Raw genomic sequence first — 57671 nt, 5'->3', positions numbered from 1 at the left:
CGACCCGTGGGCTGATCTTCGACCGCAACGGCGTGATCATCGCCGACAACCGGCCCAGCTTCAGCCTGTCGATGACCCGCGAGCGTGCGGGCGACTGGCAGCAGGTGCTGGATACCATCGTCGAAGTGCTGGAATTGACCGCCGACGATCGCGCACTCTTCGAAAAACGCATGAAGCAGGGGCGCCGGCCATTCGAGCCGGTGCCGATCCTGTTCGAACTCAACGAAGAACAGATCGCCCGCGTGGCGGTCAACCAGTTCCGCCTGCCTGGCGTCGAGGTGGTAGCGCAGTTGGTCCGGCATTACCCGCAGGGGGCGCATTTCGCCCATTCGGTGGGCTATGTCGGGCGCATCAACGAGAAGGAACTGAAAACCCTCGACCCTGTGAACTACAGCGGCACCCACCACATCGGCAAGACCGGCATCGAGCGTTTCTACGAGGCCGAGCTGCACGGCCAGGTCGGTTACGAGGAAGTCGAGACCAACGCCCGCGGCCGTGTGTTGCGGGTGCTCAAGCGCACCGACCCGAAGCCGGGCAAGGACATCGTGCTGAGCCTCGACATCAAGCTGCAGGAAGCCGCCGAGGCTGCCCTGGGCGGGCGCCGGGGCGCAGTGGTGGCGCTCGATCCGCGCACTGGCGAAGTGCTGGCGATGGTCAGCCAGCCGAGCTTCGACCCCAACCTGTTCGTCACCGGCATCAGCTTCAAGGCCTATGCCGAGTTGCGCGACTCGATCGACCGGCCGCTGTTCAACCGCGTGCTGCGCGGCCTTTACCCACCCGGCTCGACCATCAAGCCGGCGGTGGCCATCGCCGGCCTGGACAGCGGCGTGGTCAATGCCAGCAGCCGGGTGTTCGACCCGGGCTACTACCAGCTGCCCAACTACGATCACAAGTACCGCAACTGGAACCGCACCGGTGACGGCTGGGTCGACCTGGACACCGCGATCATGCGCTCCAACGACACCTACTTCTACGACCTTGCGCACAAGATGGGCATCGATCGGCTGTCCAGCTACATGAACAAGTTCGGCATCGGCCAGAAGGTCTCCCTCGACATGTTCGAGGAGTCCGCCGGCCTCATGCCGTCCCGCGAATGGAAGCGCGCCACCCGGCGCCAAGCCTGGTTCCCGGGCGAAACGCTGATTCTCGGCATCGGCCAGGGCTACATGCAGGCGACGCCGCTGCAACTGGCCCAGGCCACCGCGCTGATCGCCAACAAGGGGGTGTGGAACCGCCCGCACCTGGCCAAGACCATCGAGGGCCAGCCACCGGTGGACGAGAACCCGATGGACAACATCGTCCTGCGCGACAAGTCCGACTGGGGCAAGGTTACTCACGGCATGGAGCAGGTGATGCACAACGCCCGGGGCACCGCACGCAAGGCCGCGGCCGGCGCCCAGTACCGCATCGCCGGCAAGAGCGGCACCGCCCAGGTGGTGGCGATCAAGCAGGGCGAGAAGTACGACCGCAACAAGCTCCAGGAGCGCCACCGCGACCACGCCCTGTTCGTCGCCTTCGCCCCGGCCGACGATCCGAAGATCGCGGTCTCGGTGATGGTCGAGAACGGCGAGTCCGGGTCCGGTGTCGCTGCCCCCGTGGTACGCCAGGTCATGGACGCCTGGCTGCTCGATGAAAGTGGCCATCTCAAGCCCGAGTTCGCGCCCGCCACCGTCGCCCAGGAAACGGCCCCGTGAAGAACAATTTCGATCGCATGCTCTCCAGCGAGGACGTGATGCGTCGACGCGCCAGCTTCCTGCAGCGCATCCACGTCGACGGCCCCTTGCTGATCATTCTCCTGACCCTGGCCGCCGGCAGCCTGTTCGTGCTCTATTCGGCCAGCGGCAAGGACTGGGACCTGCTGCTCAAGCAGGCCAGTTCGTTCGGCATCGGCCTGGTGTCGATGTTCATCATCGCCCAGCTGGAGCCACGGTTCATGGCGCGCTGGGTGCCCCTGGCCTACCTGGCCGGGGTATGCCTGTTGGTGGTGGTGGACGTGATGGGCCACAACGCCATGGGCGCTACGCGCTGGATCAACATCCCCGGGGTGATCCGCTTCCAGCCTTCGGAATTCATGAAGATCATCATGCCGGCGACCATCGCCTGGTACCTGTCCAAGCGCACCCTGCCGCCGCACCTCAAGCACGTTGCGATCAGCCTGGTGCTGATCGGCGTGCCGTTCATCCTCATCGTGCGCCAGCCCGACCTCGGTACCGCGTTGCTGATTCTCGCCTCCGGGGCTTTCGTGCTGTTCATGGGCGGCCTGCGCTGGCGCTGGATCCTCAGCGTGCTGGCGGCGGCGGTACCGGTGGCGGTGGCGATGTGGTTCTTCGTGATGCACGACTACCAGAAACAGCGCGTGCTGACCTTCCTCGACCCAGAAAGCGACCCGCTGGGCACCGGCTGGAACATCATCCAGTCCAAGGCTGCGATCGGCTCCGGTGGGGTGTTCGGCAAGGGCTGGCTGCTCGGTACCCAGTCACACCTGGACTTCCTGCCCGAGAGCCATACCGACTTCATCATCGCCGTGCTCGGTGAGGAATTCGGCCTGGTCGGCATCTGCCTGCTGTTGATCGTCTACCTGCTGCTGATCGGCCGTGGGCTGATGATCACCGCACAGGCGCAGACCCTGTTCGGCAAGCTGCTGGCGGGCAGCCTGACCATGACCTTCTTTGTATACGTGTTCGTCAATATCGGTATGGTCAGCGGCCTTCTGCCCGTGGTGGGCGTGCCGCTGCCCTTTATCAGCTATGGCGGAACTTCGTTGGTGACGCTGCTGTCAGCGTTTGGCGTTCTGATGTCGATCCATACGCACCGCAAATGGATCGCGCAGGTTTGAATAAGGTGAAGAATTTCATGCAAGCAGTGCGTAACTGGGCTGCCCGTTGTGCGCCGTGGATCGGTGCGGTGGGCCTGTTCGGCGCTGTCCAGCAGGCGCAGGCCGGCGACTACGATGGCTCGCCGCAAGTGGCCGAATTCGTCGGTGAGATGACCCGCGACTACGGCTTCGCCGGTGAACAGCTGATGGGCGTGTTCCGTGAAGTGCAGCGCAAGCAGTCGATCCTCGACGCCATTTCGCGGCCTGCCGAGCGGGTCAAGCCGTGGAAGGAATACCGGCCGATGTTCATCACCGATGCGCGCATCGCCCGCGGCGTGGACTTCTGGCGCCAGCACGAGGCCGCGCTGGCGCGTGCCGAGCAGGAATACGGCGTGCCGGCCCAGTACATCGTCTCGATCATCGGCGTGGAGACCTTCTTCGGCCGCAACACCGGCAACTATCGGGTGATCGATGCACTGTCGACCCTGGGCTTCGATTATCCGCCGCGCGCCGAGTTCTTTCGCAAGGAGTTGCGCGAGTTTCTCCTGCTGGCCCGCGAAGAGCAGCTCGACCCGCTCACCCTCAAGGGGTCCTACGCCGGTGCCATGGGCCTGCCGCAGTTCATGCCGAGCAGCTTCCGCAACTACGCGGTGGACTTCGATGGCGACGGCCACATCAATATCTGGAACGACCCTGACGATGCCATCGGCAGCGTCGCCAGCTATTTCAAGCGCCATGGCTGGGTGGCTGGCGAGCCGGTGGTGAGCCGCGCCCAGGTGCTCGGCGAACGCGCCGACGAGGGCCTGACGACCGGCATCGAGCCGGTCAAGACCGTCGGGGAGTTGCGAGCGCTGGGCTGGTCGAGTCATGATGCGCTGCGCGATGATCTGCCGGTTACCGCCTTCCGCCTGGAGGGCGACAACGGCCCCGAGTACTGGATGGGCCTGAAGAATTTCTACGCGATCACTCGCTACAACCGCAGCGTGATGTATGCCATGGCGGTGCATCAGCTTGCGCAACAGCTGGTCCAAGCACGGGGCGTCAAGTAATGCGCGCAATCATCTCTGGCAACTCCTTCAAGCTGCTGACCTGCCTCGCCGTCGGCGTGCTGCTCGCCAGTTGCTCTTCGAGCCGCCCGACCCAGCAGCAGAGCGGCAATGTGGTCCGCAGCCAGCCGGGGCTCGATATCAACCGTGCCCACAAGGACGGCGCGCCGTGGTGGGACGTGGACGTGAACAAGATTCCCGACGCCACGCCGACCGTGCACACCGGCGCCTACAAGGCCAACCCCTACACGGTGCTGGGCAAGACCTACTACCCGCTGCAGCAGTCTGCCAACTACCGTGCCGAGGGTACCGCCTCGTGGTACGGCACCAAGTTCCACGGGCAGAACACCGCCAACGGCGAGCTGTACGACCTGTACGGCATGAGTGCGGCGCACAAGACCCTGCCGCTGCCGGCCTACGTGAAGGTGACCAACCTGGCCAACGGGCGCAGCGTGATCCTGCGGGTCAATGACCGTGGCCCGTTCTATTCCGATCGCATCATCGACCTGTCCTATGCCGCGGCGAAGAAGCTCGGCTACGCCGAGATCGGCACCGCCCATGTGCGGGTCGAGGGCATCGACCCGCAGCAATGGTGGGCCCAGCGTGGCCAGCAGCCGCCACTGGTGCTCAAGGAGCCGCAGGTGGCCCAGGCCCAGGCGGTGCCGGCCAGCACCGGGCGCGTCGAACAATGGACGCCACCGGCACAGCAGCACGCGGCGCCGGTAGTGCCGGTGCAGGTCGGCGGCAACGCCGTGCCGGGCGCCAATGGCGGCAGCTTCCTCCAGGTGGGCGCTTTCGCCAACCCGGACGCCGCCGAGCTGCTGCGCTCGAAGCTGAGCACCATGGTCAGCGCGCCGGTCTTCATCAGCTCCATCGTGCGTAACCAGCAGACCCTGCACCGCGTGCGCCTGGGGCCGATCAACAGCCAGGGTGAGATCCAGCAGGCGCAGGACAGCATTCGCTTGGCGAACCTTGGGCAGGCCAAGCTGGTCACAGCTGACTGAACGTGTCGCCTGTTTCGCGGGCAAGCCCGCTCCCACATTGAGATCCAGTCCTGTGGGAGCGGGCTTGCCCGCGAAGCAGGCCACGCCAAACTGTCGGTTTTGTCATGAATTGCAACGCCTGCCCATGTACAATGACCGCTTTTGCCCGCAGCGACATAACGCCGCATTTGCCGGGCGAGGCGGCAGCACAGCCGCAACAACTAGACTGACTGGCGCTGGGCACATGACGTGGCCCAGGGAACATCAGACCATTAGCGATTTTCGAGAGACGGATGAACATCACCAACCTTGCCAAACGCCTTTGCCTGCCCGTACTGCTGATGATCATGCCCGCTGCCTTCGCAGCGGAGCAAATGATGCCGGCGCCACCGCAACTGGCCGCCAAGTCCTACGTGCTCATGGACGCCTCCAGCGGCAACGTGCTGGTCGAGAACAACGGTGACGAGCGCCTGCCACCGGCCAGCCTGACCAAGCTGATGACCGCCTACATCGCCACCCTGGACATCCGCCGTGGCCAGATCGGCGAGAACGACCCGGTCACCGTCAGCGAAAACGCCTGGCGCACCGGTGGTTCGCGCATGTTCATCAAGGTCGGCAGCCAGGTCACCGTCAGCGACCTGCTGCACGGCATCATCATCCAGTCGGGCAACGACGCCTCGGTCGCCCTGTCCGAGCACATCGCCGGCAGCGAAGACGCCTTCGCCGACATGATGAACAAGACTGCCGCCGACCTGGGCATGAGCAACAGCCACTTCATGAACCCGACCGGCCTGCCGAACCCTGAGCACTACTCGTCGGCCCACGACATGGCCCTGCTGGCCCGCGCGATCATCGACATCGACCCGGCCCACTACGCCATCTACTCGCAGAAAGAGTTCTTCTGGAACAACATCAAGCAGCCCAACCGCAACCTGCTGCTGTGGCGCGACAAGACCGTCGACGGTCTGAAAACCGGCCACACCGAGGAAGCCGGCTACTGCATGGTGGCTTCGGCGGTACGTGACGGCCAGCGCCTGATCGCCGTGGTCTTCGGCACCAACAGCGAACAGGCCCGTGCCGCCGAGACCCAGAAGCTGCTGACCTACGGTTTCCGCTTCTTCGAAACCCAGACCTTCTACCAGAAGGGCACCGAGCTGACCCAGGCCCCGGTCTGGAAGGGCGCCACCGGCCAGGTCAAGGCGGGTCTGGCCAACGACCTGACCCTGACTATGCCTAAAGGCCAATTGAAGCGCCTGGTCGCTTCGATGACCATGAACCCGCAGCTCACCGCACCGATCGCCAAAGGTGACGTGATCGGCAAAGTGGAAGTCAAACTGGACGAGAAAGTGGTTCACAGCGCCGACCTGATCGCCCTCGATGGCGTCGAGGAAGGTGGTTTCTTCCGCCGTATGTGGGATAGCATCCGTCTATTCTTCTACGGGTTGTTCAACTGATACGTGACCTGCATGCCCCCGTGTATCCCGCGGGGGCGTTGTTGTTGCCACGGCTTACGAGGCCGTTTCCGCCATGAGCGAACCTGACGTCAAGTCGCACAAGATCGAATTCCCCTGCGCCGATTACCCGATCAAGGTCATCGGCGACACCGTGGTGGGTTTCAAGGACACGGTGATCGACATCCTTTGCCAGCATGCTAAGGTCGACCTTTCCACCCTGGCCGAGCGCCAGAGCAAGGAAGGCAAGTACACCACCGTACAGCTGCACATCGTCGCCGAAAGCGAGAACCAGCTGCACGACATCAACAGCGCCTTGCGCGCGACCGGCATCGTGAAAATGGTGCTCTGATGGCATCCTGCCTCGGTATTCGCCAGCTTGGCCTGCAGCCCTATGAACCGGTGCTGGAGGCCATGCGTCGTTTTACCGAGCAGCGCGGCCCGGACAGCCAGGACGAAATCTGGCTGGTCGAACACCCCGCGGTCTTCACCCAGGGCCAGGCCGGCAAGGCCGAACACCTGCTGGTGCCGGGCGATATCCCGGTGGTGCAGACCGACCGCGGCGGCCAGGTGACCTACCACGGCCCCGGCCAGCTGGTGGCCTACCTGCTGCTGGACGTACGGCGCCTGGGCTTTGGCGTACGCGACCTGGTCAGCCGCATCGAGCGTGCACTGATCGACCTGTTGGCCAGCTATGGCGTTACTGCCCTGGCCAAGCCCGATGCCCCGGGCGTGTATGTCGACGGAGCGAAAATCGCCTCCCTCGGCCTGCGAATCCGCAATGGCCGTTCTTTCCATGGCCTTGCCCTGAACGTGGACATGGACCTTGCGCCATTCCGCCGAATCAACCCCTGTGGGTATGCGGGGCTGGCCATGACCCAGCTGCGCGACCTGGCAGGCCCGATCGAACTCGACGAGGTCAGGACAAGGCTGCGCGGACAGCTGGTCAAGCACCTCGACTATGCTGAGCAGACGACCCTGACGGGCGGAATCGACTGATTATGACAACTGTGCAAGAAGCCGTGCCGAACCTGATACCTACCGTAGATGCCACCCCGCGCTCCGCGCCGAAGAAGGTGGAAGCCGGTGTGAAGCTGCGTGGCGCCGAGAAGGTGGCGCGCATTCCGGTGAAGATCATCCCCACCGAAGAGCTGCCGAAAAAACCTGACTGGATCCGCGTACGCATTCCGGTATCCCCGGAAGTCGACCGTATCAAGCAACTGCTGCGCAAGCACAAGCTGCACAGCGTCTGTGAAGAGGCCTCCTGCCCGAACCTGGGCGAGTGCTTCTCCGGTGGCACCGCGACGTTCATGATCATGGGTGATATCTGCACCCGTCGCTGCCCGTTCTGCGACGTGGGTCACGGCCGGCCGAAGCCGCTGGACCTGGACGAGCCGAAGAACCTCGCCGTGGCCATTGCCGACCTGCGTCTGAAGTACGTGGTGATCACCTCGGTGGACCGCGACGACCTGCGTGACGGTGGCGCCCAGCACTTCGCCGACTGCATCCGCGAAATCCGTGCGTTGTCGCCCGGCGTGCAGCTGGAGACCCTGGTCCCGGACTACCGTGGGCGCATGGACGTCGCCCTGGAAATCACCGCGCAGACCCCGCCGGATGTGTTCAACCACAACCTCGAGACCGTACCGCGCCTGTACAAGGCTGCACGCCCAGGTTCGGACTACGACTGGTCGCTGGACCTGCTGCAGAAGTTCAAGCAGATGGTCCCGCACGTGCCGACCAAGTCGGGCCTGATGCTTGGCCTTGGCGAAACCGACGAGGAAGTGATCGAAGTCATGCACCGCATGCGCGAGCACGACATCGACATGCTGACCCTCGGCCAGTACCTGCAGCCGTCGCGCAGCCACCTGCCGGTACAGCGCTTCGTGCACCCGGACACCTTCGCCTGGTTCGCCGAGGAAGGCTACAAGATGGGCTTCAAGAACGTCGCCTCCGGCCCGCTGGTACGCTCCTCGTATCACGCCGACCAGCAGGCCCACGAAGCCAAGATCAAGCTCTGATCCGGGCGTGAGCCGCAGATGCCGATGCACGCCGTGAGGTGGCATCGGCATTTTTGTTTATGCTGTGCTTGATAAGGAGCCGCGATGAACTGTGCCGAAACCCTCGAATCCCGTTTGCCCAAGGCGTTGTCCGCAGAGGGCTGCATTGCCGTGGTGGCGCCGGCCGGGCCGGCGCGGCTGGATGTGCAGAAGGCGCAGCGATGGTTCGCCGAGCGTGGTTATCGCTGCAAGCTGTACCCGAGCGTCAGTGCCAGCGAAGGCTACTTGGCCGGTAGCGACGCGCAACGCCTGCAGGATCTGCACGATGCCTTTGCCGACCCGGCTATCGACGCCATCCTGTGCATGCGTGGGGGGTACGGCAGCATGCGCCTGCTCGACCGCCTCGACCTCGATCTGATCCGCCGCCACCCCAAGCCCTTCGTCGGCTACAGCGACGTCACGGCATTGCACACGGTGTTCAACCGTGCGGGGTTGCTGACCTTCCACGGTGCGATGCTCAACGCCGACCTGCTAGGCGCCAAGCAGCAACCGACAGAGTCTTCTTTCATGGCGCAGCTGGGGGGGCATGTTCGCCAAGGTGATGCCATTGCCCATCCTGCCGAGTTTCCCTTGAGCTGCGTGGTACCGGGTGTGGGCAGCGGGCGCCTGCTGGGTGGCAACCTGTCGATGCTGGGGGCGACCCTAGGCACGCCGGCCGAGCTGGACTGCGAGGGGGCGATCCTGTTCATCGAGGACGTCAACGAGCCGCTGTATCGGGTCGACCGCTTGCTGACCCAGTTACGCCTGGCGGGCAAGCTGCAGGGCCTCAAGGGTGTGTTGGTGGGGGATTTCGCAGGGATCACGGTGGCGGCCATGACGCCGCTGCTGCTGGAGATCTTCGGGCCGCTGGGCGTGCCGGTGCTGGCGGGGTGGCGCAGTGGGCATTGTGATCCGAACGTGTGCCTGCCGTTGGGGGCGAGGGTGATACTGGACAGTGCGCGACAGACACTGGTGTTGGGTCAGGGCTTGTTCAAGGCTTGAGATTGCCGGGGCTGCTTTGCAGCCCATCCGGCCGGTCCGGCGCCCCGGCAAGGCCGCTCCTACAATGGACCTGCGTACGCCATCCCAAATGGGCTTGTGCACGCCGTCTCAAATGGACCTGTGCACGCTGTTCCCTGTAGGAGCGGCCTTGTGCCGCGAATGGGGCGCAACGCGCCCCTCTGCGGGCTCACTGGCGCCGCAAGCTCTCGAGCAGCTTCTGGGTCGGATACCCATCCGCCGGCCATCCCAGCCCTTGCTGGGCATTGCGAATCGCCTTGCGGGTGTTGGCGCCGATGATCCCATCGGCGTTGCCCGCATCATGCCCGCTGGCATTCAACAGGTTCTGCAACTCCATGCGCTCGCTGCGGCTCAGCGGCAGGTCTTCCTTCGGCCAGCTGCCGGAAATGAAGCCCCAACCTGAGAACCGGTCACCCAGCAGGCCCACGGCCAGGGCGTACGACGACGAGTTGTTGTACTTGAGGATCGCCCGGAAGTTGTCCAGCACCAGGAATGCCGGGCCACGGGCGCCGACAGGCAGCAGCAGGGCAGCGGACAGCTGGTTGCTGCCGGCGGGTAGCTGGGTGCCGGCTGGCAGCTTCACGCCCATCTGCAACCATTCGCTGACCGGTTTGCGCGTGGCGCCGTCAGCTTGCCAATAATCGAAACCGGACGGCACCTGCACCTCGAAGCCCCACGGTTGGCCGGTCTTCCAGCCCGAGCTCTGCAGGTAGTGCGCCGTCGAGGCCAGGGCGTCGGGGGTGCTGTTCCAGATGTCGCGCCGACCGTCGCCGTCGAAGTCGACCGCATGGGTGTTGTAGGTGGTTGGAATGAACTGTGTCTGGCCCATGGCGCCGGCCCACGAGCCACGCATGGCGTCGGGCTGGATATCGCCGTGCTGGAGAATCTGCAGGGCGGCGATCAGCTGGTCCTGGGCGAATTGTGGGCGACGGCCCTCGTAGGCCAGGGTGGCCAGCGAGCGGATCACCGACTTGCTGCCCTGGAACTGGCCGAAGTTGCTCTCCATGCCCCAGACCGCGACCAGTACCTGGCGATCGACACCATAGCGCTGCTCGATGCGCGTCAGTAGTTCGGCGTTGTCTTGCAGCAGGCTCTTGCCCTTGCGCACGCGCACGGGCGAGAGGGCGCCTTCGAGGTATTCCCACACCGGGCGGGTGAATTCGGGTTGGCTGCGGTCGGCCTTGATCACGTCCATGTCGGGCGTGACGCCGAGGAACGCGCGGTCGAACAGGCTCGCGGTGATACCGGCCTGCAGGGCTTGCTGGCGGAAACCGGCCTGCCATTGGGCGAAGGTTTGCAGCGGTTGGATTTCGGTGCTGGTGTCAGGGGTGGTGCTGGGCAGGGTTACCACGGGTGCGGGCTGGGCGGGTGCCAGTGGCAGGGCGTCGGCCGCGGTGGGTTTTTCCGCGCAGGCGACAAGCAGGATGAAGCTCGAGGCTGCGATCAGCTGGCGGGATTCCCAGCGAGGGAGAAGACTGAAGAGCATGCACAGATCCAGGATTTCAGGTCAGGTGAAGACCATATCATGCCTGCGCTCGCGATGCTTTCATGCGGCCAAAAAGTAAGAAGCCTCCCAATCTCTCGATTGGAAGGCTTCGCGGCGGTAGCTGCCTTTGCCTTTCTCCGGTCGTTCCTGGCGGCAGCGGAACAGGGGTTGGGCGACGATCGACTTGGCCTTGTTCGGGCCGTGCTTTTTCGGCTTTTTGCTCATGGCGGGTTCCCCCTAGGGTTGGTTTCGGGGCGCACTTTAGGGCCTGGCGAGGGGAGGGGCCAATTGATTGTGTGTATGGATGAGATATTGGGGCTGCTTCGCAGCCCTTCGCGGCACAAGGCCGCTCCTACAGAGTCCGCGTGAGCCGGTGAATGTTGGCTTGCGCGATCGGTGTAGGAGCGGCCTTGCCGGGGCGCCGGACCGGCCGGATGGGCCGCAAAGCGGCCCCAGCTATTCCGGAGGCAGAACCAGCCGCTGCCCAGCCATCAATAAAGTCAGCCGCGCCAGCCCGGTCCACGGTGAGCCCTCGGCCTGCCCCTTGATCTGTGCATCGATGCGCTGGGCATCCTGCAGCAATTGGGCCCAGCGCCGCGCCGAGAGGCGTTGCAAGGCCTTGCTGACCAGGGGCCGGCGCTTGTCCCACACCGGAGGCCGCGCCTGGCTGAACGCCTTGTCCAGCGGCACACCCTGGCTGAACTGCTGGGCCAGGCCGGCCAGCAGACGCAGCTCACGAGCCAGCGCCCACAGGATGACCGGTGGCTCGACGCCCTCGCCACGCAGGCCTTCGAGCATGCGCAAGGCATGCGCGGCTTCGCCATTGAGCACGGCATCCACCAGGCCGAACACGTCGAAACGGGCACTGTCGGCCACGGCCGATTGCACGGTCTCGACGGTGATCTGATTACCTTCGGCGAGCAGCTTGAGCTTTTCGATTTCCTGCGCGGCGGCCAGCAGGTTGCCTTCGACCCGTGCGGCGATCAGGTCGACCGCGTCCCGCTGGGCCGACAACCCGGCCTGAGCCAGGCGCTGGTTGATCCACTGCGGCAATTGCTGGGCGTCCACCGGCCAGATCTGAATGAACTGGCAGTGCGCGCCCTCGATCAGCGCCTTGCCCCACTTGGTCTTCTGCGCGCTGCCATCGAGCTTGGGCAGGCTGACCAGCAGCAGGGTGTCCTCGGCGGGGTTGGCGCAGTACTCCATCAGCGCTGCGGCGCCCTTGTCGCCGGGCTTGCCCGAAGGCAGACGCAGCTCCAGCAGGCGGCGCTGGGCGAACAACGACAGGCTGTTGCCGGCCTGCAGCAGCGTGCCCCAGTCGAAGTTGGCGTCGGCGCTGAATACCTGGCGTTCGTCGAAGCCCTGCTGGCGTGCCGCGTTGCGGATGGCGTCGGCGGCTTCCTGGCACAGCAGCGGGTCGTCGCCGCTGACCACATAGACCGGTGCCAGGCTGCCTTGCAGATGCTTGTTGAGTTGGGCGGGGGCGAGCTTCATGGGGAATGGGCGGGGCACCGGAGTGCCCCGCATCGGCTCAGTTGGCCGGGATTTCCAGTGGCGATTGCTGTGGCGTCTCGTCCTGCTGGCGACGGGCGGCTTCCAGGGCTTCGGCCTCGGCCTTGGCGCGGGCATCGGCTTCCTGTTGCAGCTGGTCGAGCTGGGCTGGGGTCAGCATCTGCAGGCGTACGACCATGCTCTGGACCAGGTCGCGACGCATTTCTTCGCGGGCCTGGGAGGCTTCCTGGTCGGAGCCGGTAATGTTGTCGCCGTCATGCACGTAGATCTTGCGCACTTCCAGCTTGTCGCTGAGCAGCTCCAGGTTGTTCAGGCCGAGGATGCTGTAGTTCAGCACGGTGGTCAGCTCGTACTCGGTCGAGCGGCTACCGGCACTGTAGGTGGCGGCGCGCTGGGATTCCTGCTCGTTGGTCAGGACCAGGCGATACGGGGCGGCGGTGGTCAGCTTGACGCCGCTGCGCTCGAGCACTTCGCGCAGCTGTTTCACGGTGTCGCCATAGGCGTTGCGTGCGCTGACGTCCATTTCCTTCAGGCTGAGTTCGGTGGTGCCGGTGCCGCGCAGCTGGAAACCGCAGGCGCTGAGCACGAGAGCCAGGCCCATTACCAGCAGATTGCGTTTGATCATGTTGTTGCTCCCTTTTGAGCCTGTTCCGCCCGCCCGCAAGGCTGCGGGCGGGCGTTGCCATCAGTTGGCGACGATGTTGACCAGCTTGCCCGGCACCACGATGACCTTGCGGATGGTCAGGCCATCGATGAAGCGCAGGACATTCTCGTTGCTGCGGGCGGCGGCTTCGATTTCCTCACGGCTGGCGGCGGCGGGCATTTCCACCTGGCCACGCAGCTTGCCGTTGACCTGCACCACCAGGGTGACGCTGTCCTGTACCAGGGCGCTGTCGTCGACCACCGGCCAGGTGGCGTCGATCACGGCCTCGGCGTGGCCCAGTTGCTGCCACAGCTCGTGGGAGATGTGCGGGGTGATCGGTGCCAGCAGCAGGGTCACGGCCTCCAGGCCTTCCTGCAGCAGGGCGCGGTCCTGAGCGGTGGCCTGCGGGGCCTTTTCCAGCACGTTCATCACGGTCATCACCTGGGCGATGGCGGTGTTGAACTTGTGGAACTGGCCCACGTCGGTGCTGGCTTGCTTGATCGCGGCGTGGATGGCGCGGCGGATGGCCTTCTGCGCGTCGTCCAGAGCGGCGATGTCCAGCTGGCCCGGCAGGCCCTGGCCGACATGGGCCTGGGCCAGGCGCCAGACGCGGCGCAGGAAGCGGCTCGCACCCTCGACGCCGGAGTCGGACCACTCCAGGCTCATGTCGGGCGGCGAGGCGAACATCATGAACAGGCGGCAGGTGTCGGCGCCGTACTGGTCGATCATCGATTGTGGGTCGACGCCGTTGTTCTTCGACTTCGACATCTTCTCGGTGCCACCTATTTCCACCGGCAGGCCGTCGGTCTTCAGGCGGGCGCCGATGATCTTGGCCTTGGCATCGCGCTCGACTTCGACGTCGGCTGGGTTGAACCAGTCCTTGCCGCCGTTGCTGGCCACGCGGTAGTAGGTCTCGGCGACCACCATGCCCTGGGTCAGGAGGTTCTTGAACGGCTCGTTGGAGGTGACCAGGCCTTCGTCACGCATCAGCTTGTGGAAGAAGCGCGCGTACAGCAGGTGCAGGATAGCGTGCTCGATACCCCCGATGTACTGGTCGACCGGCAGCCAGTGGTTGGCCGCTTTCGGGTCGACCATGCCACCTTCGTAGTTCGGCGAGGCGTAGCGGGCGAAGTACCAGGACGACTCGACGAAGGTGTCCATGGTGTCGGTTTCGCGCTTGGCCGCAGTGCCGCATTTCGGGCAGGTGCACGCGTAGAATTCGGGCATGCGCGCCAGTGGCGAACCGGCGCCGTCCGGCACCACGTTCTCTGGCAGGGTGACCGGCAGCTGGTCTTCTGGCACCGGCACATCGCCGCAGGACGGGCAGTGGATGATCGGGATCGGGCAGCCCCAGTAGCGCTGGCGGCTGATGCCCCAGTCGCGCAGGCGGAACTGGGTGCGCGACTTGCCGAGTTCCTTGCGGATCAGGGCGGCCTCGATGGCGTCGAAGGCGCCGGCGAAGTCCAGGCCGTCGAACTCGGCGGAGTTGATCAGCTGGCCGTGCTCGCCATAGGCGGCCTGCCACTCGCTGCCGACTTCATCGCCAGCGCTGGTGCGCACCACGGCCTTGACCGGCAGGTTGTACTTGTGGGCGAACTCGAAGTCGCGCTCGTCGTGGGCCGGCACGGCCATCACCGCGCCATCACCGTAGTGCATCAGCACGTAGTTGGCGACCCACACCGGCAGCTTTTCGCCGGTCAGCGGGTGTTGCACGAACAGGGAAGTGGGCATGCCCTTCTTCTCCTGGGTGGCCATGTCGGCCTCGGCAACGCTGCCGCTCTTGCATTCGTCGATGAACGCCTGCAGCGCCGGGTTGCCCTGGGCGGCCTGGGTGGCCAGCGGGTGCTCGGCGGCGACTGCCACGTAGGTGGCGCCCATCAGGGTGTCCGGACGGGTGGTGAAGACCTTCAGGGTGCCTTCGTGGCCGATGCTGGCCTGGTCGAACGGGAACTGCACTTCCATGCCGCGCGACTTGCCGATCCAGTTGCGTTGCATGGTCTTGACCTGCTCAGGCCAGCCCGGCAGCTCGTCGAGGCTTTCCAGCAGCTCGTCGGCGTAGTCGGTGATGCGGAAGTAGTACATCGGGATTTCGCGCTTCTCGATCAGCGCGCCCGAACGCCAGCCGCGGCCGTCGATGACCTGCTCGTTGGCCAGCACGGTCTGGTCGGCTGGGTCCCAGTTCACGGTCCCGTTCTTGCGGTAGATGATGCCTTTCTCGAACAGGCGGGTGAACAGCCACTGCTCCCAGCGGTAGTAGTCCGGCTTGCAGGTGGTGACTTCACGCGCCCAGTCGATGGCCAGGCCCAGGCTCTTGAGCTGGGTCTTCATGTAGTCGATGTTTTCGTACGTCCACTTGGCCGGGGCGACGTTGTTCTTCATCGCGGCGTTTTCCGCCGGCATGCCGAAGGCGTCCCAGCCCATCGGCTGCAGGACGTTCTTGCCGAGCATGCGCTGGTAGCGGGCAATCACGTCACCGATGGTGTAGTTGCGCACGTGGCCCATGTGTAGCTTGCCGCTCGGGTACGGGAACATCGACAGGCAGTAGTACGTGTCCTTGCCTGGCTGTTCGGTAACAGCGAACGATTGTTGCTCGTCCCAGAACTTCTGGGCGGCGGCTTCGATATCACGGGGCGTGTATTGTTCGTGCATGGCTACTTTATGCTGAGAGAGAAGAGACCTTGTTCCAGGCAGCGGAACCTCGCTGCGTCCGGCACTCCGGTGTCGTGAGAGTGAACGCCGTAGCATACAGCAGCGCCGCGTATCGTGGGAAACCCTGATTGCGAATGCCCGCTTGTCGCGGCGTCCGGCTGCTTTTTGCAGTGACGCTAAGCTCACTTGTGGGGGAGATATTCTTATCTTCAATGAGGTGAACGGATGGGAGAGACGCAGCTACCCGCAATCAAACCGGAGCTTTACGAACGCCTGATCGACCGTCTTGGCCTGGCCCTGGAAGTGGCCCGGACATCGGTGCGATTGCGTGATGAGATGCCAGCAGAGCTGGAGTTGCGCGGCCTTAGCCACGCAGAGTTCGAAGTGATCAAGGCCTACCTGGATTCCCTCCCGGAACGCCGCAATGCCTGTGCCGGTGCCTACCCGCAAGCGGAACCGACCTCGGCGAAGATCATCTGGCTGAAGGACAAGAGACGCCCCGCCAGCACGGCGAGATCCAGGACGCTGCCGCATCGCTAGCCGTTCAGGACCCGGCGCAGGCCATCGCGCCCCGGTACTCAATACACTTCCCACGAAACGGCGCCGGCGACATCTTGTTGCCCGGCGCCGTTCCTCTTAGGCTGCACGCCTTCCATGGAGGTGTGCCGATGCCGATTCGCTTTTTCATCAAACAATGGCTGTTGCCACCCGGGCTGTTGTTCCTGCTGTTGCTCGCCGCCTGGTGGCTGCGTGCCCGGCGCCCGCGGCTGGCGGCGCTGTGCTTCGCCCTAGGCCTGGGTGGCCTGTGGCTGATGAGCCTGCCGCTGGTGGTGCAGGAGTCTGCCCGGGTGCTGGAAACCGAGCCGCCGTTGCCGCTGGCGGACTGGGCGGTGCTGGCACAGCGGGCGGACGCCATCGTGGTGCTGGGGGCCGGGCGCGAGCGCGGCGACATGGCCTGGGGTGGCGACGACCAGCCGACCGCCACGGCCCTCGAACGCATGCGCTTCGCCGCGCGCCTGGCCAAGGCCAGCGGCTTGCCATTGCTGATCAGCGGTGGGCTGCACTTTGGCACGCCGCCGAGCGAGGCGCAGTTGATGGCCGATCGCTTGCGCGAGGATTTCGGGGTCGAGGTGAAGTGGAAGGAAGAGGCCAGCCGGACCACCTGGGAAAATGCCCAGTTCACTGCCCACATGCTGCAACCGCTGGGCATTCGCCGGGTGGTGCTGGTGACCCAGTCTTGGCATATGCAGCGTTCGCGCTGGAGCTTCGAGCGGGCGGGGTTCGAAGTGGTGCCGGCGCCGATGGGGTTCCTGGGTGGCGACCACGCCCGCCCGTTTGCTGGGCTGCTGCCCGAGAGCCGGGCGATGTGGCAGAGCGGGCAGTTGCTCAACGAGGCGGTTGGGTTGCTGGGGTATCGGTTGTTCTATTGAGGCTGGTGGTGTAGCTGCCGGCCCTTTCGCGGGTAAACCCGCTCCTACAGGGAACTGCGGCATACCTGTAGGAGCGGGTTTACCCGCGAAGAGGCCGGAACAGGCGACCTCAAACGGTCTTGGCGATCCGGCCTGCCAGCAGCGCCCAGCCAAACAGCAGCACGCAGACGACCGCCAGCGGCCACGAGCGCCATTGTAGGTAAGGCGTCAGTTGCTGCATCGGCACCACCTCGCCATACAGCACGGCCCGCTCGAACTGCGGAATCTGCGTGGTGATGCGCCCGAACGGGTCGATCAGCGCGGTCACTCCGTTGTTGGTGGCGCGGATCATCCAGCGGCCCGCCTCCAGCGCGCGCATCTGCGCCATCTGCAGGTGCTGCAGCGGGCCGATGGACTTGCCGAACCAGGTGTCGTTACTGATCGTCAGCAGCAGGTCGCTGCGCGCTGCCAGGCCCGCGGCGAACTCGGGATAGACCACCTCGTAGCAGATGAACGGCGCGATCTGGTAGCCCTTGGCTTGCAGCAACGGCTGGTCTTCCGGCCCACGGGCGAAGTCCGACATCGGCAGGTTGAAGAACTCGATTGCGCCACGGAGCATGTCCTGCAGCGGCACGTACTCGCCGAACGGCACCAGCTTCTGCTTGAGGTAGGTGCCGTCGCCTTCGCCGGCGACGGTCACGCCGTTGTAGTAGCGGCGCTGGTGGTGCACCACCTCGCGCACCGGCACCCCGGTGATCAGCGCCGAATGCCGGTCGGCGGCGAAACGGCCCATCACATCGATGTAGCCCTGGGCCTGGTCCTTGAGCACTGGCACGGCGGTTTCCGGCCACACCAGCAGGTCGACCGGCTTGGAACTGAAGCTCATGTCGCGGTACAGCGCCAACTGCGCATCGATGTGCGCCGGGTCCCACTTCAGGTCCTGCTCGACGTTACCCTGCAGGGCCGCGACCTTGAGCGGCTCGCCCGCAGGCTTGGTCCAGGCATGGCCCTTGAGTGCCAGGCCCGTGGCCCACGGCGCCAGCAGCAACAGCACGCCCACGGCCAGGAACGACGGGCGCATGCGCAGCCGATGCAGGTTGCACAGCAGCGCGGCGGTCAGCGCCAGGGCGAAGGACACCAGCCAAACGCCACCCAGTGGCGCCAGCCCGGCCAGGGGGCCGTCGAGTTGGCTGTAACCGGCATACAGCCAGGGGAAGCCGGTGAGGAACCAGCCGCGGAAGGCCTCCTGCAGCAGCCACAGGGCGGCAAAGCACAGGGCATCGGCCAGGGGCGCCTCGTTGCGGCGCAGCCAGCGGGCCCAGAGCCAGGCGGGCAGGGCGAAGAACCAGGCCAGTGCGGCGAAAAATGCCAGCAGCAGAAGGATCGCCAGCAGCGGCGAGGCGCCGCCGTAGGTGTTCATGCTGACGTAGATCCACCAGGTGCCGGCGCCATACAGGCCGAAGCCGAAGCACCAGCCACGGCCCATGGCCTGGCGCGGGCTGAGCTCGCGCAGGCCGAGGTAGAACAGGGCGATCGACAGGATGGCCAGCGGCCAGATATCGAACGGCGCCAGGGCCAGGAGGGTGGAAGCGCCGGCCGCCACGGCCAGCAGGTTACCGGGCCAGCCGGGGCGGGTGATCCAACGCATGATTGTCCTTAGCGGGTGATCGGGGTCAAACGCAGCAAGTGTATCCGCCGGCTGTCGGCATTGAGAATACGGAACTTGTAGGCGCCGATCTCGGTGGTCTCGTTACGCTTGGGCAGGTGGCCGAAGGCGCTCATCACCAGGCCGCCGACGGTGTCGAACTCATCGTCGGAAAATTCGCTGTCGAAGAACTCGTTGAAGTTCTCGATCGGCGTCAATGCCTTGACCAGGAAGTCGCCGCTGGGCAGCGGCTTGATGTAGCTGTCTTCCTCGACGTCGTGCTCGTCCTCGATGTCACCGACGATCTGCTCGAGCACGTCCTCGATGGTGACCAGGCCGGCCACGCCGCCGTACTCGTCGATGACGATGGCCATGTGGTTGTGGTTGGCGCGGAACTCGCGCAGCAGCACGTTCAGGCGCTTGGACTCGGGCACGAAGGTGGCCGGGCGCAGCAGGTCCTTGATGTTGAAGCTGTCGCCGTTTTCCTTGAGGATCAGCGGCAGCAAGTCTTTGGCGAGCAGGATGCCGAGCACATCGTCATGGCTCTCGCCGATCACCGGATAGCGCGAGTGCGCGGCGTCGATCACTGCCGGCAGGAACTCGCGAGGCGACTGGTGGGCCTTGATGCTGATCATCTGCGAGCGGGGCACCATGATATCGCGCACCTGCAGGTCGGCGACCTGGATAGCGCCCTCGACGATGGTCAGCGCTTCGCTGTCGAGCAGCTTGTTCTGATGGGCTTCGCGCAGCAGCTCGAGGAGCTCCTGGCGGTTTTTCGGCTCATGGGCAAAAGCCTGGGTCAATTTACCCAGCCAGGACTTTTGCCCGTTGCTCGATCGGTCTTCGCTCATGGCGGTTACTCGTGATCCTTTGCAATATCAGTGAGTGATGGAATCGGTGTGGTCATCGGCATACGGGTCGGGGTAGCCCAGTTCGGCAAGCAATTGCCGTTCCAGTGCCTCCATTTCCTCGGCCTCGTCGTCTTCGATGTGGTCGTAGCCCAGCAGGTGCAGGCAGCCGTGGATCACCAGGTGGGCCCAGTGGGCCTGCAGCGCCTTGCCTTGCTCGGCCGCTTCGCGCTCGACCACCGGTACGCAGATCACCAGATCGCCAAGCAGCGGGATGTCGAGCAGTTCGTCGGGCACGTCGGCCGGGAACGACAACACGTTGGTCGCGTAGTCCTTGTGCCGGTACGTATGGTTGAGCTCGCGGCCTTCGGCCTCGTCGACCAGGCGAATGGTCATTTCCGAGTCGGCGCTGCGCTGGCGCAAGGCAAGCTCGCACCAGCGGCGGAAGGCCTCGTCATCCGGGGCAGCGGCATCCGTGGCCCGTTGCAGGTCGAGTTCAAGCATCTTTGCCGCTGACCTCGGGCTTGGCCTGGCGGGCATCGAAGCGGTCGTAGGCTTCGACGATGCGCTGGACCAGTGGGTGACGGACCACATCCTTGGGCTGGAAGTGGGTGAAGCTGATGCCCGGTACATCCCTGAGCACTTCGATCACGTGGGCCAGGCCCGACTTGGTGCCGCGTGGCAGGTCGACCTGGGTGATGTCGCCGGTGATCACCGCGGTCGAGCCGAAGCCGATACGGGTGAGGAACATCTTCATCTGCTCGAGCGTGGTGTTCTGGCTCTCGTCGAGGATGATGAAGCTGTTGTTCAGGGTGCGGCCACGCATGTAGGCGAGCGGAGCGATCTCGATCACCTGGCGCTCGATCAGCTTGGCCACGTGCTCGAAGCCGAGCATCTCATACAGGGCGTCGTACAGCGGGCGCAGGTACGGGTCGATCTTCTGGGCCAGGTCGCCGGGCAGGAAGCCGAGCTTTTCGCCCGCTTCGACGGCCGGGCGCACCAGCAGGATACGACGCACCTGCTCGCGCTCCAGGGCATCGACGGCGCAGGCCACGGCCAGGTACGTCTTGCCGGTACCCGCCGGGCCGATGCCGAAGTTGATGTCGTTGGCCAGGATTTCCTTGACGTAGCGCTGCTGGTTGACGCCGCGCGGGCGGATGTTGCCCTTGCGCGTGCGCAGCGAGACGCTGACTTCGTTGACCGCCGGGTTGTCGATGTTCTCGACCGTGGATTCCTGCAGATACAGGTGCACGGTTTCCGGTGACAGCTCGGTGGCCTTGGCCTCACGGTAGAGGCGGCGCAGCAGCTGTTCGGCGGCGGAGGTGGTCTTGGGTTCGCCGATCAGTTCGAACTGATTGCCGCGGTTGCGGATCTCGATGGCCAGGCGTTGTTCGATCAGGCGCAGGTGCTCGTCGAACTGGCCGCACAAGTTGGCGAAACGGTTGGCCTCGAAGGGCTCGAGGATGAAACGATGGGGTTGTATGGGTGCGTTCAAGGTCGTTTTTAGCCGCTCGACGGCAATGAATGTGAACTCAAGAATAACCCTAGAAGGGCAGTGGCGAAAGCACTGAAACGTTCAACGGTATCGCGAGTACGGCATCGACCCGTAGGAGCGGGTTTACCCGCGAAGAGGCCAGAGCAGGTATCATGCACGCCTTTTCTTACGCATGTGTTATCCCGCCGAACATGAGCAAACGCGAACCCGCCATCTATAAAGTGATCTTCCTCAACCAGGGGCAGGTCTTCGAGATGTATGCCAAGCAGATCTACCAGAGCGACCTCTGGGGCTTTCTGGAAATCGAGGAGTTCGTCTTCGGCGAGCGCACCCAGGTGGTCGTCGACCCGAGCGAGGAGAAGCTCAAGACCCAGTTCGAGGGCGTGATCCGCAGTTTCGTGCCGATGCACTCGATCGTGCGCATCGATGAGGTGGAGCGTCTGGGGACGGCGAAGATCAGCGAGGCCAAGGGCGCGGGCAACGTCATGCCGTTCCCGATGCCGATGCCGGAGAAGTAAGACTCAGGGAAGTGGCGAGAACGGCGTGCGTCCTTCGGCGTTCTGCAGTTCCAGCAGGTACTTGCGGAAGATCTGGCCGAGCACCTGGGTGGCGTGCTCCAGCTCGTCGCGGGGCATCTGTTCGGTCACTTCGTCGGCCATGTCCAGTGCATCCTCGGCACCGTTGACCGCCGCCATCTTCAGCAGGATGTAAGCCTGCACGTTGTTGGCCTTGACGCCTTCGCCATGGAAGAACATCGCGCCGAGGCGGTACTGGGCTTCGGCATGGCCTTGCAACGAGGCCTTTTCGAACCAGTTCAGGGCCTTGTCCAGGACCTTTGGCGTTTGCGTGTAGTAGAACTCGCCCAGCTCGTACTGTGCCTGCGCATCCCCGTTGCTGGCGATCTTCTCGCAGGCCTTGATGGCGTGTTCCAGATCTTGCGGTTGGACATTCAGGGTGCAGCGGCCCGTTGCCGGAATCAGCAACGAGTTGCTGCCCTCCGCCAGGGCCAGCAGGGGCTGAAGAAGCAACAGGCAGCCCAGGGTCAGGGCGCGGCCGGTGCGGTTCATGGGGATCGACTTACCTCTGCAAAGCTACGGCCAATGTCTCTGGTGGCACATTATGGGATAAGCAGCGCCAACCTTACAAAGTTTTACTCGAAATTCTCTATTGAAGAAGCCTTTGTTGGTTGCGCGGCACGCTGATGTTTGCACCGGCTCTTCGCGGGTAAACCCGCTCCTACAGGGTACACGCATGTCTGTAGGAGCGGGTTTACCCGCGAAGAGCCGGTGCAGCCTGGCAGTTACTTCAGCGCAGCAAAGGCTTTTTCGGCCGCATCGAGGGTAATCTTGAGTTCGGTCTCGCCGTGCGCGATGGAAGTGAAGCCCGCCTCGAACGCGCTCGGCGCGAGGTACACGCCACCGTCGAGCATCAGGTGGAAGAAGCGCTTGAAGCGCTCGGCATCGCTGGCCATCACGTCTTCGAAGGTGACGATGTCGTCGGCACCGCTGAAGTACAGGCCGAACATGGCGCCCGCCTGGGTGGTGACGAACGGGATGCCGGCGGCATCGGCGCGTTGCTGCAGGCCGTCGAGCATGCGGCTGGTGAAGGCGCTCAGCTCGTCGTGGAAGCCCGGGCGGCTGATCAGCTTGAGGGTGGTCAGGCCAGCGGCCATCGCCAGCGGGTTGCCCGACAGGGTGCCGGCCTGGTAGACCGGGCCCAGCGGGGCGATGCAGCCCATGATCTCGCGCTTGCCACCGAAGCAGCCGACCGGCATGCCGCCGCCGACGATCTTGCCGAAGGTCGACAGGTCCGGGGTGATGCCATAGTGGCCTTGAGCGCCGCCGAGCGATACGCGGAAACCGGTCATCACTTCGTCGAAGATCAGTACCACGCCGTGCTTGTCGCATTGCTCGCGCAGGCCTTCGAGGAAGCCCGGCGCCGGTGGTACGCAGTTCATGTTGCCGGCCACTGGCTCGACGATGATGCAGGCCACGGTGTCGCCGACGTCGGCCAGGGTCTTCTCGACCGCGGCGATGTCGTTGAACGGCAGGGTCAGGGTGTGCTTGGCGAAGTCCGCCGGCACGCCCGCCGAGCTGGGTACGCCCTGGGTCAGCAGGCCGGAGCCGGCCTTGACCAGCAGGCTGTCGGAGTGGCCGTGGTAGCAACCCTCGAACTTGATGATGGCGTCACGGCCGGTGTAGCCCCGGGCCAGGCGAATGGCGCTCATGGTGGCTTCGGTGCCGGAGCTGACCATGCGCACCATTTCCATGGACGGCACGATCGAGCAGACCAGATCGGCCATCTCGGTTTCCATGGCGGTCGGCGCGCCATACGACAGGCCGTGCTCGAGCTGCTTGCGTACCGAGGCCAATACCTCGGGGTGGCTGTGGCCGAGGATCATCGGGCCCCAGGAACCGACGTAGTCGACGTAGCGCTTGTCGTCTTCATCCACCACGTAGGCGCCTTCGGCGTGCTTGAAGAACAGCGGCGTGCCACCGACGCTCTTGAAGGCGCGGACCGGCGAGTTGACGCCACCGGGGATGTGCTTCTGGGCTTGGGCGAACAGGGATTCGGAACGGGACATGGGGTTTTCTCTCGAAATCAGCAAGCGAACAGGGCATTGAAGGCGCGGGCGCGGCGGGTGACTTCCTGCGCGCTGTCGGCACCGAACAAGCCGTGGATGACCGCCAGCAGGTCGGCGCCATGGGCAACCAGCGGGGCGGCGTTGTCGAGGGTGATGCCACCGATCACGGCGATCGGCAACTTGACCAGGGCCCGGGCCTGCTCCACCAGCTCGAGGCTGGCAGCCGGGGCACCGGGCTTGGTCACGGAATTGAAGAAGCGGCCGAAGGCGACATAGCTGGCGCCTTCGCGGGCAGCCTGCTCGGCCAGGTCGAGGCTGGCGTGGCAGGTCGAGCCGATGATGGCGTTGCGCCCGAGCAAGGCCCGGGCTGGGGTCAGCGGGCCGTCGGTCTGGCCCAGGTGCACGCCAACGCCCAGGCGCGCGGCGAGTTCGGCGTCGTCGTTGATCAGCAACTGGGTGCCGTAGCGCTCGCACAGTTTCATCAGCGCTTCGGCTTCACGCAGGCGTCGCGCGGCATCGTCGCTCTTGTCGCGGTACTGCAGCAGGCAGACGCCGCCTTCGAGAGCCGCCTCGACATGGGACAGGAAACGGCCGGCGAGCAGCTGGCTGTCGGTGATTGCGTACAGACCGCGTAGCTTCATCTGAAGGCCTCGTGTCAGGAGCAGAAGTCCAGGGGCAGGCGGCGCGGGACGAACTGCCCCTTGCCCAGTCGCTCGGCATCGCGCAGGGTCCGCCAGGTATAGTCGAGGGCGCTGCGGACCGCACTGTCGAGCTGCTCGCCCAAGGCCAGGCGGCCGGCCAGGGCGCTGGCCAGGGTGCAGCCCGAACCATGGTAGCTGCCCGGCAGGCGCTGGCAGGTCCAGGTGTGGCGCTGGCCGTCGCGGCTGTACAGGCGGTTGTGGATTTCGTCTTCGTCGCCGTGACCGCCGGTGATCAGCAGGTGTCTGCAGAACGGCAGGAGCTTCTCGGCGCATTCATCCGCGCTGCCGTCGGGCAACTCGGCAAGGATGCGCGCTTCCGGCAGGTTCGGTGTGGCGATGGCGGCCAGGGGCAACAGGCGTTCGCGCAGCGCGTAGCCGACTTCGTCCTTGCCCAGGCGGCCACCGCCACCGGCGCGCAGCACCGGGTCGCAGACCATCGGCAGGTGCGGGTGGGCGGTGAGCAGTTCGGCGACGGTGTCGACCATCTCGATGGAGCCGAGCATGCCCAGTTTGACGGCGGCCACGGTCGAGTCGGCGAGCACGGCATTGGCCTGGGCCAGTACCCACTCGCGGTCGAGCACGCGGAAGTCGGAAACGTTGACGGTATCCTGCACGGTCAGGGCGGTCACCGCGGGGGCGGCATGACAGCCTTGGGCGATCAGGGCTTCGATATCTGCCTGCAGGCCGGCGCCGCCACTGGGGTCGTGGCCGGAGAGACAGAGGACAACGGGGCGGGAGCTGTAGGTATTCATGGTCGGCGAGCTTACCACCAAACCCATTTGTGCGGATCGTCCTACAAACGGGATTTGCTGATCGAGTGGTCAGTTTCCTTGATTTGTGTTCTGCCAAACCATTGATTTAGAGCGGTTTCGTTCGCTTGGGTGATGGCTGATTGCTAGCGAGGAAAGCTATGCTAGAGTGCTCGGATAACTCGATAAATGGAGCCTGCCGGATTTCGTCGTCTCAAAGGGATGGGAGGCAATCGCGACGCGACTGGGCAGGCCATGCTGGGGCTGTATGCGCTATTTGCTGATCGTGCTGTTGGGCTTGCTGCCCGCGCTGGCCGGGGCGGTCGATTTCGACGACGCCACCCGGCACCTTCCGTTGGGCCGGGTCATGCAGGTCTTCGAGGACCCGGATGGTAGCGCCAGTATTGCCCAGGTCAGTTCCGCCGCCTTCGCTGGCCGTTTTCGGACCCACCATGAAGCCGTGCTCAACGCAGGCTATTCCACTTCGGTATTCTGGCTGAAGGTCGACCTGCGCTATCTGCCCAAGCCTGGGGCGGCACCTCGCCAGTGGCTGCTGGAGCTGGCCTACCCACCGATGGATCACCTCGAGCTGTACCTGCCGGACACCCAGGGGGTCTATCGGCTGACTCAGCGTACCGGCGACACGCTGCCCTACAGCAGCCGGCAGATCCAGCAGGACAACTACCTGTTCGAGTTGCCCCTGCAGCCCGGCCAGGCCACCACCGCCTACCTGCGCCTGCACAGCGAGGGATCGCTGCAGGCGCCGCTGGCGCTATGGTCCGCCGAGGCCTACCTGGAAGCCCAGCCGACCCGCCTGTATGTGCTGGGGATGATCTACGGCGTGCTGCTGGCGATGCTGATGTACAACCTGTTCATCTACCTCAGCGTGCGCGACATCAGCTACCTCTACTACATCCTCTATATCGCCTCGTTCGGGCTCTATCAGGTGTCGGTCAATGGCGCCGGAGTCGCCTATTTCTGGCCCGACAGCCCCTGGTGGGCCAATGCCGCCACGCCCTTGTTCATCGGCGCGGCGGGGCTGTTCGGCTGCCAGTTCGCGCGTCATTTCCTGCGCCTGGGCAAGATCAGCCGAGGCTTCGACCGGCTGTTGCAGCTGTTGATGCTCGGCGGTGCGCTGGTGATGGTACTGGCGGTGACCCTGCATTACAGCATTGCTCTGCGCATGGCCACGGTGCTGGCGCTGTTGTTCACCGTGAGCATCTTCGCCGCCGGGTTGCATGCCTGGTGGCGCGGCCTGCGGGTGGCGCGCTGGTTCATCATCGCCTGGTCGGCGTTTCTCCTCGGGGGCCTGGTCAACACGCTGATGGTGCTGGGCTACCTGCCCAACCTGTTCATCACCATGTATGCCAGCCAGCTCGGCTCGGCGCTGGAGGTGGCGCTGCTGTCGCTGGCCTTGGCCGACCGCATCAACAGCCTGCGCGAGCAGCAGGCGCAAGCCCTGCGTGACACCGGCCGGACCCTGGAACACCTGAACCAGCAACTGGCCCGCAGCAATCGCCTGAAGGACGAGTTCCTGGCGACCGTGACCCACGAGCTGCGCACGCCGATGAACGGCGTCATCGGTTCGCTGGAGTTGATGCAGACCTTGCCACTGGATGGTGAGATGGCCCAGTACCACCGCACTGCGGCCGGGTCGGCCCAGGACATGATGACCATGGTCGACGACATCCTCACCCTCACCGAGCTGCAGGCCGGGCGCTTGCGCGTGCAGGCCGCGCCGTTCGGCCTGCGGCGAATGCTCCAGGACCTGCGCTCCGGGCGTGCGGCGCAGGCCCTGGGCAAGGGGCTGTACCTGAGCCTGGACATTCCCGCGGATGTGCCCGATGAACTGCTGGGCGACGTGCACAAACTGGCGCGTTGCCTGGGCTGCCTGCTCGACAACGGCCTCAAGTTCACCCACCAAGGCGGGGTGATCGTGCAGGTGCGTGGTCGCCGCATGGGGCCGGAGCGTCTGGCCCTGAGTTTTGTGGTCAGCGACAGCGGCATCGGTTTCGACGACCTCGATCAGGCCATCCTCTACCAGCGCTTCTTCCAGGTCGACGGCTCCATGACCCGGCGCTATGGCGGCCTGGGCATCGGCCTGTCGATCTGCCGGCAGATGGGCGAGTTGCTCGGTGCCCGTCTGTCGCATGAGTCCACCCGCGGGCTGGGCAGCCGCTTCGAGTTCAGCCTCGAGGTCAGCGTGGCCCAGGTGCAGATGCCGCCGGGGAGGGTGGTGTCGGGTGTGACGCGGTTCTAGTCGTGACTACACGTTTAGTCATTTTTGCCCCTTTGACGGACAGGTGAGGGGTGCTTCACTGGGGGTTCATGCATGCCCGGATCCAGGAGCGCCCGATGAACCTGCACCAGTACGCGGAAACCCACGAAGTCACCAACCAGCCGCCGCCACTGGATGGCGCCAACCTGTACCGCCTCGATACGCCGCTGCAAGAGTGGTCCAGGCGCTTCGGCGCCGGCTGGGCGGCTTCGCGGATCGATGCCTACGGCGCCCTGGCCGGTGGGCCGCTGATGGCAGCGGGCTTCCTGGCCAACGCGCACAAGCCCGAGTTCAGCAGCCATGACCGTTATGGCCATCGCATCGACCTGGTGGAATTCCACCCGGCCTACCACGAGTTGATGCGCACGGCGGTCGAACACGGCCTGCCGTCGTTGCCCTGGGCCGAACCGCGCGCCGGCGCGCATGTGGCACGCGCGGCGATGACCTACCTGCACAGCCAGGCCGAAGCCGGCAGCGGCTGCCCGCTGACCATGACTTTCGCCGCCGTGCCGGCACTGCGCTTGCAACCTGGGCTGGCCGAGTACTGGCTGCCCAAGGTGCTCAGCTGCGAGTACGACCCGCGCAACGTCGGCGACCGGCACAAGGCCGGGGTCACCCTGGGCATGGCCATGACCGAGAAGCAGGGTGGCACCGATGTGCGCGCCAACACCACCCGGGCCTATCCGGTCGGTACGCCGGGGCCGGGCGAAGCCTATGAGCTGGTGGGCCACAAGTGGTTCTGCTCGGCGCCCATGTGCGATGCCTTCCTGACCCTGGCGCAGACCGAGAAGGGCCTGACCTGTTTCCTGTTGCCGCGTCACCGCCCCGACGACAGCCGCAACCAGTTCTATATCCAGCGCCTGAAGAACAAGCTCGGCAACTGCTCCAACGCCTCCAGCGAAATCGAGCTGCGCGGGGCCCTGGCCTGGATGGTGGGCGAGGAAGGGCGCGGGGTGCCGACCATCATCGAGATGGTGGCCATGACCCGTTTCGATTGCATGGTCGGCTCCAGCGCCCTGATGCGCCAGGCCCTGACCCAGGCCGCCCACCATTGCGCGCACCGCAAGGTTGGCGGGCGGTTGCTCAACGAGCAGCCGCTGATGCAGAACGTGCTGGCCGACCTGGCCCTGGAAAGCGAGGCGGCGCTGGCGCTCAGCCTGCGCATGGGCCAGGCGCTGGAGCAACTGGACGACCCCAGCCAGGCGCATTTCGCTCGCCTGGTCACTGCGGTGGGCAAATACTGGATCTGCAAGCGTGCGCCAGGAATGATCAACGAGGCCGCCGAGTGCCTGGGCGGCGCCGGCTACGTCGAGGACAGCATCCTGCCGCGGCTGTACCGCGAGGCGCCGGTCAATTCCACCTGGGAAGGCTCGGGCAACGTCCAATGCCTGGATGTGCTACGCGCGCTGGCCAAGGAGCCGGGCGTGCTCGAAGCGCTGTTCGCGGAACTGGGCGACGGCCATGGCGACCCACGCCTGGCCATGCACATCGGCAACCTCAAGGGTGCGTTCGCCGACACCGGCGATATCCAGTACCGCGCGCGACAGCTGACCGAGGACATCGCCCTGGCGCTGCAGGCCAAGTTGCTGCTCGAGGCGGGCAACGCGGCGGTCAGCGATGCCTTCATCGGCAGCCGCCTGGCTGGCGGTGGCCGGGCCTATGGGGCGCTACCCCGGGGCGCGGATGTCGAGGCGTTGGTGGCGCGGGCCACGCCGCTCTGGCCGAGCTGAAAAGGATGGGGGTGTAATTGCCACAGAAGGCAGGCAAGATGTTTCCATGCATGCCCAGACAGGAAGCCCAGTGTGAGCCAAGCGTTTATCGTCGTTGATACCCCAGAACAGGCCGTCGATCGTCTGGCGGCCCTGCATGAGCAGGCCACCGGGGCCCTCAGCCAGGCCCTCAAGCGCTACCTGAAGGACCGTACCGAGCCCGATGCCGACGAGCGCGCGCTGTTCCGCTACCCGGCGCTACGCCTGACCTACTACAGCCAGGGCGAAGTCGCCGCCACCACCCGCGCCTATGCCAAGGTGCAGGTCGCCGGCACCTACAGCGTTACCGTCACCCAGCCAGCGGCGTTCCGTGGCTACCTGCTGGAGCAGCTGCGCCCGCTGATGCACGACTACACCGTCACCGTCGAGGTAGGCGTCAGCGAGCAGAACATCCCGTACCCGTACGTCGTCGACCAGGGTGACGAGCTGGCCGGCAGCGGCATCACCGCGGCCCAGTTGGCGCGGGTATTCCCCAGCACCGACCTGTCGGCGGCCACCGACAACATCGCCGACGGCCTGTACGACTGGGAAAGCGCCGAGAGCCTGCCACTGGCATTGTTCGACGCGGCGCGGGTGGACTTCTCGCTGCGCCGCCTGGTGCACTACACCGGCAGCGACTGGCGCCATGTGCAGCCGTGGATCCTGCTGACCAACTATCACCGCTATGTTGACCAGTTCATCGCCCATGGCCTCGAGCAGCTACGCGACGACCCGCGCTTCGTGCGCATGGTACTGCCGGGCAACGTCATCATCGAGAAGGCCATGGACAACGGCGAGGTCCAGGCGCTGGTGGCTGGCGTTGTCTGGCATCGCTATCAGATGCCGGCGTATCACCTGATCGCCGCTGATGGCGACGGCATCACCCTGGTCAACATCGGTGTCGGCCCGTCCAACGCCAAGAACATCACCGACCACCTGGCAGTACTGCGTCCGCATTGCTGGCTGATGATCGGCCACTGCGGCGGCCTGCGCCAATCGCAGACCATCGGCGACTACGTGCTGGCCCACGCCTACATGCGTCGCGACGGCATTCTCGATCGCGTGGTGCCGCCGAACATCCCGATTCCGGCCTTGGCCGAGGTGCAACTGGCGCTGCAGGAAGCGGCCGCGCAGGTGACCGGCGAGCGTGGCGAGCAGTTGAAAAAGCGCCTGCGCACCGGCACCGTGCTGACCTACGACGACCGCAACTGGGAGCTGCGCTGGGCCCAGGAACGGCCATTGATCAACTTGTCGCGCGCCGTAGCGGTCGACATGGAAAGCGGCACCATCGCCGCCCAGGGCTATCGTTTGCGGGTCCCGTACGGCACCTTGCTGTGCGTCTCCGACAAGCCGCTGCACAGTGAAATCAAGCTGCCTGGCTCGGCCAATGCCTTCTACAACCGGGCGGTGAGCCAGCACCTGAAGATCGGCATCGCCGCCCTCGACCTGCTGCGCACCGAGCTCAATTCGTTGCACTCGCGTAAACTGCGCAGCTTCGATGAGCCGCCGTTCCGCTGAGGATCCATGTCCCTGCCACCCCGCTCCAAGCCGCGCCGCCCCCAGGCGCGGCCCACTGGTCCGCGCCGCCAGCCCAAGGCACCACCGGCCGAGCCTCGCCTGATCCTGTTCAACAAGCCGTTCGATGTGCTTACCCAGTTCAGCGACGGCGAAGGGCGGGCCACGCTCAAGGACTACCTCGACATCCCTGGCGTGTACCCGGCCGGGCGTCTGGACCGTGACAGCGAGGGCCTGTTGCTGCTGACCAATGATGGCACTCTGCAGGCGCGCATCGCCGATCCCAAGCACAAGCTGGCCAAGACCTATTGGGTGCAGGTGGAGGGTGAGCCGAGCGACGAACAGTTACAGCGCCTGCGCGACGGCGTCGAGCTCAACGACGGGCCGACCTTGCCGGCCGAGGCACGGCGCCTGGACGAGCCAGCGCTGTGGCCGCGCAACCCGCCGGTGCGGTTTCGCAAGAGCGTGCCGACCAGCTGGCTGGAACTGGTGATCCGCGAGGGCCGCAACCGCCAGGTGCGGCGCATGACGGCGGCGGTCGGGTTGCCGACCTTGCGCCTGGTGCGGGTGCGGATCGGCAAGTGGGCGCTGGAGGGCTTGGAGCAGGGGTGTTGGCGAGAGGTTGAGGCTCGGCTCTAGATAGCGTTGCGGCCCTTCGCGGGTAAACCCGCTCCTACAGGTGTTGTGGGGTGCCTGTAGGAGCGGGTTTACCCGCGAATGGGCCCTGGAAAACGCTACACCCCTTCCAGAAACGCCACCACCACGCTCTTGATGATAAAGGCCAGCACTCCCAGCCCCAGCACGAAGAACAGGATCAACGTACCGAACCGACCGGCCTTGGACTTCTTCGCCAGGTCCCAGACGATGAAGCCCATGAAACCGATCAGGATCGTCACCAGGACGATCATCATCCACTCTTCGAATACGGCCGGATCCATCGGGATACTCCTGGGTGATCAACGCAGGTGGGTCAAGGGCAGTTCGGTGCTGGCCAGTACCTGGTTGAGCACGAAGCTCGAACGTACGCTGGTCACGCCCTCGATGCGCGTCAGGCTACCGAGCAGCAGCTTCTGGTAGTGGTCCATGTCGGGCACCACCACCTTGAGCTGGTAGTCGGCGTCCATCCCGGTCACCAGGCTGCATTCGAGCACCTGTGGCAGGTTTCGGATGGCCGCCTCGAAGGTCTCGAAGCGCTCGGGTGTGTGGCGGTCCATGCCGATCAGTACATAGGCGGTCAGGCTCAGGCCGAGCTTCTTGCGGTCGAGCAGGGCGACCTGGCGCGAGATGTAGCCGTCGTCTTCGAGCTGCTTGACCCGACGAGAGCACGGCGAAGGCGACAGGCCGATACGTTCGGCCAGCTCCTGGTTGGAGATGCGCGCATCGCGTTGCAGTTCGGCGAGGATGCTCAGGTCGTAGCGATCAAGTTTGCTCATGGAAAAGGCCTTTTCTGTGCGGATTGCGTTGAATTATCGATCCAGGGTGAAAAATTGCGCAAGTGCTATTTATCTGTGCAATCTTCGCAATCCTCTGCCGGGTCGCGTCCCGTATCTTTTTACCTACAGAATCACTGCCCGGACAACAGTCCACGGCGACGCGCCCCAGGCGGGCGGTCGCGGCCAGCCATCCAACAGGATCCGCCAGGCCCCCGGGCTACGTACCGTCCAGAAGACGGCGCGGGTGAGCCGACGCCACAAGTGTCGAGCACGGACGACAATTTCCAAAGGGAGGCCCCAACGGCCTCCCTTTTTTCATGGCCGCGATTTCATCTGGTCCACGCCGCGGCGCGGTAGACTGGCGCCATGGCGTTTGATTACCGAGAGGAACAACATGAAGTCGCGCATCTGGCAGTTGGCAGGTGTTGGTTTGCTGGGCCTGGCCATCAGCCTCGGGGCCCAGGCACAGGGTCCTGGAGAGCGCCCTGGAGAAGGGCATGGTGGCGGTGGCCCGCAAGACCCTAACGACAACGGCGGCCGCACGCTGAATTCGCGTGACGAGGTCCGCCAGACCCAGCCCGCGCGCCAAGGGTATTACCAGGACATCCCCCGCCGTGGAGGTGACGGCCACTGGCAGGGCGGCCAGCGCCCAGGTGGCGACTGGCAGGGCCGCCCGGACGGCCATGGCAACGGCTGGGGGCCTGGGCCGCAATACCGGCCTGGGCATCAGGTCGACCGCTTCCCCGATCGCTACTGGAAAGTGCCGTACCGCGGCGAGGACTATTTCTACTCGGGTGGCTACTGGTATCGGCCCAACGGTGGCGGCTACCGGGTAGTGACGCCGCCGTATGGTGTGCGGGTGGGCTACCTGCCGTCCTACGCCCGTGAGGTCTGGCTGGGAGGCGCGTTGTTCTTCCTGGTGGCTGACACCTATTACCAGTACCTGGCCGACAGCCAGGAGTACGTGGTGGTCAACCCGCCGGCGCAAGCGCCTGCGCCGGTGGTCGCGGCCCCGGCGGCGAATGGCTATGACGTGGTGGCCTACCCGATGTACGGCCAGGGTCAGGAGCAGCAGGACCAGGACCGCTACCAGTGCCACCGCTGGGCGGTAAGCCAGTCAGGGTTCGATCCGGCGACGGCCACCTACGCGCCACCGGTCAATGTCGCCGACAACTATCGGCGGGCGCTGGGGGCCTGCTTCAGCGGCCGAGGCTACAGCATCAACTGACTACGCAATTCAGTGTAGGAGGGTAGCCATGTCGTGAAAATGCGGTTTCACACCGGATCGGCATGCACCATCACATCCGCCCGCGGATAACGCTGGCGGATCACCTCCGAGGCGCGCACGCACAGGGTATGCGCCTCATGCAGCGGCAACTGCCCCGGCAGTTCCAGGTGCAGCTGCACGAACCACTGGTTGCCTGACACCCGCGTGCGCAGGTCATGCACGCCCTTCACGCCAGGTATGCCCAGCACCAACCCGGTCATTTCCTCGCCGATGTCCCCGGGCAGTTCCTTGTCCATCAGGATCGCCGTGCTCTCGCGGGCGATCTGCAACGCACTCCAGAGGATGTACAGGGCAATGCCCAGGCCGAAGATCGCATCCAGCTGCGGCCAGCCGAAGCGTGCCAGCAGCAGGGCGATCAGGATGCTGCCATTGAGTAGCAAATCGGAGCGATAGTGCAGCGAGTCGGCGCGCACGGCGGTCGAGCCGGTCAGGCGAATGACCTTGCGCTGCAAGGCCAGCAAGGCGATGGTCAGCACCAGCGACAGCAGCATCACGCCGATGCCGATGGCCGTGTCGCCCAAGGGCCGTGGTGCCTGCAGGCGCTCGACCGCTTGCAGCCCGATGAGCACCGCGCTGACCCCGATGAACAGCGCCTGGGCCATGCCGGCCAGGGCCTCGGCCTTGCCGTGGCCAAAACGGTGGTCGTCATCGGCCGGGCGCAGGGCGTAATGCACGGCCAGCAGGTTGAGGAACGACGCCACTGCATCCAGCGCCGAGTCGGTCAGGCCCGCCAGCAGGCTGACCGAGCCGCTCAGCCACCAGGCCAGCGCCTTGCTCACGACCAGGATGCTGGCCACTGCCAGCGAAGCGCGGGTGGCCAGGCGCAGGAGGCGTTGGTGTTCGGCGGAGGTGGTCATGCGTGGGGCAATGTCCTTGCAGGGTCAGGCGGCAGGGATGATACCGAAGGCGGCCAGTTGCTCGGCGCTGCCCCGGTGCTGGATCAGGCGCGGGTCATCGAGCGGCAGGCGCTGGCCCAGTTCGCTTTCCAGAATGGCCTGCAACTTGAGGTTGTCGACCTTGCCGTCAGGGTTCACCGCCTCGCGTAGCTTGGCTGGGTCGACCTGCGCGGTACTCCCGCCTGGGTAGTAGATGGCGCCGGTTGCGAAGTCGATGCCGAAGGCGATCAGGCCGGGAATCACGTAGAACAGAATGCCGATGGCATCCAGCGCAGCGACCACGGGGTCGATCTTGCCTTCGATCTGGCCGCGGCGGTCTGGATAGAAAATCGTGCCGCAGGCCGTCAGCTGGGTCAGCAGGGTGACGATGAGTGCGCCACCGATGACGCGGGAAGGAATGCGCATGTCAATCTCCGAAAAGGTGTCCAGCAGGGCGAGCGAAGCGCCAGCACCTGAAGCTAAGACCATGATAGGGCAGGCTCGGTTCGCCGTTATACTCGCCGCACTGTTCGAGGACCACCATGATTTCATTACCAATCGATGCTGTCTTGCCGGCCCTGCGCCAGGCTCTGGAACAACGCGACGAAGCCGTGCTCGAAGCGCCGCCCGGCGCCGGCAAGACCACCCGCGTGCCGCTGGCGCTGCTGGACGCGCCATGGTTGGCCGGGCAGACCATCCTCATGCTCGAGCCACGTCGGCTCGCCGCCCGCGCGGCAGCCGAGCGGCTGGCCAGCGAACTGGGTGAAAAGGTCGGCGAGACCGTGGGTTATCGCATCCGCCTGGACAGCAAGGTCGGGCCGAAAACCCGCATCGAAGTGGTCACCGAAGGCATCCTGACCCGCCGCCTGCAGGCCGACCCGGCGCTCGAAGGTGTGGGGCTGCTGATTTTCGATGAGTATCACGAGCGCAGCCTGGACGCCGACCTGGCCCTGGCGCTGAGCCTGAATGGGCGAGAATTGCTGCGCGACGATCCGCCGCTGAAGATCCTGCTGATGTCGGCGACTCTAGAGGGTGAGCGTCTGTCGCGGCTGCTGGGCGATGCGCCGGTGGTGAGTAGCGAAGGGCGCATGCATCCGGTCGATATCCGCTGGGGCCGGCCTTTCCAACCGGGTGAATTCATCGAACCACGGGTCGTCGACAGTGTGCTCCAGGCCCTGGCCGAGCAACCCGGCAGCGTGCTGGTGTTCCTGCCCGGCCAGGCCGAGATCCGCCGCGTGCACCAGAACCTGCAGGACGCCCTTGGGCAGCGCCCGGACATCTTGCTCTGCCCGTTGCACGGCGAGCTTGACCTGAGCGCTCAGCGCGCCGCCATCGACCCGGCGCCCAAGGGCCTGCGCAAGGTGGTGCTGGCGACCAACATCGCCGAGACCAGCCTGACCATCGACGGCGTGCGCGTGGTGATCGACGCCGGCCTGGCCCGGGTGCCGCGCTTCGACCCCGGCAGCGGCATGACTCGCCTCGACACCCAGCGCATTTCCCGCGCCAGTGCTACCCAGCGCGCCGGCCGTGCCGGCCGCCTGGAGCCAGGGGTGTGTTATCGCCTATGGTCCGAGGCCCAGCATGACCAGCTGGCGGCCCACGGCAGCGCGGAAATCCTCCAGGCCGACCTCGCCGGCCTGGCCCTGCAACTGGCTCGCTGGGGTGTCACGCCCGACCAGTTGCGCTGGCTCGATCAGCCGCCAGCGGCGGCGTATGCCCAAGCCCAGGACCTGCTGGCGCGCCTCGGTGCGTTCAAGTCCGGCCGCCACGACCAGCTCAGCGAGCATGGCCAGGCCATGGCCGAACTGCCAGCACACCCGCGTATCGCCCACTTGCTGCTGCGTGGCCAGGACCTGGGGCTGGCGACGATGGCGTGCGATGTCGCTGCGTTGCTGGGCGAGCGTGATATCCAGCGCGGCGGCGGTGCCGACCTGCACAGCCGGCTGGCGCTGGTCAGCGGCGAGAACAAAGGCAGCCGTGGCGGCCAGGGCGGAGTGCAGCGCGCCCGGCAGCTGGCCCGCCAATACCGCGGCTTGCTGCGTGGCAAAGCTGGCGCGGCGGTTGCCGACCCCGACCATCCACGTTGGCTCGGCGCCTTGCTGGCCCTGGCCTATCCGGACCGCGTCGCCCAGCAGCGGCGCGAGGGCGGTGCGGAGTACCGTCTGGCCAACGGCCGGGCGGCACTGTTCGCCGAGGTCGATGCGCTGATGAAATGCCCGTGGCTGGTGGTCGCCGACCTGGGCAGCCGCCAGGGCCAGCGTGAAGAGCGCATCTACCTGGCTGCCGAGTTCGACGCGACGCTGCTCGACGGTGTGTTGGCCGATCAGGTCGAGCGGGTCGACATCCTCGACTGGGACGAACGCGAGCAGGTGCTGCGTGCCGAGCGCCAAACCAAGGTCGGCGAACTGGTGCTCAGCCGCGAGCCGCTAGCGGGCCTGGACGACGACGCCCGGGCCAAGGCCCTGCTCGGCCTGGTGCGGCGCAAAGGCCTCAACCTGCTGACCTGGACTCCCGAGCTGCGCCAGTGGCAGGCGCGGGTGGCGCTGCTGCGCCAGCTCGACCTGGACAAGGACGGCCACAGCGAATGGCCCGACCTGGGCGACGAAGCGCTGCTGGCCAGCCTGGAAGACTGGTTGCAGCCGTATCTGGGCAAGGTATCGCGGCTGAGCCATTTCGCGGCCCTGGACCTGCCTTCGATGCTGCGCAATCTCCTGCCCTGGCCCTTGCCGCAACGCCTGGACGAATGGGCGCCGACACACCTGTCGGTGCCGTCGGGCTCGAACATCCGCCTGGACTACAGCGAACAGCCGCCCATTCTTGCGGTGCGTTTGCAGGAGCTGTTCGGCCTGGCCGACACCCCACGCATCGCCCAAGGCCGCCAGCAGGTCAAGTTGCACCTGTTGTCGCCGGCGCGGCGGCCGGTGCAGGTGACCCAGGACCTGGCCAACTTCTGGCGGACCACCTATGCCGAGGTGAAGAAGGATCTGAAGGGGCGTTATCCCAAGCATTATTGGCCGGAAGACCCCTTGATCGCCGAGGCTACGGCGCGGGCGAAGCCGCGGGGTACCTGATTGCGAGTGCGGGCGGTAAACAGGTACCGCAGGTCGATGATTGATTGACGCCAAAATAATGGCCACCTAGCATCATCGACTTTTTGCCGCATTACCCGGTTTCGAAGGATCGAACATGTTTTTCCTCGTCCCGCGCCTGCGCGCCAATGGTTGGCTCGTGTGCGCCTTTTTGGTTGCTTCCTCTCCTGTAGCCGCTGCCGTCTCCATCAGCACGCCCGGTGATCAGGATCTGATTCGCGAGCGTCAGAATCGCCTGCTGGAAGAGCAGCAGCAACGCCTCGAACAACTCAAAGAGTTGCCTGGTAAAGAGGCAGAGCCGGTGGTGCCGGCGAAGCCCAGCGATAGCCGGTGCTTCCAGATCGACAAGATCGAGCTCGCCGGTGCCGAGGCACTGTCCGCCACAGAGCGTCAGCGTCTGCTCGAACCCTACCTGGGCCAATGCCTGGGTGTCGTGCAACTCAACGCACTGCTCAAGCGCATCACCGATCTCTACATCGGCAAAGGCCTGGTCACCAGCCGTGCCTACCTGCCTCAGCAGGACCTTTCCAGTGGCCATTTGAGGGTCATCGTGGTGGAGGGGCGCCTGGAAGGCCTGCGACCCGCTGACGGCAGCAAGCTGTCGGCCCGCGAACTGGACATGAGCTTCCCGGGGCGCTCTGGCGACCTGCTGAACCTGCGCCAGATCGAACAAATGGTCGACCAACTCAACCGCCTGCCTTCCAACCAGGCGCAAATGGAGCTGACCCCGGGCAAGGCGGTGGGTGGTAGCGAAGTGGTTGTGCGCAACACCCCGCAAAAGCCCTGGCGCGTGGGCCTGTCGCGCAGCAACGATGGCCAGCGCAGCACCGGTGAACAGCAGTGGGGCAGCAGCTTGGAGTGGGACAGCCCGTTGGGTCTGGCCGACCAGTTGATGCTGCGGGGCAGCCACGATGCCATCAGCGACCACCAGAAGACCTCGCGCAGTGCCATGCTCTATTACAACCTACCGTTCGGCTGGTGGAACCTCAGCTACAGCTACAGTCAGAGCGAGTATCGCGCGCTGGGCGAGGGGCAGGGTTTTACCTTCAAGCAGACCGGCGACAGCCAGAACCACCAATTGCGACTGGAGCGTGTCATCCACCGCGATGCCATGAGCAAGACCTCGCTCAACACCGGCCTTGGCTACCTGCGCACCAACAACTTCATCGAAGACAGCAAGCTGACCAGTAGCAACCGCTTGAGTGAAGCGCAGTTCGGCATCAACCACGGGCGGAGAATCGGCAACGCCTTCGTCAACCTCGACCTGGGCATGCAGGAGGGCATCGGCGCCTTCGATGCCCAGCGTGAAAAGCAGCGCGACAAGAATGGCGAGCGCCTGCCCAACGCCCGGTACCGTAAGTACACCGCCACGCTCAGCTACCTGCAGCCGCTCCAGCTCTGGGGCGAGTCACTGCTGTTCAGCAGCATGGTCACAGGCCAGCGCAGCGAAGACCCGCTGTTCAGCTCGCAACGCATGAGCCTGGGAAGCCAGTCGTCGATCCGTGGCTACAAGGATCAGAGCTTGTATGGCGACAGCGGCTACTACTGGCGCAACGACCTGCGCTGGAGCCGGCAGGTCGCCTGGGATTGGCTACGCCCAACGCTGACCGAATATGGCCTGGGCCTTGCCTACGACGTCGGCGCCATTCGCCATGACCGCTACAACAGCGGGCAAAGCGGGCGGTTGTCCAGCGATGCCATCGAACTGTTCGCCCGTGGCAAGAACCTCGCCGCCAGCGTGACCTTTGCCCACTCCCTCGAGCGGCCAAGCGCCATCGAGAAGTCAGAGGCACCGGTCTATTTTCGCCTGGACTTCTACCTCTAATTCAGATTTTCCGAGTATCGACATGGACGTTCGTCAATTCGCCTTCCTGGCCCGTCAGCCCTCGGCTGCCCTGCAACCCCGTCAGACCTTCTGGGGGCTGTCCAAGCGTGGCCTGGCCTTCATGCTGGCCAACATGATGTTCTGGCATCCGCTGGTGGTCATGGCCGATGGCATCAAAGTCAACGGCAGCGGCACCAGCCTCGGCCAGGCAGGCAATGGCGTGCCCATCGTCAATATCGCCAAACCCAACGCTTCCGGGCTATCGCACAACAAGTTCAGCGACTACAACGTCGGCCAGCAGGGCGTGATCCTCAACAACGCCACCGACCGTACCCAGTCCACCCAGCTGGGTGGGATCATTCTTGGTAACAGCAACCTGGGCGGCCGTGCGGCCAGCACCATCCTCAACGAGGTAAGCGGTGGCAACCCGAGCCAGTTGAAAGGCTACACCGAGGTGGCGGGCAAATCGGCCCACGTCATCGTCGCCAACCCCTATGGCGTCACCTGCAATGGCTGCGGCTTCATCAACACGCCGAAGGCCACCTTGACCACCGGCAAGCCGGTCATCGAGAACGGGCAACTGCAGCGCTACCAGGTGGAGCAGGGCAGCGTCGCCATCGAAGGTGCCGGCCTCAACGCCAACAACGTCGATCAGTTCGAGATCATCACCCGCAGTGCCAAGATCAATGCCGAGATCCAGGCCCGCAACCTGGCGGTGGTGGCCGGCAGCAACGATGTCGATGCAAAGACGCTGGCCGCCACCCCGCGTGCCGCTGACCCCACCCAGGCACCGCAGTTGGCCATCGATTCCTCGGCCCTGGGCGGCATGTACGCCAATACCATCAAGCTGGTGGGCACCGAGGCCGGTGTCGGGGTGAAGCTCGACGGCAAACTGATCGCCAGCGGTGGGGATATCCAGCTCGACGCCAACGGCCAGCTGCGCATGGCCGCAGCCACTGCAACCAAGGGTTCGGTCGCGATCAATGCCGGCCAGCTCGACGCCCAAGGCGCGGTGTATGCCGGCAATGAACTGAAGGTGCGCACCCAGGGCGACCTGAACAACCGGCAGACCCTCGCTGCCGGGCAGCGCATCAGCCTCGACAGCGGTGGGCGCCTGAGCAACCAGGGCATCATCGAAGCAGGGATCAACGCCGACAACAGCCGCAACACCACCGGCGACGTACGCCTGAATGCCCAGCACGTCGATAACCACGGCAACACCGTGGTGGCCAGCCGCGACCTGGGCGTCACGGCGCAGCAAACCCTGAACAACCAGGGCGGCACCCTCAGTGCCAAGCGGCAACTGACGGCCAGCGCCGACACCCTCGACAACCGCAATGCCGGCAGGCTGCTCAGCGGCGGCCAAGCCGACCTTGCTGGCGCACGCCTGCTCAACGGCCAGGGCGGGTTGATCGACGGCGCGACCGTGGTCAACGCCAAGGTCGGCCAGTTGGACAACGCTGCCGGGATCGTGCGCGCCGGCCAGCACCTTGGCCTGGCGGCCAGTGGCGCTGTGGATAACCGCGCAGGCCAGCTCACCAGCCTCAAGACTCTGGACCTCAAGGCCGGCCAGGTGAGCAACGGCAATGCCGGGCGTATCGCCAGCAACCAGGCACTCACCGCCAATGTCACGGGGCTCGACCAGAGCAACGGTGGTCGCCTGACCAGCGTCAGCGAACTGAGCCTGACGCTGAACAAAGGCCATCTGAACAACCAGGGCGGCCTGATCAATGCGTCGCGCCTGACGCTGAGCGAACTCGACAGCGTGGATAACCATCGGGGCGAGATCTCTAGCGCCCAAGCGTTCGTGCTGATCGCGCGTAGCCTCGACAACAGCCTCGGCAAGCTGCTTGGTAACCAGAGCCTGACCCTGCATTTGGATCAGGCGCTGAACAACCAAGGCGGCCTGATTTCCGCGACCGGGCTCGATGTGCGTGCCGCGAGTCTGGACAACCAGCAAGGCGGGATCGATGCCAAGGGCAACCTCGCTCTACGCGCCGGCCAACTGGACAATCGCGCCGGCAGCCTGCAGGCCGGTCAGGAGGCCCGGTTCGATGTCGACCAACTGGACAATCGCCAGCAAGGGCTGCTCAACAGCCTGGCAGCCCTCAGCTACAACGGTACGCAGTTGGACAACCGTGGCGGCCTGCTCAGCGCCGGCGGCCCGGTTCGCCTGCAAGCTGACAGCCTGGACAACAGTGGCGGGCGGATTTCCAGTCAGCGTGCGCTGGTGGCCGAGCTTGGTCGAATCATCAACCAGGGTGGCGAGCTGGTAGCCCAAGGTGACCTGCTATTGACCGGCACCCACCTGGACAACCGTGGCAATGGCCTGGTCGGCGGTACCAGCGCGCTGCAACTGAACGTGGCCGAAGTCGACAACCGTGGCGGGGAAATCTCCACCAGCAAAGGCCTGACCCTGCAAGGCAGCCGACTGGACAACAGCGACAGCGGTAAGGTCCTGGCCGGCACCGCGCTGCAGTTGCAGGTCGCCGAGGTGCTCAACCGTAACCTGGGGCTGCTGTCTGCCGCAGGGCCGATGAGCATCGTCGGCCAGCAACTGGACAACCAGCAGGGGCGCCTGGTCAGTGGCGAGGATCTGGATATTCGCCTGGGCGGCGGGCTGGCCAACCTTCAGGGGCTGATCAGTGCCGAAGGGCACCTCACTGCCAATCTCGGTCGCCTGGACAACGACAGCGGCAAGCTTTCCAGCGCCTTGGGCCTGGCTGTGACCAGCAGTGGTGCCCTGCTCAATCGCCAGGGCTCGATCACCACCGACGGCGACCTGGCGATCACCAGCCACAGCCTCGACAACAGCCAACTCGGCGTGCTCAGCAGCAACGGGGCAGCCAAGGTCGCCACCGGCACCTTGGACAATCTCCAGGGCGGCCAACTGGTCAGTGGCGATGGTCTTGAGCTGACGGCGGGCCAGCTCAACAACGGCCAGGGCAGCCGTATCGCCAGTGAAAAGACACTGGTCGCCAGCGTCTCTGGCCTGTCCCAGGATGGCGGCGAACTGTTCAGCAAACGTGCGTTGACCCTCGACCTGAACCAAGGCGTACTGAGCAACCGCCAGGGGTTGATCAACGGGCCGCTGCTGGTGCTGAAAAATCTCGCCGAAGTCGACAACCAGCGAGGTGAGATATCCAGTGACCAGGCTTTCACCTTGGCGGCACGCAGCCTGGATAACCGCAACGGTCGACTGATCGCCGGACAGGGCCTGACCCTGCGCATCGACCAAGTGCTGAACAACCTCAAGGGCCTGGTCTCGGCCGATGCCCTGGACCTGCACAGCGCCAGCCTGGACAACAGCCAGGGCCTGATCAGCAGTCGCGCCGATCAGGTACTGGTCGTCGATGGCGAATTGCTCAACCAGGGCGGCACGCTGATCGCCGATCAACGCCTGGGCGTACAGGCCGGCAGTCTGGTCAACCAGCAGGGGCAGGTCTCTGCTGGCACCGAGTTGAACGCGCAGGTCGGCAAGCTCGACAACCAGGCAGGCGTGCTGGTCTCAATGGGGGGGCTGGCACTCAGCGGTGGCACCCTCGACAACCGCCAGGGCGGCCTGGTAGGTGCCACCCAGAACCTGGACCTGCAGTTCGCGGCGGTGGACAACCGCGCTGGCGAGCTGTCCAGCAAGGCTGACGTCAGCTTGGGCGGTACTCGCCTGGACAACAGTGATGCCGGCAAGGTGCTCGCCGACGGTTCGCTGCAAATAGCCGTCGCCGAGGTGATCAACCGCAGCAAGGGTGTGCTCTCTGGCCAGGTCAGTCTGCACTTGACCGGTGAAAGTCTGGACAACACCGGCGGCCTGCTGCTCAGCCAGCAAGCCATCGATGCCAGGCTGCAAGGCAAGCTCGACAACCGTCAGGGCCTGATCAGTGCCGAGGGCACCCTGAACCTGGCGAGCGGCGAACTCGACAACCGCGCCGGCAGTGTGTCCAGCGCAGGTGTGTTGACGCTCGAGCACACCGGCAACGTGCTCAACCAGGGCGGTGAACTGGTCACCGATGCCGCGCTGCAACTGCGTGCCGCCCAAGTCGCGAACACCGACCAGGGCACCATCAGCGCCAAAGGGCCGGCCAGCATCGAGGCCAGCAGCCTCGACAACAGCCGCAAAGGCCGGATCGACAGCGGCGCCAGCCTGGACCTGGCCACCGGTCAGTTGAGCAATCGCGACGGCGGGCGCATCGCCAGTGACGGTGCGCTTGCGGTCAATGCCACTGGCCTGGATCAGCAAGGTGGGCAACTGTTCAGCAACAGCGCATTGACCTTGGACTTGAACCACGGCCAGCTGGATAACCGCCAGGGCCTGATCAATGCCCCGCTGCTGGTGCTCGACAACCTCGGCGAGGTGAACAACCAGGGCGGCGAGATATCCTCGGCCCAGGCCTTCACCCTAGCTGCCCGCGGCCTCGACAACGGCAGCGGCAAGGTGCTGAGCAACCAGTCGCTGGCCCTGCGCATCGACCAGACCTTGAACAACATCAAGGGCCTGGTCGCCGCCGAAAGTCTCGATATTCGCGCTGCCAGCCTGGACAACAGCGGCGGCACGCTGACCAGCCGTGGCGGCCTCGACCTGAAGGTGCTCGACAGCCTGAACAACAGCCAGCAAGGCCTGATCAACGCCGCAGGCCTGCTGGATATCGCTGCCCGTTCCGTGGACAACCAGGCAGGCTCGCTGCTGGGCAACGCCATTCGCATCGACTTCGGCGGTGCCACAGGCGACTTGAACAACGACGGTGGCCTGATTACGACCGCTGGCGCGTTGACCTTCGACCATCTGCGCGACTTGAGCAACCGCAGCGGTGAAATCTCCACCCAGCAAGGCCTCCGCCTGTCCGGCCGTAACCTGGACAACAGCGCCGGCAAACTGATCAGCAGCGGGCAGTTGAATGTCACCGCCCAGCGCCTGCTCAACCAGGGCGGTCTGGTTTCGGGCTGGCAAGGCCTGGGCGCCGACCTGGGCAGCCTCGACAACAGCAACCAGGGCACCTTGTCCAGCCGCAGTGGCGCGCTGGACGCCCACGTCAGCGGCGATCTGCAGAACAGCGCCGGTGGCGCGCTGGTCAGCCAGCAGGCCCTGAGCGTGTCGGCGGCGAACCTGGACAACAGTGGCGCCGGCATCCTGTCCAGCGCCGGCGAGCAACGCCTGACCATCCGTGGCCTGCTGAGCAACGGCCAAGGCGGCCTGATCGACAGTGGCGCGGCCCTGACCCTCGAGGCCATGGCCCTGGCCAATGGCGCCGGCAACATCAGCGCCCAGCAGGCCCTGGAGGTGAACGCCAACAGCCTGGACAACAGCGCCGGCAGCCTGATCGGCAACGCCGCCGTCACTCTGAAGCTGCTCGGCGCGCTGACCAACAACAACGGCAAGCTCGCCAGCGCCGGCCCGCTGCGTATCGATAACGCCACCCAGGTCAGCAACCAGGGTGGCCAGATCGCTAGCCAGGGCTTGCTGAGCCTGTTCGCCAGCAGCCTGGACAACCGCAATCGCGGCACCGTCGCGGCCAACCAGCAACTGACCCTGGCCGTTGACGGCGAACTGCACAACAGCGCCGATGGCCTGATCTACAGCCAGAACGGCGGCCTCGACGTGCGCGCCGCCAGCCTGGGCAACGCCAAGGGCACCCTGCAGAGCCAGGGTGCCTTGGTGCTGGTGACCGGTGATATCGACAACCAGAGTGGCCGCATTCTCGCCGACGCCGGCGACCTCGGCGTCACGGCCGGCAACCTGGACAACCGCGGCGGCGTGCTGTCCAGCCTGCAAGGCGCGCTCAACGCCGACCTGCGCGGCGTGCTGAAGAACGGCTACGACCTGAACAACAACCGCCAAGGCGGTATCACCCAGGCACAGTCCCTCACCCTCAAGGCGCTGGCGGGTATCGACAACTACGGTGGGCGGATCGCTGCGCAGGCCGGCGACGCCCTGGTCACCACCGCCGATTTCGACAACCGCAACGGTGGCTTGTACGCCCAGGGCCTGGTCAAGGTCAGCGGCGGTAGCTTCGACAACAGCGGCGACAACGATGGCCAGATCGCCGGCCAACGCATCGACCTTGACCTCAGCGGCGCGCTGAACAATCGCCTGGGCATCATCGAGAGCGACAGCACCCTGGCGATCAGAGCAGCCAGCCTCGATAACCAGACTGGCCAGTTGCGTGCCTTGGGTAGCAGCGGTGTCACGCGCTTCCAGATCGGCGGCCAGTTCGACAACCGCAACGGCACCCTGGAAACCGCCAACAGCGACCTCAGTCTCGGAGTTGGCAGCTTCCTCAACGGCGGCGGCAGCCTGCTGCACGTCGGCAGCGGAAACTTCGACATCAGCACCGCCAACGTCACCGGTGCAGGCGGTAGCATCGTCACCCGCGGCGGCCTGACCCTCAACGCCAGCAGTTGGAGCAACAGCAACGTCATCCAGGCCGGGCGCCTGACCGTCAATGTCGGCGAGTTCAGCCAGACCGCCAGCGGCCAGTTGCTGGCCAGCCAGGCGCTGGTCGGCAGTGGCAATAACTGGAGCAACGATGGCCTGATCGCCAGTGATGGCAGCCTCAGCCTCGACCTGGCGGGCACCTACGCCGGCAACGGCCGCCTGAGCAGCCGCGGCACCCTCGGCCTCGATGCTGGGCAGATCAACCTGAGCAGTGCCGGCAGCATCGCTGGCGGCGGCGTCACCCGCGTGTCGCTGGCCGGCCAACTGAACAACGCCGGGCGCCTGACTTCGGCTGCGGGGCTCACCCTCGGCGCGAGTGGCATCAGCAACCAGGGCACCCTGGGCGCGGGCGAGGCACTGACCCTGACTACCGGCGCCCTGGTCAACAACGACAACGGCCTGATCTTCAGCGGCAAGGACATGGGCCTGCGGGTCGACAGCCTGACCAACAGCTACGCCGAGATCTACAGCCTCGGCACCCTGACCGTCGATCGCGACGGCCAGGGCAGCCTGGCCAGCAGCATCGTCAACAGTTCCGGCTCGCTGCAGAGCGACCTGTCGATGAGCCTGGCCGCCAGCACCATCCAGAACGTGCGTGCGGTGCTGCAGACCGATAACAAAGGCCTGTACACCGCACGCGTGGGCGAAATCGCCTGCATCGAGGGCTATAACGCCGGCGATTGCAGCGGCAAGCGCAACCACGTCTGGGAAATCGTCCAGCGCGACAAGTTCGAAGTCATCGACGCCAGTGCCGCTTCCAGCATCACCACCGGCGGCAACCTGAACATACGCGGCGGTGACCTGCTCAACAGCAGCAGCACCATCGGCGCGGGCGGCAACCTGGTGGCCACGGTCGACAACCTGACCAACACCGGCGTGGAGACCGGCGAAACCGAGACCACCCGTATCGTGCGTTCGCAGCGCACCAACAACGCTGGTTCGCTGTCTTCGCTGGCCAGTTCGATCACCAGCAAGTACTGGTACGAAAGCGCGAGCTACGACCCCGCCAATCTCGGTGGCCTGGAGGCCGACCTGGCCCGTTTCATCGGCAAGACCGAGGCGGAACTGGTAAGCCTTGGCAGCACGCGCAAACTGTCTGCTGGCGACCAGCGCTATGCTGCCGTCATGCAGGCCAATGGCGCGGTCAGCATCAACGCTGGTAATGGCATCAGCAATAGCGTCGTGCGCCCGGGTTATGCCTACATCGGCAGCGGTGCCCGCACCGACACCACGGCGCCGGGCACGGCGTTCTCCACCCGCATCACCCTCAACCAGCAACTGCCGCCAGACCTCGCCCAGCAGCAAGTCAACCCGCTGGCGCTGCCGGGCTTCAGCCTGCCGACCGGGCAGAACGGCCTGTTCCGCCTCAGCAGCGAGGCGGGCAGCACAGCCGCCAGCGGCCCGCAAAGCTGGAGCATGGCTGGCGCGAGCCTGGGCCTGGCCCAACGTCAGCAACCCCTGCCGTTGATGCAGGGGAGCGACATTCGTGCCGCCGACGCCAGCCTGGCGACCGCCAGCAGTACCGCACTGAGCACCGCCGAGCGCGCCCAGGCAGCTATCGTCGGCCCCGCCAGTGCAGTCGATACCCGCCTGGGCGGATCCTCGGCGGTGGATGACAGCATCACCCAGGCTACCGCGCTCAACGGCCAGGGGCCGCTCACCATTGAGCGGGTGCAAGGCCTGCCGGACAGCAGCGTGCGCAGCAACCCGCACAAGTACCTGATCGAAACCAACCCGGTGCTCACCGACCTCAAGCAGTTCATGAGCTCCGACTACCTGTTGGATAACCTCGGCTACGACCCCGACGAGAGCGCCAAGCGCCTGGGCGACGGCTTCTACGAACAGAAGCTGATCCAGCAAGCCGTGCTCGCCCGCACCGGCCAACGCTTCATCGATGGCCAGGGCAGCGACGAGCAGTTGTTCAAGTACCTGATGGACAACGCCATCCAGAGCAAGCAGCAGCTGAACCTGGCCGTTGGCGTGAGCCTGACCTCCGAGCAGGTAGCGGCGCTGACCCACGACATCGTCTGGCTGGAAACCGCCGAGGTGAACGGCGAACAGGTGCTGGTGCCGGTGCTGTACCTGGCCCACGGCAACGACCGCCTGGCGCCCAATGGCGCGCTGATCGCCGGCAACGACGTCAGCCTGATCGCCGGGCAGAACCTCGACAACGTCGGCACCCTGCGCGCCAGCAACAACCTCTCGGCCCAGGCTGGCAACGACCTGATCAACAGCGGCCTGGTGCAAGCCGGCAACCGCCTCGACCTGCTGGCTGGCAACGACCTGGTGAACAAGGCCGGCGGCATCATCGCCGGGCGCGACGTCAGCCTGGCCGCCGTGCAGGACGTGATCAACGAACGCACCCTGACCTCGCACCAGAGTAGCAACGGCAGCTACACCCAGCAGCGCGACTTCGTCGACACCGCTGCTCGCGTGGAAGCCGCGAACACTCTGGCGATCAACGCCGGGCGTGATCTGGACAACAACGGCGGGGTGCTCGGCAGCGGTGCCGACACCACACTGCAGGCCGGTCGCGATGTGAAGTTGACCTCGGTCGAGCAGGTCGTGGTCAACGACCGAGGTGTGCGCCATATCGACAGCAGCGTGACCCAGAACGGTTCGAGCGTGCAGGTTGGGCGCGATCTGAGCGTGAGCGCTGGGCGCGATATCAGTGCTGTGGCCAGTGCGATCGAGGCGAAGCGGGATGTGGCCATGACGGCGACCGGGGATTTGCAGCTGCTGGCGGCTGCGGATGAGCAGCATTCGGCGAGCAAGACGCGGAAAGTCACCAGCCAGGAGGATCGGGTAACCCAGGTGGCCAGTACGGTCAATGCGGGTGGCGACCTGAACCTGAGCGCGGGTAACGATCTGACGCTGCTGGCCAGCAAGGTCAAGTCAGACAAGGAAGCCTACCTCTACGCGGGCAATGACCTTGAGTTACTGGCGGCCCAAGACGAAAGCTACTCGTACTTCAAGAAGAAGAAGGAGGGTTCGTTCGGCAAGGGCAGCAGCACGCGGATGAACGAAAGTGAGTCCAGCACGGTGGTGTCTTCTCTGGTCGAGGGGGCACAGGGCGTCGACATGCTGGCCAAGCGCGATGTCAACGTACAGGCCTCGCGGGTAACCAGTGAGGGTGATCTGACGGTCACTGCCGGGCGTGATGTGAACCTACAGGCCGCCATGAGCAGTTCGTCGAACGCCTCGGCTTCGTCCAAGTCGGGAGGCTTCGGCCTCTCGTCCACCAGCAAATCCAGCGCTCAATCGTCGGTCGTGACTGTGGCTGAAGGATCGACGCTCAGTGGCAATACGACTCAGGTGCAAGCTGGCCGAGATATCAACGTGGTTGCCGGTAACGTGGTATCCACCGAGAAGACCACGCTCAGCGCGGCGCGTGATGTACGCATCGACAGTGCAGTTGAGACCGATTCATACGGAAGCAGCGAGGCCAAGCGTAAATCCGGCCTGATGAGCTCTGGTGGCATCGGCATCACGTTGGGTACGGCGAAGAATTCGTCGACCCAGCAAAGCCACAGTGAACTGCAGAAGGGCAGCACGATCGGCAGTGTGTTGGGTGATGTCGATATCCAGGCGGGCAAGGATCTGACCATTCGCGCCTCCGATGTGATCGCCGGCCAAGACATCAACCTGGCTGGGCAGAACGTCAGTATTTTTGCAACGCAGAACCACGCGACCAGCGAGCAGACGCAGAAATCCAGCAAAAGCGGGCTGACACTGGCGCTGTCCGGGGTGGTAGGCAGTGCCGTCAATACCGCCTACCAGAATGCCCAAGCGGCCCGCAGCGAAGACGACAGCCGTCTGAGTGCGTTGCAAGGCATCAAGGCAGGTCTGTCCGGTTATCAGGCCTGGCAGGCTGCGCAAGGTCTGGAATCGGGCGCCAAGGAAGGTCAGTTCGTCGGAATCGCACTCTCGCTAGGTACGCAGAAATCCAGTTCCAGCCAGCACTCCGAGCAGATGGCTAGTCAAGGCAGCAGCCTGACCTCGGGGGGCAACCTGAGCATTGCTGCCACAGGTAAAGGGGCGCTGGGCGTTGACGGCGACATTCACGTCCAGGGCAGCCAACTGAAAACTGGCAAGGACCTGCTGCTGGCGGCCAATCGCGACATCGTGCTCGAGTCGGCAGGTAATACCCAGAAGCTCGATGGCAAGAACAAGAGTGGTGGTGGCTCTGTCGGCATCAGCCTTGGAGTGGGCTCCAGTGGTGCTGGTCTGAGCATTTTCGCCAATGCCAACATGGGTACTGGTGGTGAAAAGGGCAACGGTACCACCTGGACCGAAACCACCCTCGACGCTGGCAACAAGGCAAGGCTGGTCAGTGGTCGGGATGCCAACCTGGTAGGCGCGCAGGTCAATGCCGAGCAGATCGAAGCCAAGGTAGGTCGTGATTTGCTGATCCGAAGCCAACAGGACAGCGACCGATACGACAGCAAGCAGTTGGAAGTGGCCGGTGGCGTCAGCGTCACGTTGGGCGCTGGTGGCAGCGGTTACTTGTCGATCAACAACCAGAAGCTGCATTCGAACTACGACAGCGTGCAGGAGCAAAGCGGCCTGTTTGCGGGCAAGGGCGGCTACGACATCGAGGTGGGTAAGCACACCCAACTGGATGGCGCGGTGATCGCCAGCAGCGCCGATCCGACCAAGAACCGCCTGAGCACCGCTACGCTGGGCTGGAGCGAGCTGGGCAACAAGGCCGATTTCAAGACCCAGGGCCAAAACCTCAGCGTCAGCGGTGGCGGCAGTGTCGGCGAAGAATTTACCGGCAACATGGGCAGCGTCATGGCCGTTGGCTTGAACCGCAGTGGGAGTGCCAGTGGCACGACCCGCTCGGCGGTCTCCGAAGGCACGCTGGAGGTCAGGGATACGGCCAACCAGCAGCAAGATGTCGCCAGCCTCAGTCGCGACCCTGCCAGCGCGAATGACAGCATCAGCCCCATCTTCGACAAGGAGAAAGAGCAACGCCGCCTGCGCACGGTTCAGCTGATCGGCGAAATCGGTACCCAGACAATGGACGTGATCCGTACCGAGGGTGACCTGCGCGCCTTCGAGGCGGGCAAACAGGCTGTAGCTGAGCGCGACGCGGGCGAGTCGGCCAAAGATTATGGAGAGCGGGTACGCAATAGTCCTACCTACAAGAACGCCATGCAGTCCTACGGCACCGGTAGTGAACTGCAGCGCGCCGCGCAGGCAGTGACTGCGGCACTTCAAGGGCTGGCGGGTGGCAACCTGGCCGGTGCACTCGCAGGGGCCTCGGCACCTTACCTGGCCCAGCAGATCAAGCAGGTGTCGGGCGACAACGAAACGGCGCGCCTGATGGCCCACGCGGTGCTGGGTGCGTTGGTGGCACAGGCCCAGGGCAACGGTGCCGCCGCAGGTGCTGCGGGGGCGGTGAGTGGCGAGCTGATCGCCAAGCAGATGTACCCGGGCAAAACCGTAGATGAACTGACTGAAGACGAGAAACAGACGGTATCGGCACTGGCAACGCTGGCGTCCGGCTTCGCTGGGGCTGTCGTCGGTGGCGATGCGAGCAGTGCCGTGGCAGGTGCCGCGGCTGGCAAGAACGCGGTCGAAAACAATCATCTGACCCTGGATGGGCGGATGTACCTGAAGCAGAAGGAGCGTGAATACGCTTCGGCCTGCGGCGGGGCTGCGGGAGGGTCGGATGATTGCCAGAAGCGGGCAGATGAGATTAGCAAACTGCGCAAGCTGGGCGACAGTGTGCTGGAAACCGAGTACACCGTGGTGGGCTCGGAAATGGGGCCTGACCAGTTCAGCCATACCAAACCTGGCGATATTGTTGCGTGCGCGAATTCCGGCAACGGCTTCTGCCTGGTTACCGATGAGGCAATACAGACGTCTGCCGGCAATGAATGGAAACTCGTTGCTGCAAGTGATGCTGAGGCTGCAGGACAGGTTCAGCGGAACAAGATGGAGGTCGAGCGCGCGACCATCGCTGCTGATAAATTCGGGCTGGATGCCTACAACTCGGGTTGCGGCAGCTCTGGGGTAATCGGTGTAGCTTGCCAACTCTACACAAGCTTGGGCGGTGCGAACCCTGTCAGCGGGTATGAGCCTACAACTGGCGATAGAGTGTTGGCCGGTGCTGAGGCTATTCTCAACTCGCTGGGGTTGGTAGGAGCTGTTGCAGGACGCTTCGGTACGATCACAACCGTCTCGGATGAGATGAAAGCTAACCCTTATCATCCCGACTGGCAGAACTATGTTGGAAGTGAGCGAGGTGTCGGCGCCGATGCGGTTAAGCGAAACGAAATAGGCCTTACCACTGACGAAATCGTCAAGTACGATGACTCATTGAGTGTCAGCACGGGGTCGGCTCAGCACAAGGAATTGCGTTGGAATGAATACGTTGAGAACGGTGGCAAATGGGATTACGACCGGTGGGCAAACGTTTATGATACGAACATGGTTCGTGCAAAACAGGCCAATGCCGCAGTGGATATTTATCATTCGACAATTGGCTGGGGGCAACGAGAGGTGACGGTGAATACTGTTGTCGATGGTGCGAACTATGCCCGCCGCTTAGATATCGCTGATGTAGATATCCAAAAGGGCATTGAGTACAAGATGGGGTATCAAACAGCCACACAGTCAAATTTGTGGGAGGTGGCGCGAGACAAAGTTCTAGTTGATCAAGGTTGGCAGGTTGAATGGGTGTTCCGAGATCAGGCTTCCAAACCATTGCTGGAAGCGTTGGAAAAAGCCGGTATTTCAATAAAGGTAGGGCATTGACTTGAGCGCGGAAGATGATATTTTTGAGTATTGGTTGATGGACATGAGTGATGCCATTGATCGCTTTATAAATGGTTTTTCCAAAGAAGCTCGCCAGTATTTTGACTACTCTCCTGATTCTTTGGATTTTTTGGAGCGTTGGCTGATTGAGCGATATGGGACCATTGAATTATTGCATCAGAAAGATCAAGCGGCTGTAGTTGATGGGGCTGCGAGGTACGTTGGGCAGGTTTTTAGGCGCCACTTAGGTGGTAAGTGGTTTATTGATAACAATGATAAGAAGAATGTTTATTACAAGCGCCCGCAACTGTCGGGTATGAAAGGGCAGCTTGCACAGTTTAGTCCACTTAGCTTGGTAACGGCTTCGTTAGATCGTCGAACGGGGAGTTATATGAGTAGCATTTTTAAAAAGTTTGAGGCTAAAGCGGAAAAATAGGATTTGAAGTAAAAGATATATCGCAAGCGCCGTATGGATCATGCAGTGGAAATTCACAGCAACTTAAGGCTAAAAGGGGGCAGATTTGAATGGCACTTACTTAACGTGCTTCGGGTGCCCATTTTTTCTGACCTCTGCCCTTGCTGACCGACGTGGCTTAGTCAGCAAGGGATAAGCCTGAGGTCTTCGCTTTATCGACGAGAATGGGACAGATTTATTTTTCTCTCTTCAGTTGCCGCGCTGGAGTGAGCGAGTGGTGCGAAAATAAATGTGCCCCCTTATTTCAGTCCCCTTATTTCACCTTATTTCACAGCTATGTAGATAGCGCGCTGAGATATGGGAAGGTCTCTCCAGTGGTCCTGGCGGTTATGTTATCGAGTACAACGTAGGAAAGGTCATCGGGACTAATGCAGCGGGCGTCCCAACCTCCACGATTAAGGTTAATGTTCGTGATGGGGTGATTCAGACGGCGTTCCCGCTCTAATTTAGGAGATAATCATGACTAACGATGGCTCTCTGATGGAGCAATTTATTGCTCAGGAATTGAATGCTTACGTGCGCTCTGTTTTGAATGGGGCGCTTGAAGAAAGGGCGCGCTCGGATAATGTTTTGATCAGGGAGTTTGAGTTTAATTGTTTTGATGTTGTTCTTGATTTCGAGAGAAGAGTGGTTAAGTTGCAGGATGCCCTTTCGTCAGGTGTTGAAAGCTCTACTGAGTTGCCAATGTCAGACTTTATTTCTGCATGTGGTTTGAGTTTGTTGTGATCGTAGATAAAGAGCCCCGAGGAAAAAGGGGGCAGGAGAGAATGGGGATGGATTTATTTTTCTCTCTTCGGCCGGTCTGCTGGAAGAGCGAACTGACACGGGAGAGTTTTACTTCATCCAACGACATGCAAAGCATAGATGCATGCATGACTGTCCGTTGAGGATTAGGAAATGGGGACTCGGAGAATGGGGGCAGATTTATTTTTCTCTCTACAGTCGCCCCGCTGGAGTGAGCGAGCGGTGCGAAAATAAATCTGTCCCCTTTCTTGCTCAAGTTGAGGGAAAGCGACCATGAATCGATTAACAGTTGGACTGCTATTGGGCTTGATTGCAGGTGTGCCAGCAGGAGCGGTCAGGTGAAACGGACTATCGCGTTCCTGGGCCTGCTACTAGGCGGCTGTGCTGCAAAGCAGCAATTTCACGATGAGACAAGCGTCCCCGTCGCGAATAACACCTATGCGGTAACGCAGCAGGTAATAGAAGCTTACCAACAGGGCGATAAGGCCCGTTGGGGCCGCCTTCTTTGCCAAAAAAGCGATGACGTTCCCCTCACAGGCTGGAAATCCATGCGCACTCTTGTCGGGGATATTACAGACATCAAACTGGTGAGGCTTTCCGAGGCGACAAACGCCGGAAATTCCTTTGCTATGGACTCAACCACTGAGGTGGTTTACGAGGTTCAGGCTGATAAGTATCCCCTGAGGAAGCTCCTGCTAAAATTCTTTCCGACCAAGGAGCCAGACTGCGTAGGTTTGCTTTACTAACCGAGCACGGAATATTTTCGCAGGAGAATGGGGACAAGGAGAATGGGAGAATGGGGACAGATTTGTTTTTGTCTTTGTGAATGAAGTAGAGAGAATCCAGGGACGGCGCGTGGAGTTGCGAGGGCAGGGAAGACCCAAGCACAATAGCGGAAAATAAATCTGTCCCCATTTTCCCTTCGCTGGAGAAACTGGATTTGTAGGTACGGGTAAAGCTGCGGCTAATGATGCGAGTTTTACAGCAACATCCACATCAGGATGGACGAGTATCTCGAGTGACGCTCGCGCGGTGGTCCAGGACGTCGCGTACCATTGAGGTGTGCCGATGCCCTCTAACCAGCGCACGTGGAGAAAAGGAGACAGATTTATTGTCTCGGTGAGTGCCGATAGCAAATAAATAAATCTGTCCCCTTTCTTGCCTCTATATGGAGTTCGTACGGCAGGCCGTGCCATGTAGTGAAATAGAGCTTATCCGTGCCGCCTTGAAGAGAGGACAGCTAACCGGTGGCCCCGGTTTTGTGAATGAAGTAGAGAGAGTCCAGGGGCGGCGCGTGGAGTTGCGAGGGCAGGGAAGACCCAAGCACAATAGCGGAAAATAAATCTGTCCCCATTTTCCCAAAATGGTTGCCGCTAAGTAAGTGCCATTCAAATCTGTCCCCTTTTCATGTTTTTCGTGTCCCCTTTTTCGATCGTTGTTCTACGGCGAACAAGGGTTAATCAGATGTAGGATTGGGGTTCGAGTTGAGTAAGGGATAGCCGTGTTCGGGATGATTGCCATTCCCGATCTCACCTGCCCTGAGTCTCTCACATAATCGTTTTCCGTGCCCACCAAGGTTCGTTTTCCTGATTGAACCATAGTGTCCACGATGAGTTTTTTCTTCGCGATGTCTGGTTTAAAACTCGGATCCACCGGCCAGATTTGCACGGCATAGGCCTGGGTGAACAAAAACAAATTCGGAGCGGTGTCTATTGGTGTTTGTAAGTGCGCGCAGGTAACTTCGCGGGTTTGCATTCCAAGAATCTTTTTGTAATGAGGTTTGTCGTAACTGGCCAGAATCAGTTTTGTCCGGGTTTGGATTGCTAGTGCTTCCTGGGGGTGGCAGGGCGTCAGTTCTCCATAGGCATAGGAGCACCAGTCCACTTGAGTTATTGTGACAATCTCCTCAGGTTTTACAGACAAATCTCTCTGGATGCTCAGTTGGTCTTGCGGTTTATCGTATGGGATGGCTGTACAGCCGGTTAGCAATGCGAGCGTGACAAAAGCGATGAAGGGTAAATACATGGTTTTCCTTTTTTTGAGAACTGGACTGGGTAGGCATTCAGATCGGTAACTGCCAATCCTAACGTCACCATGGCCTGATTCCGCAGGAGCAAATAGGGCACCACTTTTATGCAGGGCTGAAATCGTGGTCTGTCCCCGATTTTTTGCGGGCGTCGAGTGTCAGGACCTGCAGGCACTGTTGATTCCGCAGAAAATTTCGAGATTCGGTATCTTACCAGTAATGCAGTGGGGCCGTTACTCGAGTGGCAGGCGCGGAAAGTGCTTCACGAAAAAGGGACAAGCTTAAGATTTATTATCCGCAGCGCCGCTGTAGAATTTATCTAACGCTGAAAAAATGAAACCTTGGGCTTGTCCCCTTATTTCCGTGCATCTAGATTAGCCGGTTCTTCGCGATCTCCACATCATTCATCAACGCTTTGGCTAGCATACTCAGATAGTCCGCAGCGCCGAGTAGCTTGTGGTTGTCCTCCAGGTCGCCTTCGCGCACCAGATGTTTTATGTAGCCCAGCAAGATGGAGACCTGGTCGTACGCGACGTCGATGGGGATACCTGGCTGAACGCGCAAAAGGTTTCTTGGAGGGTTGCCCACATCCAGAAAGGTTTCTACGCCGGCTGTGCAGATGGTTTTCCTCTCTTCGCTCATGGTGTCAGCCTTTCTGGTCAGCCTCGCAATCTTGGGCGAATCGCAGGAGTTGGAAGCCGAATGCTGTTTTCATGATGCACTCTCCAGGCCCTTGATATGGATGATCAAGCCGCCCAGGACGTCGTTGAGGATTTCCATGGTATCGAGGGTGTAGGCACGCTCTTCGTCGGTTTCGGCTTTCAGGTATTCATCACCGGCTTTGGTGAGGCGCTGCATGATGCCGGTGGCGCGGGTTATGGCTTCTTCGCGAGTGAGTGCGGGGGTGGTCAGGAAGTAGGAGGAGGGTTGGTCGGTTGGTGGATCGGGTACGATTTTTTTCATGGTCAATATCCTGATATGGGTCGGAAACCGACCACCCGCTCTTCTCACGGAGTGGGGTGGCGGCCGTACGCGAGGTGAGAATCCGCGTTTCAGGCACCGCGGCTAGACCGAAGTCTGCACGCGCACAGCCGCCATAACAGAAAGCTATGCCTGAAATACCGCACCGGCTTCTCACGGCCGCTCGCCATTTGGGCGAACAATGACCTTAGCGCTGTGGTATTTCCCCGCCTATCAGACGGCATTCGACACGGGGCGTAGGATAGTTCGGCAGTGGCGTGCCACTGAAGCATTTGGACTCAGGTTCGGAATGTTCTTACAGGTGGGGTGTGGTGTGGATATCGTGGCACTGGGGGACGCCCGGCGTGGGTTTGAGCCTTGCAGTGCGGCTGATATCGAGGAGGGTGTCAGAAATTTTGTGTTCGGGCATAACATGAGTAAGAGGTGCATGTATGCCAACCAAAAAGAAACCCTTGCGTGACCTGCCCAAAATCCCCAAAGAACTGCTGGAGCAGTTCGGTGAGGGCCTGATGACCGCAGAAGCCATCGAGGATGCCTCTGCGGCGTTCAAGAAGGCCCTGATCGAACGTGCGCTGCATGCCGAGCTGGGTCACCACCTGGGCTATCCGCCGGGCGCGCAGCGCCCAGAGGATGAAACCAACCAGCGTAACGGCAAGAGTGGCAAGACGGTTTTGACCGGCGATGGCCCGCTGCGGCTGGAGATTCCTCGCGATCGAGACGGCAGCTTTGCGCCCATTCTGATCCCCAAGCACGAGCGCCGTTACACTGGCTTCGACGACAAGATCATCGCCATGTACGCACGTGGAATGACGGTCAGAGAGATCCGAGCTTTTCTTTCCGAGCAGTACGGGACAGAGGTTTCGCACGACTTCATCAGCTCTGTGACAGACGAGGTCATGGAAGAGATCGGCGCGTGGCAACAGCGGCCCCTGGAGCCGATGTATCCGGTTATTTTCTTTGATGCGCTGCGGGTGAAAATCCGCGAAGAAGGCCTGGTGCGTAACAAGGCCATTTACCTGGCGCTGGGCGTTCTACCCGACGGGACGCGGGATATCTTGGGCATCTGGATCGAGAATACCGAGGGTGCGAAGTTCTGGATGAAAGTGTTCAACGACCTCAAGACGCGT

At 63.5% G+C, this 57671-nt stretch carries 44 protein-coding genes (1 of these 44 running past the window's edge); 24 read left to right on the top strand and 20 right to left on the bottom strand.

Annotated features, from left to right (window positions below):
* From mrdA to IAE37_RS10520, 9 genes are all read left to right on the top strand, one after another.
* On the top strand, positions 1-1694 hold the 3' portion of the coding sequence (mrdA, locus tag IAE37_RS10560) for a penicillin-binding protein 2 (RefSeq protein WP_201173160.1). The gene continues 196 nt to the left of window position 1, outside the view; only the last 1694 of its 1890 coding nucleotides appear in the window; its start codon lies off the left edge, out of view; its stop codon occupies positions 1692-1694.
* Positions 1695-1732: 38 nt separating this feature from the next.
* Positions 1733-2836, top strand: coding sequence for a rod shape-determining protein RodA (gene rodA, locus IAE37_RS10555; protein WP_201173334.1), 1104 nt, complete (start codon positions 1733-1735; stop codon positions 2834-2836).
* Between the two features lie 5 nt (positions 2837-2841).
* Positions 2842-3864 carry a lytic murein transglycosylase B gene (mltB, locus tag IAE37_RS10550; RefSeq protein ID WP_201173157.1) on the top strand — a complete coding sequence of 341 codons (1023 nt, stop codon included), beginning with the start codon at positions 2842-2844 and terminating at the stop codon, positions 3862-3864.
* A complete protein-coding gene (locus IAE37_RS10545; protein WP_201173153.1) occupies positions 3864-4865 on the top strand; it encodes a septal ring lytic transglycosylase RlpA family protein in 1002 nt (333 codons plus the stop codon). Before mltB ends, IAE37_RS10545 begins: the two co-directional genes overlap by 1 nt.
* A 272-nt stretch (positions 4866-5137) precedes the next feature.
* Positions 5138-6298 (top strand): D-alanyl-D-alanine carboxypeptidase family protein, encoded by a 1161-nt coding sequence (locus IAE37_RS10540; protein ID WP_136912749.1) that lies wholly within the window; start codon positions 5138-5140, stop codon positions 6296-6298.
* A 73-nt stretch (positions 6299-6371) separates the two neighbouring features.
* Positions 6372-6647, top strand: a complete 276-nt coding sequence (locus IAE37_RS10535; protein WP_133330202.1) for a DUF493 domain-containing protein — start codon at positions 6372-6374, stop codon at positions 6645-6647.
* Positions 6647-7294, top strand: coding sequence for a lipoyl(octanoyl) transferase LipB (gene lipB, locus IAE37_RS10530; RefSeq protein ID WP_201173151.1), 648 nt, complete (start codon positions 6647-6649; stop codon positions 7292-7294). The genes IAE37_RS10535 and lipB overlap by 1 nt, the downstream gene beginning before the upstream one ends.
* Before the next feature lie 2 nt (positions 7295-7296).
* Positions 7297-8313 carry a lipoyl synthase gene (lipA, locus tag IAE37_RS10525; RefSeq protein ID WP_236409898.1) on the top strand — a complete coding sequence of 339 codons (1017 nt, stop codon included), beginning with the start codon at positions 7297-7299 and terminating at the stop codon, positions 8311-8313.
* A gap of 84 nt (positions 8314-8397) precedes the next feature.
* Positions 8398-9333, top strand: a complete 936-nt coding sequence (locus IAE37_RS10520; protein WP_201173148.1) for a S66 peptidase family protein — start codon at positions 8398-8400, stop codon at positions 9331-9333.
* 187 nt (positions 9334-9520) lie between these two features.
* On the opposite strand, the gene IAE37_RS10515 is transcribed toward IAE37_RS10520, so the two are convergent.
* From IAE37_RS10515 to leuS, 5 genes are all read right to left on the bottom strand, one after another.
* Positions 9521-10837, bottom strand: a complete 1317-nt coding sequence (locus IAE37_RS10515) for a lytic murein transglycosylase (RefSeq protein WP_201173144.1) — start codon at positions 10835-10837, stop codon at positions 9521-9523.
* A 60-nt stretch (positions 10838-10897) separates the two neighbouring features.
* Positions 10898-11062: an alternative ribosome rescue factor ArfA gene (arfA, locus tag IAE37_RS10510; RefSeq protein ID WP_201173138.1), complete on the bottom strand. Its 165-nt coding sequence runs from the start codon at positions 11060-11062 to the stop codon at positions 10898-10900.
* 231 nt (positions 11063-11293) lie between these two features.
* Positions 11294-12331, bottom strand: coding sequence for a DNA polymerase III subunit delta (gene holA / locus IAE37_RS10505; protein ID WP_201173133.1), 1038 nt, complete (start codon positions 12329-12331; stop codon positions 11294-11296).
* Between the two features lie 37 nt (positions 12332-12368).
* Positions 12369-12974, bottom strand: coding sequence for an LPS-assembly lipoprotein LptE (locus IAE37_RS10500; protein ID WP_201173132.1), 606 nt, complete (start codon positions 12972-12974; stop codon positions 12369-12371).
* Between the two features lie 60 nt (positions 12975-13034).
* Positions 13035-15641 carry a leucine--tRNA ligase gene (gene leuS, locus IAE37_RS10495; RefSeq protein ID WP_201173131.1) on the bottom strand — a complete coding sequence of 869 codons (2607 nt, stop codon included), beginning with the start codon at positions 15639-15641 and terminating at the stop codon, positions 13035-13037.
* A 225-nt stretch (positions 15642-15866) separates the two neighbouring features.
* Here leuS and IAE37_RS10490 point away from each other — a divergent pair, with 225 nt between their 5' ends.
* Both IAE37_RS10490 and IAE37_RS10485 read left to right on the top strand, forming a co-directional pair.
* On the top strand, positions 15867-16181 hold the full coding sequence (locus IAE37_RS10490) for a hypothetical protein (RefSeq protein ID WP_133330217.1): 315 nt from the start codon (positions 15867-15869) through the stop codon (positions 16179-16181).
* 128 nt (positions 16182-16309) lie between these two features.
* Positions 16310-17071 (top strand): YdcF family protein, encoded by a 762-nt coding sequence (locus tag IAE37_RS10485; protein WP_201173130.1) that lies wholly within the window; start codon positions 16310-16312, stop codon positions 17069-17071.
* A gap of 109 nt (positions 17072-17180) precedes the next feature.
* On the opposite strand, the gene lnt is transcribed toward IAE37_RS10485, so the two are convergent.
* Genes lnt through IAE37_RS10465 form a run of 4 tightly spaced genes read right to left on the bottom strand, consistent with a single transcriptional unit; the run spans position 17181 to position 21038 of the window.
* The gene (gene lnt / locus IAE37_RS10480; protein ID WP_201173129.1) at positions 17181-18698 is read right to left on the bottom strand and encodes an apolipoprotein N-acyltransferase; all 1518 of its coding nucleotides are present in this window, start codon (positions 18696-18698) and stop codon (positions 17181-17183) included.
* Between the two features lie 8 nt (positions 18699-18706).
* A complete protein-coding gene (locus IAE37_RS10475; protein WP_201173128.1) occupies positions 18707-19546 on the bottom strand; it encodes an HlyC/CorC family transporter in 840 nt (279 codons plus the stop codon).
* Between the two features lie 27 nt (positions 19547-19573).
* Positions 19574-20047, bottom strand: a complete 474-nt coding sequence (gene ybeY, locus IAE37_RS10470) for an rRNA maturation RNase YbeY (protein WP_201173125.1) — start codon at positions 20045-20047, stop codon at positions 19574-19576.
* The gene (locus IAE37_RS10465) at positions 20040-21038 is read right to left on the bottom strand and encodes a PhoH family protein (RefSeq protein WP_201173123.1); all 999 of its coding nucleotides are present in this window, start codon (positions 21036-21038) and stop codon (positions 20040-20042) included. The genes ybeY and IAE37_RS10465 overlap by 8 nt, the downstream gene beginning before the upstream one ends.
* A gap of 191 nt (positions 21039-21229) precedes the next feature.
* Between IAE37_RS10465 and IAE37_RS10460 the strand changes: the two genes are divergently transcribed.
* Positions 21230-21556 (top strand): DUF1820 family protein, encoded by a 327-nt coding sequence (locus tag IAE37_RS10460; RefSeq protein ID WP_201173121.1) that lies wholly within the window; start codon positions 21230-21232, stop codon positions 21554-21556.
* 3 nt (positions 21557-21559) lie between these two features.
* Here the strand turns inward: IAE37_RS10460 and IAE37_RS10455 are convergent, their stop codons facing one another.
* From IAE37_RS10455 to IAE37_RS10440, 4 genes are all read right to left on the bottom strand, one after another.
* Entirely contained in the window at positions 21560-22105 is a 546-nt protein-coding gene (locus IAE37_RS10455; RefSeq protein WP_201173119.1) for a tetratricopeptide repeat protein, read from the bottom strand.
* Between the two features lie 233 nt (positions 22106-22338).
* Entirely contained in the window at positions 22339-23622 is a 1284-nt protein-coding gene (gene hemL / locus IAE37_RS10450; protein WP_201173117.1) for a glutamate-1-semialdehyde 2,1-aminomutase, read from the bottom strand.
* A gap of 17 nt (positions 23623-23639) precedes the next feature.
* Positions 23640-24263 carry a thiamine phosphate synthase gene (gene thiE / locus IAE37_RS10445; RefSeq protein ID WP_201173115.1) on the bottom strand — a complete coding sequence of 208 codons (624 nt, stop codon included), beginning with the start codon at positions 24261-24263 and terminating at the stop codon, positions 23640-23642.
* A 14-nt stretch (positions 24264-24277) separates the two neighbouring features.
* Complete coding sequence (locus tag IAE37_RS10440) at positions 24278-25075, bottom strand: hydroxymethylpyrimidine/phosphomethylpyrimidine kinase (protein WP_201173330.1); 798 nt, start codon at positions 25073-25075, stop codon at positions 24278-24280.
* A gap of 265 nt (positions 25076-25340) precedes the next feature.
* Between IAE37_RS10440 and IAE37_RS10435 the strand changes: the two genes are divergently transcribed.
* The 4 genes from IAE37_RS10435 to IAE37_RS10420 all read left to right on the top strand — a co-directional run bounded on the left by IAE37_RS10435 (position 25341) and on the right by IAE37_RS10420 (position 31252).
* Positions 25341-27332 carry a sensor histidine kinase gene (locus tag IAE37_RS10435; RefSeq protein ID WP_201173113.1) on the top strand — a complete coding sequence of 664 codons (1992 nt, stop codon included), beginning with the start codon at positions 25341-25343 and terminating at the stop codon, positions 27330-27332.
* A gap of 95 nt (positions 27333-27427) precedes the next feature.
* Positions 27428-29080: an acyl-CoA dehydrogenase family protein gene (locus IAE37_RS10430; RefSeq protein WP_201173109.1), complete on the top strand. Its 1653-nt coding sequence runs from the start codon at positions 27428-27430 to the stop codon at positions 29078-29080.
* Between the two features lie 72 nt (positions 29081-29152).
* Positions 29153-30616 (top strand): AMP nucleosidase, encoded by a 1464-nt coding sequence (amn, locus tag IAE37_RS10425; RefSeq protein ID WP_201173106.1) that lies wholly within the window; start codon positions 29153-29155, stop codon positions 30614-30616.
* A 6-nt stretch (positions 30617-30622) separates the two neighbouring features.
* The gene (locus IAE37_RS10420) at positions 30623-31252 is read left to right on the top strand and encodes a pseudouridine synthase (RefSeq protein WP_236409897.1); all 630 of its coding nucleotides are present in this window, start codon (positions 30623-30625) and stop codon (positions 31250-31252) included.
* Positions 31253-31347: 95 nt separating this feature from the next.
* Here the strand turns inward: IAE37_RS10420 and IAE37_RS10415 are convergent, their stop codons facing one another.
* Both IAE37_RS10415 and IAE37_RS10410 read right to left on the bottom strand, forming a co-directional pair.
* The gene (locus tag IAE37_RS10415; RefSeq protein ID WP_133330244.1) at positions 31348-31551 is read right to left on the bottom strand and encodes a DUF2788 domain-containing protein; all 204 of its coding nucleotides are present in this window, start codon (positions 31549-31551) and stop codon (positions 31348-31350) included.
* Positions 31552-31569: 18 nt separating this feature from the next.
* Entirely contained in the window at positions 31570-32046 is a 477-nt protein-coding gene (locus tag IAE37_RS10410) for an Lrp/AsnC family transcriptional regulator (protein WP_003249795.1), read from the bottom strand.
* Positions 32047-32440: 394 nt separating this feature from the next.
* On the opposite strand from IAE37_RS10410, the gene IAE37_RS10405 reads away from it, so the two are divergent.
* Positions 32441-33274 (top strand): DUF6515 family protein, encoded by an 834-nt coding sequence (locus IAE37_RS10405; RefSeq protein WP_201173103.1) that lies wholly within the window; start codon positions 32441-32443, stop codon positions 33272-33274.
* 47 nt (positions 33275-33321) lie between these two features.
* On the opposite strand, the gene IAE37_RS10400 is transcribed toward IAE37_RS10405, so the two are convergent.
* Both IAE37_RS10400 and IAE37_RS10395 read right to left on the bottom strand, forming a co-directional pair.
* Positions 33322-34191 (bottom strand): cation diffusion facilitator family transporter, encoded by an 870-nt coding sequence (locus IAE37_RS10400; protein ID WP_201173100.1) that lies wholly within the window; start codon positions 34189-34191, stop codon positions 33322-33324.
* A 24-nt stretch (positions 34192-34215) separates the two neighbouring features.
* Complete coding sequence (locus tag IAE37_RS10395; protein WP_201173097.1) at positions 34216-34635, bottom strand: polyribonucleotide nucleotidyltransferase; 420 nt, start codon at positions 34633-34635, stop codon at positions 34216-34218.
* A 116-nt stretch (positions 34636-34751) separates the two neighbouring features.
* Between IAE37_RS10395 and hrpB the strand changes: the two genes are divergently transcribed.
* The 6 genes from hrpB (at position 34752) to IAE37_RS10365 (ending at position 54283) form a co-directional block, all read left to right on the top strand.
* On the top strand, positions 34752-37280 hold the full coding sequence (gene hrpB, locus IAE37_RS10390) for an ATP-dependent helicase HrpB (RefSeq protein WP_201173093.1): 2529 nt from the start codon (positions 34752-34754) through the stop codon (positions 37278-37280).
* 115 nt (positions 37281-37395) lie between these two features.
* Positions 37396-39123, top strand: a complete 1728-nt coding sequence (locus IAE37_RS10385; RefSeq protein ID WP_201173089.1) for a ShlB/FhaC/HecB family hemolysin secretion/activation protein — start codon at positions 37396-37398, stop codon at positions 39121-39123.
* A 22-nt stretch (positions 39124-39145) separates the two neighbouring features.
* Complete coding sequence (locus IAE37_RS10380) at positions 39146-52318, top strand: hemagglutinin repeat-containing protein (RefSeq protein WP_201173086.1); 13173 nt, start codon at positions 39146-39148, stop codon at positions 52316-52318.
* Position 52319: 1 nt separating this feature from the next.
* Positions 52320-52754: a hypothetical protein gene (locus tag IAE37_RS10375; protein WP_201173342.1), complete on the top strand. Its 435-nt coding sequence runs from the start codon at positions 52320-52322 to the stop codon at positions 52752-52754.
* Positions 52755-53252: 498 nt separating this feature from the next.
* Entirely contained in the window at positions 53253-53519 is a 267-nt protein-coding gene (locus IAE37_RS10370; protein WP_201173080.1) for a hypothetical protein, read from the top strand.
* Between the two features lie 356 nt (positions 53520-53875).
* Positions 53876-54283 carry a hypothetical protein gene (locus tag IAE37_RS10365; protein ID WP_201173078.1) on the top strand — a complete coding sequence of 136 codons (408 nt, stop codon included), beginning with the start codon at positions 53876-53878 and terminating at the stop codon, positions 54281-54283.
* A 694-nt stretch (positions 54284-54977) separates the two neighbouring features.
* Here IAE37_RS10365 and IAE37_RS10360 read toward each other — a convergent pair.
* The 3 genes from IAE37_RS10360 to IAE37_RS10350 all read right to left on the bottom strand — a co-directional run bounded on the left by IAE37_RS10360 (position 54978) and on the right by IAE37_RS10350 (position 56526).
* Complete coding sequence (locus IAE37_RS10360) at positions 54978-55562, bottom strand: hypothetical protein (protein WP_201173076.1); 585 nt, start codon at positions 55560-55562, stop codon at positions 54978-54980.
* Positions 55563-55932: 370 nt separating this feature from the next.
* A complete protein-coding gene (locus IAE37_RS10355) occupies positions 55933-56205 on the bottom strand; it encodes a DUF3077 domain-containing protein (protein WP_201173074.1) in 273 nt (90 codons plus the stop codon).
* A 69-nt stretch (positions 56206-56274) separates the two neighbouring features.
* The gene (locus IAE37_RS10350) at positions 56275-56526 is read right to left on the bottom strand and encodes a hypothetical protein (protein WP_201173073.1); all 252 of its coding nucleotides are present in this window, start codon (positions 56524-56526) and stop codon (positions 56275-56277) included.
* Between the two features lie 449 nt (positions 56527-56975).
* Here IAE37_RS10350 and IAE37_RS10345 point away from each other — a divergent pair.
* A partial coding sequence (locus IAE37_RS10345; RefSeq protein ID WP_201173072.1) for an IS256 family transposase occupies positions 56976-57671 on the top strand: 696 nt, incomplete at its 3' end.

It is taken from the genome of Pseudomonas sp. S31 (genome assembly GCF_016648105.1).
GTDB lineage: Bacteria > Pseudomonadota > Gammaproteobacteria > Pseudomonadales > Pseudomonadaceae > Aquipseudomonas.
This window is presented reverse-complemented; position numbering and strand designations above follow the sequence as displayed.

What these genes read in the sequence shown, in the direction of transcription:
- hemL (WP_201173117.1), bottom strand. Translation starts at nt 23,622, where the DNA reads ATGTCCCGTTCCGAATCCCTGTTCGCCCAAGCCCAGAAGCACATCCCC.
- IAE37_RS10420 (WP_236409897.1), top strand. Translation starts at nt 30,623, where the DNA reads ATGTCCCTGCCACCCCGCTCCAAGCCGCGCCGCCCCCAGGCGCGGCCC.
- IAE37_RS10350 (WP_201173073.1), bottom strand. Translation starts at nt 56,526, where the DNA reads ATGAAAAAAATCGTACCCGATCCACCAACCGACCAACCCTCCTCCTAC.
- IAE37_RS10485 (WP_201173130.1), top strand. Translation starts at nt 16,310, where the DNA reads ATGCCGATTCGCTTTTTCATCAAACAATGGCTGTTGCCACCCGGGCTG.
- lipA (WP_236409898.1), top strand. Translation starts at nt 7,297, where the DNA reads ATGACAACTGTGCAAGAAGCCGTGCCGAACCTGATACCTACCGTAGAT.
- IAE37_RS10400 (WP_201173100.1), bottom strand. Translation starts at nt 34,191, where the DNA reads ATGACCACCTCCGCCGAACACCAACGCCTCCTGCGCCTGGCCACCCGC.
- IAE37_RS10515 (WP_201173144.1), bottom strand. Translation starts at nt 10,837, where the DNA reads ATGCTCTTCAGTCTTCTCCCTCGCTGGGAATCCCGCCAGCTGATCGCA.
- IAE37_RS10440 (WP_201173330.1), bottom strand. Translation starts at nt 25,075, where the DNA reads ATGAATACCTACAGCTCCCGCCCCGTTGTCCTCTGTCTCTCCGGCCAC.
- IAE37_RS10540 (WP_136912749.1), top strand. Translation starts at nt 5,138, where the DNA reads ATGAACATCACCAACCTTGCCAAACGCCTTTGCCTGCCCGTACTGCTG.
- rodA (WP_201173334.1), top strand. Translation starts at nt 1,733, where the DNA reads ATGCGTCGACGCGCCAGCTTCCTGCAGCGCATCCACGTCGACGGCCCC.
- holA (WP_201173133.1), bottom strand. Translation starts at nt 12,331, where the DNA reads ATGAAGCTCGCCCCCGCCCAACTCAACAAGCATCTGCAAGGCAGCCTG.
- IAE37_RS10380 (WP_201173086.1), top strand. Translation starts at nt 39,146, where the DNA reads ATGGACGTTCGTCAATTCGCCTTCCTGGCCCGTCAGCCCTCGGCTGCC.
- IAE37_RS10405 (WP_201173103.1), top strand. Translation starts at nt 32,441, where the DNA reads ATGAAGTCGCGCATCTGGCAGTTGGCAGGTGTTGGTTTGCTGGGCCTG.
- IAE37_RS10430 (WP_201173109.1), top strand. Translation starts at nt 27,428, where the DNA reads ATGAACCTGCACCAGTACGCGGAAACCCACGAAGTCACCAACCAGCCG.
- IAE37_RS10460 (WP_201173121.1), top strand. Translation starts at nt 21,230, where the DNA reads ATGAGCAAACGCGAACCCGCCATCTATAAAGTGATCTTCCTCAACCAG.
- IAE37_RS10545 (WP_201173153.1), top strand. Translation starts at nt 3,864, where the DNA reads ATGCGCGCAATCATCTCTGGCAACTCCTTCAAGCTGCTGACCTGCCTC.
- lipB (WP_201173151.1), top strand. Translation starts at nt 6,647, where the DNA reads ATGGCATCCTGCCTCGGTATTCGCCAGCTTGGCCTGCAGCCCTATGAA.
- IAE37_RS10410 (WP_003249795.1), bottom strand. Translation starts at nt 32,046, where the DNA reads ATGAGCAAACTTGATCGCTACGACCTGAGCATCCTCGCCGAACTGCAA.
- IAE37_RS10490 (WP_133330217.1), top strand. Translation starts at nt 15,867, where the DNA reads ATGGGAGAGACGCAGCTACCCGCAATCAAACCGGAGCTTTACGAACGC.
- IAE37_RS10360 (WP_201173076.1), bottom strand. Translation starts at nt 55,562, where the DNA reads ATGTATTTACCCTTCATCGCTTTTGTCACGCTCGCATTGCTAACCGGC.
- IAE37_RS10520 (WP_201173148.1), top strand. Translation starts at nt 8,398, where the DNA reads ATGAACTGTGCCGAAACCCTCGAATCCCGTTTGCCCAAGGCGTTGTCC.
- IAE37_RS10535 (WP_133330202.1), top strand. Translation starts at nt 6,372, where the DNA reads ATGAGCGAACCTGACGTCAAGTCGCACAAGATCGAATTCCCCTGCGCC.
- IAE37_RS10355 (WP_201173074.1), bottom strand. Translation starts at nt 56,205, where the DNA reads ATGAGCGAAGAGAGGAAAACCATCTGCACAGCCGGCGTAGAAACCTTT.
- IAE37_RS10415 (WP_133330244.1), bottom strand. Translation starts at nt 31,551, where the DNA reads ATGGATCCGGCCGTATTCGAAGAGTGGATGATGATCGTCCTGGTGACG.
- IAE37_RS10455 (WP_201173119.1), bottom strand. Translation starts at nt 22,105, where the DNA reads ATGAACCGCACCGGCCGCGCCCTGACCCTGGGCTGCCTGTTGCTTCTT.
- lnt (WP_201173129.1), bottom strand. Translation starts at nt 18,698, where the DNA reads ATGCGTTGGATCACCCGCCCCGGCTGGCCCGGTAACCTGCTGGCCGTG.
- IAE37_RS10475 (WP_201173128.1), bottom strand. Translation starts at nt 19,546, where the DNA reads ATGAGCGAAGACCGATCGAGCAACGGGCAAAAGTCCTGGCTGGGTAAA.
- hrpB (WP_201173093.1), top strand. Translation starts at nt 34,752, where the DNA reads ATGATTTCATTACCAATCGATGCTGTCTTGCCGGCCCTGCGCCAGGCT.
- IAE37_RS10500 (WP_201173132.1), bottom strand. Translation starts at nt 12,974, where the DNA reads ATGATCAAACGCAATCTGCTGGTAATGGGCCTGGCTCTCGTGCTCAGC.
- ybeY (WP_201173125.1), bottom strand. Translation starts at nt 20,047, where the DNA reads ATGCTTGAACTCGACCTGCAACGGGCCACGGATGCCGCTGCCCCGGAT.
- IAE37_RS10385 (WP_201173089.1), top strand. Translation starts at nt 37,396, where the DNA reads ATGTTTTTCCTCGTCCCGCGCCTGCGCGCCAATGGTTGGCTCGTGTGC.
- thiE (WP_201173115.1), bottom strand. Translation starts at nt 24,263, where the DNA reads ATGAAGCTACGCGGTCTGTACGCAATCACCGACAGCCAGCTGCTCGCC.
- IAE37_RS10435 (WP_201173113.1), top strand. Translation starts at nt 25,341, where the DNA reads ATGCGCTATTTGCTGATCGTGCTGTTGGGCTTGCTGCCCGCGCTGGCC.
- IAE37_RS10370 (WP_201173080.1), top strand. Translation starts at nt 53,253, where the DNA reads ATGACTAACGATGGCTCTCTGATGGAGCAATTTATTGCTCAGGAATTG.
- leuS (WP_201173131.1), bottom strand. Translation starts at nt 15,641, where the DNA reads ATGCACGAACAATACACGCCCCGTGATATCGAAGCCGCCGCCCAGAAG.
- IAE37_RS10395 (WP_201173097.1), bottom strand. Translation starts at nt 34,635, where the DNA reads ATGCGCATTCCTTCCCGCGTCATCGGTGGCGCACTCATCGTCACCCTG.
- arfA (WP_201173138.1), bottom strand. Translation starts at nt 11,062, where the DNA reads ATGAGCAAAAAGCCGAAAAAGCACGGCCCGAACAAGGCCAAGTCGATC.